The sequence below is a fragment of the Halococcus saccharolyticus DSM 5350 genome, from assembly GCF_000336915.1.
GTDB classification, from domain to species: Archaea; Halobacteriota; Halobacteria; order Halobacteriales; family Halococcaceae; genus Halococcus; species Halococcus saccharolyticus.
The window spans coordinates 1-57,671 of sequence record NZ_AOMD01000015.1; the positions used below are offsets into that span (position 1 = coordinate 1).

The 57,671-nt window shown below is 58.4% G+C and carries 55 protein-coding genes, 1 other RNA gene and 4 pseudogenes (2 of these 60 only partly in view); 33 read left to right on the plus strand and 27 right to left on the minus strand.

Features of this window, described 5'->3' with window-relative positions; translation table 11 throughout:
- Positions 1-1,961, minus strand: a 1,961-nt coding sequence (locus tag C449_RS04720; protein ID WP_006076812.1) for a heavy metal translocating P-type ATPase, incomplete at its 3' end; no start/stop codon positions are given.
- Between the two features lie 133 nt (positions 1,962-2,094).
- Here C449_RS04720 and C449_RS04725 point away from each other — a divergent pair.
- On the plus strand, positions 2,095-2,649 hold the full coding sequence (locus tag C449_RS04725; protein WP_006076813.1) for a winged helix-turn-helix domain-containing protein: 555 nt from the start codon (positions 2,095-2,097) through the stop codon (positions 2,647-2,649).
- Positions 2,650-2,901: 252 nt separating this feature from the next.
- Here C449_RS04725 and C449_RS18585 read toward each other — a convergent pair whose 3' ends face one another.
- Together C449_RS18585 and C449_RS04735 are read right to left on the minus strand one after the other, a co-directional pair.
- Positions 2,902-3,108: a hypothetical protein gene (locus C449_RS18585; protein ID WP_006076814.1), complete on the minus strand. Its 207-nt coding sequence runs from the start codon at positions 3,106-3,108 to the stop codon at positions 2,902-2,904.
- A gap of 255 nt (positions 3,109-3,363) precedes the next feature.
- Positions 3,364-4,446 carry a DoxX family protein gene (locus C449_RS04735; RefSeq protein ID WP_049913917.1) on the minus strand — a complete coding sequence of 361 codons (1,083 nt, stop codon included), beginning with the start codon at positions 4,444-4,446 and terminating at the stop codon, positions 3,364-3,366.
- A gap of 123 nt (positions 4,447-4,569) precedes the next feature.
- On the opposite strand from C449_RS04735, the gene C449_RS04740 reads away from it, so the two are divergent.
- Positions 4,570-5,019 (plus strand): hypothetical protein, encoded by a 450-nt coding sequence (locus C449_RS04740; RefSeq protein ID WP_006076816.1) that lies wholly within the window; start codon positions 4,570-4,572, stop codon positions 5,017-5,019.
- 119 nt (positions 5,020-5,138) lie between these two features.
- On the opposite strand, the gene C449_RS04745 is transcribed toward C449_RS04740, so the two are convergent.
- The gene (locus C449_RS04745) at positions 5,139-5,687 is read right to left on the minus strand and encodes a GNAT family N-acetyltransferase (RefSeq protein ID WP_006076817.1); all 549 of its coding nucleotides are present in this window, start codon (positions 5,685-5,687) and stop codon (positions 5,139-5,141) included.
- 128 nt (positions 5,688-5,815) lie between these two features.
- Positions 5,816-6,277 (minus strand): annotated as a pseudogene (locus tag C449_RS04750) (DRTGG domain-containing protein); the annotation flags it as partial.
- Between C449_RS04750 and C449_RS17395 the strand changes: the two are divergent.
- Positions 6,270-6,485: pseudogene (locus C449_RS17395) on the plus strand (zinc ribbon domain-containing protein); the annotation flags it as partial. The pseudogenes C449_RS04750 and C449_RS17395 overlap by 8 nt on opposite strands.
- A gap of 290 nt (positions 6,486-6,775) precedes the next feature.
- Here C449_RS17395 and C449_RS04760 read toward each other — a convergent pair.
- Complete coding sequence (locus C449_RS04760) at positions 6,776-9,403, minus strand: heavy metal translocating P-type ATPase (RefSeq protein ID WP_006076820.1); 2,628 nt, start codon at positions 9,401-9,403, stop codon at positions 6,776-6,778.
- 105 nt (positions 9,404-9,508) lie between these two features.
- Positions 9,509-10,105, minus strand: a complete 597-nt coding sequence (locus C449_RS04765; RefSeq protein WP_006076821.1) for an AsnC family transcriptional regulator — start codon at positions 10,103-10,105, stop codon at positions 9,509-9,511.
- Positions 10,106-10,238: 133 nt separating this feature from the next.
- Between C449_RS04765 and C449_RS04770 the strand changes: the two genes are divergently transcribed.
- The 7 genes from C449_RS04770 (at position 10,239) to C449_RS17400 (ending at position 16,130) form a co-directional block, all read left to right on the plus strand.
- On the plus strand, positions 10,239-10,433 hold the full coding sequence (locus tag C449_RS04770; protein WP_006076822.1) for a CopZ family metallochaperone: 195 nt from the start codon (positions 10,239-10,241) through the stop codon (positions 10,431-10,433).
- Between the two features lie 82 nt (positions 10,434-10,515).
- Positions 10,516-10,911 (plus strand): DUF302 domain-containing protein, encoded by a 396-nt coding sequence (locus C449_RS04775; RefSeq protein WP_006076823.1) that lies wholly within the window; start codon positions 10,516-10,518, stop codon positions 10,909-10,911.
- Positions 10,912-10,915: 4 nt separating this feature from the next.
- Entirely contained in the window at positions 10,916-11,251 is a 336-nt protein-coding gene (locus tag C449_RS04780; RefSeq protein ID WP_006076824.1) for an SHOCT domain-containing protein, read from the plus strand.
- A gap of 12 nt (positions 11,252-11,263) precedes the next feature.
- Positions 11,264-12,781 carry a multicopper oxidase family protein gene (locus C449_RS04785; protein WP_049913892.1) on the plus strand — a complete coding sequence of 506 codons (1,518 nt, stop codon included), beginning with the start codon at positions 11,264-11,266 and terminating at the stop codon, positions 12,779-12,781.
- Between the two features lie 155 nt (positions 12,782-12,936).
- Complete coding sequence (locus C449_RS04790; RefSeq protein WP_049913918.1) at positions 12,937-14,883, plus strand: copper-translocating P-type ATPase; 1,947 nt, start codon at positions 12,937-12,939, stop codon at positions 14,881-14,883.
- Positions 14,880-15,542, plus strand: a complete 663-nt coding sequence (locus C449_RS04795; protein ID WP_006076827.1) for a class I SAM-dependent methyltransferase — start codon at positions 14,880-14,882, stop codon at positions 15,540-15,542. Before C449_RS04790 ends, C449_RS04795 begins: the two co-directional genes overlap by 4 nt.
- A gap of 48 nt (positions 15,543-15,590) precedes the next feature.
- A complete protein-coding gene (locus tag C449_RS17400; RefSeq protein ID WP_080504894.1) occupies positions 15,591-16,130 on the plus strand; it encodes a DUF63 family protein in 540 nt (179 codons plus the stop codon).
- Between the two features lie 196 nt (positions 16,131-16,326).
- Here the strand turns inward: C449_RS17400 and C449_RS04805 are convergent, their stop codons facing one another.
- The 3 genes and pseudogenes from C449_RS04805 to C449_RS04815 form a co-directional block, all read right to left on the minus strand.
- Positions 16,327-17,463, minus strand: a complete 1,137-nt coding sequence (locus C449_RS04805; RefSeq protein ID WP_006076829.1) for a permease — start codon at positions 17,461-17,463, stop codon at positions 16,327-16,329.
- A gap of 1,115 nt (positions 17,464-18,578) precedes the next feature.
- Positions 18,579-18,674, minus strand: a pseudogene (locus C449_RS18965) (pentapeptide repeat-containing protein); the annotation flags it as partial.
- A gap of 170 nt (positions 18,675-18,844) precedes the next feature.
- On the minus strand, positions 18,845-19,183 hold the full coding sequence (locus C449_RS04815) for a hypothetical protein (RefSeq protein ID WP_006076831.1): 339 nt from the start codon (positions 19,181-19,183) through the stop codon (positions 18,845-18,847).
- Positions 19,184-19,436: 253 nt separating this feature from the next.
- On the opposite strand from C449_RS04815, the gene C449_RS04820 reads away from it, so the two are divergent.
- Complete coding sequence (locus tag C449_RS04820) at positions 19,437-20,033, plus strand: Lrp/AsnC family transcriptional regulator (RefSeq protein ID WP_006076832.1); 597 nt, start codon at positions 19,437-19,439, stop codon at positions 20,031-20,033.
- A gap of 183 nt (positions 20,034-20,216) precedes the next feature.
- On the opposite strand, the gene C449_RS04825 is transcribed toward C449_RS04820, so the two are convergent.
- Positions 20,217-21,011: a hypothetical protein gene (locus tag C449_RS04825; protein ID WP_006076833.1), complete on the minus strand. Its 795-nt coding sequence runs from the start codon at positions 21,009-21,011 to the stop codon at positions 20,217-20,219.
- A 103-nt stretch (positions 21,012-21,114) separates the two neighbouring features.
- Between C449_RS04825 and C449_RS04830 the strand changes: the two genes are divergently transcribed.
- The gene (locus tag C449_RS04830) at positions 21,115-21,510 is read left to right on the plus strand and encodes a CopG family ribbon-helix-helix protein (protein WP_049913894.1); all 396 of its coding nucleotides are present in this window, start codon (positions 21,115-21,117) and stop codon (positions 21,508-21,510) included.
- A gap of 182 nt (positions 21,511-21,692) precedes the next feature.
- Here C449_RS04830 and C449_RS04835 read toward each other — a convergent pair.
- Together C449_RS04835 and C449_RS04840 are read right to left on the minus strand one after the other, a co-directional pair.
- Positions 21,693-22,110: pseudogene (locus C449_RS04835) on the minus strand (transposase); the annotation flags it as partial.
- A 64-nt stretch (positions 22,111-22,174) separates the two neighbouring features.
- Entirely contained in the window at positions 22,175-23,353 is a 1,179-nt protein-coding gene (locus tag C449_RS04840; RefSeq protein ID WP_206536528.1) for an outer membrane protein assembly factor BamB family protein, read from the minus strand.
- Between the two features lie 548 nt (positions 23,354-23,901).
- Between C449_RS04840 and C449_RS04845 the strand changes: the two genes are divergently transcribed.
- The 3 genes from C449_RS04845 (at position 23,902) to C449_RS04855 (ending at position 27,021) form a co-directional block, all read left to right on the plus strand.
- Positions 23,902-24,603, plus strand: a complete 702-nt coding sequence (locus tag C449_RS04845) for a metal-dependent transcriptional regulator (RefSeq protein WP_006076837.1) — start codon at positions 23,902-23,904, stop codon at positions 24,601-24,603.
- A 279-nt stretch (positions 24,604-24,882) separates the two neighbouring features.
- Positions 24,883-25,584, plus strand: coding sequence for a TMEM165/GDT1 family protein (locus C449_RS04850; protein WP_006076838.1), 702 nt, complete (start codon positions 24,883-24,885; stop codon positions 25,582-25,584).
- A gap of 123 nt (positions 25,585-25,707) precedes the next feature.
- Positions 25,708-27,021: an IS200/IS605 family transposase gene (locus C449_RS04855; RefSeq protein WP_049913896.1), complete on the plus strand. Its 1,314-nt coding sequence runs from the start codon at positions 25,708-25,710 to the stop codon at positions 27,019-27,021.
- A 153-nt stretch (positions 27,022-27,174) separates the two neighbouring features.
- Here C449_RS04855 and C449_RS04860 read toward each other — a convergent pair whose 3' ends face one another.
- The 7 genes from C449_RS04860 to C449_RS04885 all read right to left on the minus strand — a co-directional run bounded on the left by C449_RS04860 (position 27,175) and on the right by C449_RS04885 (position 35,024).
- Entirely contained in the window at positions 27,175-28,479 is a 1,305-nt protein-coding gene (locus C449_RS04860) for a dicarboxylate/amino acid:cation symporter (protein WP_049913897.1), read from the minus strand.
- Positions 28,480-28,552: 73 nt separating this feature from the next.
- Positions 28,553-28,978 (minus strand): universal stress protein, encoded by a 426-nt coding sequence (locus C449_RS04865; protein ID WP_006076842.1) that lies wholly within the window; start codon positions 28,976-28,978, stop codon positions 28,553-28,555.
- Between the two features lie 94 nt (positions 28,979-29,072).
- Positions 29,073-30,371: a glutamate dehydrogenase GdhB gene (gene gdhB, locus C449_RS04870; RefSeq protein WP_006076843.1), complete on the minus strand. Its 1,299-nt coding sequence runs from the start codon at positions 30,369-30,371 to the stop codon at positions 29,073-29,075.
- A gap of 2 nt (positions 30,372-30,373) precedes the next feature.
- The gene (locus tag C449_RS18810) at positions 30,374-30,520 is read right to left on the minus strand and encodes a rubrerythrin-like domain-containing protein (protein ID WP_006076844.1); all 147 of its coding nucleotides are present in this window, start codon (positions 30,518-30,520) and stop codon (positions 30,374-30,376) included.
- Positions 30,521-30,607: 87 nt separating this feature from the next.
- Complete coding sequence (locus tag C449_RS04875; RefSeq protein WP_049913899.1) at positions 30,608-33,481, minus strand: bacterio-opsin activator domain-containing protein; 2,874 nt, start codon at positions 33,479-33,481, stop codon at positions 30,608-30,610.
- A 100-nt stretch (positions 33,482-33,581) separates the two neighbouring features.
- On the minus strand, positions 33,582-33,905 hold the full coding sequence (locus C449_RS04880; RefSeq protein ID WP_006076846.1) for a DMT family transporter: 324 nt from the start codon (positions 33,903-33,905) through the stop codon (positions 33,582-33,584).
- A 396-nt stretch (positions 33,906-34,301) separates the two neighbouring features.
- Complete coding sequence (locus C449_RS04885) at positions 34,302-35,024, minus strand: ZIP family metal transporter (protein WP_006076847.1); 723 nt, start codon at positions 35,022-35,024, stop codon at positions 34,302-34,304.
- 597 nt (positions 35,025-35,621) lie between these two features.
- Here C449_RS04885 and C449_RS17410 point away from each other — a divergent pair.
- The 3 genes from C449_RS17410 to C449_RS04895 all read left to right on the plus strand — a co-directional run bounded on the left by C449_RS17410 (position 35,622) and on the right by C449_RS04895 (position 39,121).
- Positions 35,622-35,837: a cation:proton antiporter regulatory subunit gene (locus C449_RS17410; RefSeq protein WP_275039165.1), complete on the plus strand. Its 216-nt coding sequence runs from the start codon at positions 35,622-35,624 to the stop codon at positions 35,835-35,837.
- 118 nt (positions 35,838-35,955) lie between these two features.
- Positions 35,956-36,675, plus strand: a complete 720-nt coding sequence (locus C449_RS04890; protein WP_049913900.1) for a hypothetical protein — start codon at positions 35,956-35,958, stop codon at positions 36,673-36,675.
- A gap of 139 nt (positions 36,676-36,814) precedes the next feature.
- A complete protein-coding gene (locus C449_RS04895) occupies positions 36,815-39,121 on the plus strand; it encodes an amino acid permease (RefSeq protein WP_006076850.1) in 2,307 nt (768 codons plus the stop codon).
- Between the two features lie 220 nt (positions 39,122-39,341).
- Here C449_RS04895 and C449_RS04900 read toward each other — a convergent pair whose 3' ends face one another.
- The 3 genes from C449_RS04900 to C449_RS04910 form a co-directional block, all read right to left on the minus strand.
- Entirely contained in the window at positions 39,342-40,523 is a 1,182-nt protein-coding gene (locus C449_RS04900) for a hypothetical protein (RefSeq protein WP_006076851.1), read from the minus strand.
- 94 nt (positions 40,524-40,617) lie between these two features.
- Complete coding sequence (locus C449_RS04905) at positions 40,618-41,001, minus strand: cupin domain-containing protein (RefSeq protein WP_006076852.1); 384 nt, start codon at positions 40,999-41,001, stop codon at positions 40,618-40,620.
- A gap of 10 nt (positions 41,002-41,011) precedes the next feature.
- Positions 41,012-41,590, minus strand: a complete 579-nt coding sequence (locus tag C449_RS04910; protein ID WP_006076853.1) for a hypothetical protein — start codon at positions 41,588-41,590, stop codon at positions 41,012-41,014.
- A 220-nt stretch (positions 41,591-41,810) separates the two neighbouring features.
- Between C449_RS04910 and C449_RS04915 the strand changes: the two genes are divergently transcribed.
- The 4 genes from C449_RS04915 to C449_RS04930 all read left to right on the plus strand — a co-directional run bounded on the left by C449_RS04915 (position 41,811) and on the right by C449_RS04930 (position 45,335).
- Positions 41,811-42,197: a group I truncated hemoglobin gene (locus tag C449_RS04915; RefSeq protein WP_006076854.1), complete on the plus strand. Its 387-nt coding sequence runs from the start codon at positions 41,811-41,813 to the stop codon at positions 42,195-42,197.
- A gap of 97 nt (positions 42,198-42,294) precedes the next feature.
- The gene (locus C449_RS04920; protein ID WP_006076855.1) at positions 42,295-42,993 is read left to right on the plus strand and encodes an IS6 family transposase; all 699 of its coding nucleotides are present in this window, start codon (positions 42,295-42,297) and stop codon (positions 42,991-42,993) included.
- A 138-nt stretch (positions 42,994-43,131) separates the two neighbouring features.
- Positions 43,132-44,292: a multicopper oxidase domain-containing protein gene (locus C449_RS04925; protein ID WP_006076857.1), complete on the plus strand. Its 1,161-nt coding sequence runs from the start codon at positions 43,132-43,134 to the stop codon at positions 44,290-44,292.
- A 5-nt stretch (positions 44,293-44,297) separates the two neighbouring features.
- A complete protein-coding gene (locus C449_RS04930; RefSeq protein ID WP_006076858.1) occupies positions 44,298-45,335 on the plus strand; it encodes a halocyanin domain-containing protein in 1,038 nt (345 codons plus the stop codon).
- Positions 45,336-45,440: 105 nt separating this feature from the next.
- Here C449_RS04930 and ffs read toward each other — a convergent pair.
- Both ffs and C449_RS04935 read right to left on the minus strand, forming a co-directional pair.
- Positions 45,441-45,754, minus strand: an RNA gene (gene ffs, locus C449_RS17415) — signal recognition particle sRNA.
- 61 nt (positions 45,755-45,815) lie between these two features.
- Positions 45,816-46,241, minus strand: coding sequence for a helix-turn-helix domain-containing protein (locus C449_RS04935; protein WP_049913921.1), 426 nt, complete (start codon positions 46,239-46,241; stop codon positions 45,816-45,818).
- 98 nt (positions 46,242-46,339) lie between these two features.
- Between C449_RS04935 and C449_RS04940 the strand changes: the two genes are divergently transcribed.
- The 3 genes from C449_RS04940 (at position 46,340) to C449_RS04950 (ending at position 48,983) form a co-directional block, all read left to right on the plus strand.
- A complete protein-coding gene (locus C449_RS04940; protein ID WP_006076860.1) occupies positions 46,340-46,960 on the plus strand; it encodes a DUF7509 family protein in 621 nt (206 codons plus the stop codon).
- Positions 46,961-47,078: 118 nt separating this feature from the next.
- Positions 47,079-48,164, plus strand: coding sequence for a hypothetical protein (locus C449_RS04945; RefSeq protein ID WP_006076861.1), 1,086 nt, complete (start codon positions 47,079-47,081; stop codon positions 48,162-48,164).
- Positions 48,165-48,428: 264 nt separating this feature from the next.
- Positions 48,429-48,983 (plus strand): hypothetical protein, encoded by a 555-nt coding sequence (locus tag C449_RS04950; RefSeq protein WP_152415653.1) that lies wholly within the window; start codon positions 48,429-48,431, stop codon positions 48,981-48,983.
- 65 nt (positions 48,984-49,048) lie between these two features.
- Here the strand turns inward: C449_RS04950 and C449_RS19050 are convergent, their stop codons facing one another.
- Both C449_RS19050 and C449_RS04955 read right to left on the minus strand, forming a co-directional pair.
- Complete coding sequence (locus C449_RS19050) at positions 49,049-49,234, minus strand: DUF7560 family zinc ribbon protein (RefSeq protein WP_449271583.1); 186 nt, start codon at positions 49,232-49,234, stop codon at positions 49,049-49,051.
- A gap of 36 nt (positions 49,235-49,270) precedes the next feature.
- Positions 49,271-49,948 carry a helix-turn-helix domain-containing protein gene (locus C449_RS04955; protein WP_006076863.1) on the minus strand — a complete coding sequence of 226 codons (678 nt, stop codon included), beginning with the start codon at positions 49,946-49,948 and terminating at the stop codon, positions 49,271-49,273.
- A 356-nt stretch (positions 49,949-50,304) separates the two neighbouring features.
- Between C449_RS04955 and C449_RS04960 the strand changes: the two genes are divergently transcribed.
- Entirely contained in the window at positions 50,305-50,946 is a 642-nt protein-coding gene (locus C449_RS04960) for a hypothetical protein (RefSeq protein ID WP_049913922.1), read from the plus strand.
- Positions 50,947-50,949: 3 nt separating this feature from the next.
- Positions 50,950-51,630 carry a QcrA and Rieske domain-containing protein gene (locus tag C449_RS04965; protein WP_006076865.1) on the plus strand — a complete coding sequence of 227 codons (681 nt, stop codon included), beginning with the start codon at positions 50,950-50,952 and terminating at the stop codon, positions 51,628-51,630.
- 6 nt (positions 51,631-51,636) lie between these two features.
- Positions 51,637-53,088 (plus strand): cytochrome b, encoded by a 1,452-nt coding sequence (locus C449_RS04970; RefSeq protein WP_006076867.1) that lies wholly within the window; start codon positions 51,637-51,639, stop codon positions 53,086-53,088.
- Positions 53,081-53,269, plus strand: a complete 189-nt coding sequence (locus tag C449_RS04975) for a hypothetical protein (protein ID WP_005046215.1) — start codon at positions 53,081-53,083, stop codon at positions 53,267-53,269. The genes C449_RS04970 and C449_RS04975 overlap by 8 nt, the downstream gene beginning before the upstream one ends.
- Positions 53,266-56,394 carry a molybdopterin-dependent oxidoreductase gene (locus C449_RS04980; RefSeq protein ID WP_006076868.1) on the plus strand — a complete coding sequence of 1,043 codons (3,129 nt, stop codon included), beginning with the start codon at positions 53,266-53,268 and terminating at the stop codon, positions 56,392-56,394. The genes C449_RS04975 and C449_RS04980 overlap by 4 nt, the downstream gene beginning before the upstream one ends.
- The gene (gene narH, locus C449_RS04985) at positions 56,391-57,554 is read left to right on the plus strand and encodes a nitrate reductase subunit beta (protein ID WP_006076869.1); all 1,164 of its coding nucleotides are present in this window, start codon (positions 56,391-56,393) and stop codon (positions 57,552-57,554) included. The genes C449_RS04980 and narH overlap by 4 nt, the downstream gene beginning before the upstream one ends.
- A protein-coding gene (locus C449_RS18815) for a hypothetical protein (RefSeq protein WP_275039163.1) crosses the window boundary here: on the plus strand, positions 57,547-57,671 show its 5' portion. The gene runs 1 nt beyond the window's last position; only the first 125 of its 126 coding nucleotides appear in the window; its start codon is at positions 57,547-57,549; the stop codon is cut by the window's right edge — 2 of its three bases fall inside, at positions 57,670-57,671. Before narH ends, C449_RS18815 begins: the two co-directional genes overlap by 8 nt.
- Positions 57,669-57,671, plus strand: the beginning of a protein-coding gene (locus C449_RS04990) for an ethylbenzene dehydrogenase-related protein (RefSeq protein ID WP_006076870.1). 846 nt of this gene lie beyond the right edge of the window; the window shows 3 of its 849 coding nt (coding positions 1-3); it begins with the start codon at positions 57,669-57,671; its stop codon lies beyond the right edge, outside the window. Before C449_RS18815 ends, C449_RS04990 begins: the two co-directional genes overlap by 4 nt.

A 57,671-nucleotide genomic window follows, 5' to 3' on the forward strand; every position in this document is an offset into this window, starting at 1 on the left:
AGATGTGTATAAGAGACAGGCGTGAGCGCGGGCGCGTCGTTGATACCATCTCCAACCATCGCAACACGCTCGTTTTGCTCGTCCTGAAGTCGACGAATCTCTTCGCGCTTGTCATCCGGGAGTACCTCGGCCATCATGCGGTCAATACCCACCTCACCGGCGACGGTCTGGGCCGTCCGCTCGTTATCGCCCGTAATCATCACCGGATCGATTCCAGCGTCTTTGATCCGCTGAATGGTGGCAGTAGCGTCGTCTTTGATTTCGTCGCCGATCCCGACGACCCCAACCAGCTCACCATTAACGACGACGCCAATAGTGGTGAGACCGCGATCTTGGAGGTCTTCAACCACGTTCTCACCGTCGCTCAGATCCACGCCTTCGTCGGTGAGCCAACCGGGCTTACCGACGAGCACGTCGTCACCATCGACCGTAGCAGTAACGCCCTTGCCTGTCACCGAATCGAACTCGGCAGGATCGGAGAAGCCCAGATCCAGCTCATCGGCATGATCGAGGATTGCGTCGGCGAGCGGATGTTCCGAGAACGCCTCCGCGCTTGCCGCCGTTCGGCGGACATCGACCTCGGGGTGTTCACCGATCCCGACGACCGTATTGACGGCGGGTTCGCCCTGCGTGATCGTCCCCGTTTTGTCGAGCACGACCGTGTCGACATCGCGGTAGACTTGGAACGCATCACCGCTCCGCATCAGAATCCCGTTTCTGGCGGCTTCGCCACCACCACGAATCAGCGCGAGCGGCGTTGCCATCCCGAGGGCGCACGGATATCCAAGGACGAGTGCGGCGAGGGCTGCGTAGGCTGCGGTCTGGAGCTGTGGGCCGCTTCCAAGGATCGTGCCGGGGAAAGCCGCCGGGATGATCACCCAGAAGAGGAACGCGGCGGCTGCAATCGAGAGTACGCCCGGCACAAAGTATTTCAGGATTTTATCAGCGAGTTGGATGATACCCGGCTTCATCGCCCGTGCCTCCTCGATCTGCTGGGCAACTTGGTTGAGGAAAGCGTCCTCGCCGGTCGCAGTCACCTCGATCAGCAGCGTCCCCGTTTCGTTGACGCTGCCGCCGATCACTTCGTCGCCGGGTTGCTTGTCAACCGGAGCGGACTCGCCGGTCGCAACGCTTTCATCGACAGCACTCTCGCCATCGATGACCTCCCCATCGATGGGGATATTTTCGCCGGGCTTGACGCGCACGTTGTCACCGACATCGAGTTCATCGACTTCGACATCTTCGACCTCACCGTCCTCGGTGACGCGGCGTGCCGTATCGGGCTGAAGGTCCATCAAGTCCTGGACTGCGCGTGAAGCCCGTGTGCGGACGATGAGACTTGTATACTCCGAGAGAATGTGGTAGGTAGTGATGAACGTCGAGACGATGAAAAAGTGGACGACTGGGAACGACGGGAACACGAACCAGCCGAGGAACCCGCCGGTGAGACCAGCGAACGCACCGGCTTCGAGCAGGACGTGCTGGTTGAAGATGCCTCGCTTGAGGCTGTTGTACGCTTTCTTTTTGATATAGAGTCCCGGCCAGAACATCGTGCCCAGCGCGAGCGCGAGCGAGCCGTACCACATCCACTGCTGATCGGTCTCAGCGAAGATGTTCCAGCCGTTCCGAACGACCATCAGGCCCATCAACCCGAGGGCAAGGAGAGACGCAATCCCGCTGATAAGCAGTTGGCGCTTGCCCTGGTCGAGTTCTTCCTGCTGTTCTTCGAAACGTTTCTCCTTGTTCGGATCTCGGATCGTGTAGCCGAGATCGCGGAGCGTATCCTTGAGTTCGGCGTCTCCCAACTGGTCGTCGTCGTACTGGACAAGCACTTCCTCGTGAGCGAGACTGACGTCGACGTCCTCGACGCCGTCGGTCCGGTCATACGCCTTGGTGATGGTTTCGGCGCAGAATGAACAGCTCATCCCGCCGACGTTGTACTGTGCTTGCTGAGTCGTCATTGTAGGCACCTCTTGGCTGCGGAGCCACTTGACCATTATCACTCTCATTGTAGCTGCTTTATCTGCGTGCTATCACTATCGAATTTGTGCCGGTAATCTTAATTCGATAGCGCCCATATCAACACAGCATACAATGAGTCTCCTCGAAACCGAGGTCCCAATCACCGACGTTATCACAACTGGCCCGGAAAAAGCGAAGGCGCTCGAAAACGATGTCCGCGCGAAAATCCTCGATATGCTCGCCGACGAGGAGATGACCATCGAAGCGATCAACACGGAACTCGAACGGCGTGGCGAGGAGAAAGCAAAGACGACTGTCCGTCACCACGTGAACGTGCTCAAAGACGCTGGGATGGTCCAGCTGTCGCGGCTCGAAGAGGCCGGCGGGGGGACACAGAAGTTCTACAAATCGAACACCCGAGTGTTCTCTTACGAACTCCCCGAAAGCGCCGAAACGACCCTCAACGATGCCGGAGGAACGGCCCGGAAAGGGATGACCGAACTAATCGAACAACTGTACGCTGATCATGGCGAGGAGATCGAAGCGGCTGCGAGCGAAATGAAGCCCTGTGAGTACTGCGAAACCCAACACTACGAGGAGTTCATCGTCCGGGAGCTAGTGAACCGTGCACTGACTGAATTGAGCGAAGACGGCGATCTTGATGCGTTGCTAAGTTCATCGATTTGAGGAAGTGCTCGACCGAGAACGAAGAAATCAGGAAGGATCGATGCCCCATGTCGTCCCACCGAATATCCAAGAAGAAGAAAGATTACGGATAATGAGAGAGGTTCAATAAGGAGCCTGACAACGAAGGAGAAACAGACCGAGGGTATCATAAAACGATTCTCACGGAATCGATTTCAGAGCAGAATATAGCGAATCGACCAGGAAGTCGTTCTGCGGAGTTTTCAATGGAGGAGACCCCAGTGGAAACGAGTGCTACTCTGGCGACCACTCGCAGGCGTCGCCGTAGGTCAGTTCGTTTTCGTTGATATACGCCGACAGGCACGCGTAGTTGCAGAAGTAGTGAGGTGAGCCACAATCGGCGGTGCAGTCGCGTACACAGATGGGGTCGTGGTCGAAGATACGCGAACCACAGTATGCACACGTCTCGTCTGTTTCCGGAGTCTCAACGGTTGTTGCCATATTTCTGGTTGTTAACGAATCACCGAAAGCATTCCGACCCTCTGCCGCTACGCCTGCCAGTGATACGTTCAACCTCTGTACGTGCCGTTTGTCTGACGATCAGAAAGGATACGTTAATTTCTCTACAATACGATCTACGCAGAGGTCAGCTAGGTCGATTCATCATGCACAGTCTCCTACGCAATTTAGACCGAGATTGTTCCACTGTTGCTCGTGCATGATCAAACTACCTGCCTGACTCCAGAATGATGGTACTTACTCCCCGACGATGGAGGGAGGGGCTTCGCTTTCAGCTCCATGTCGTATTGTGTCGAACGCGAACGGGCCGGCTCCAGTGATGATGAGAGCTGATACGAGCCCGAACAGAGAGATGTGAGCGAGTACCGGGTCGTCCGGCAGTCCAAACAGCGTCGTCGTGAACAGGAGGATGGCGACCCCGGAGAACAGCCGTGTGAATGCCCCGGCGATGAGCATGACCCCGACCAGCATCTCGACGAGTCCAGCCCCAAGAACCCATAATTCAGGCGCGACAGGTACGACCTCCGTCAGGTGATATTTAGCCACGACAGCGAGAGCAGTGCCCGGACTCAGCAGCTTCTGTGTCAGGCCGAGATAGATGAACGCCAGACCGAGGCCGACGCGGGTCACCGTCGGGACGAACTGCACATACGGCTTCACCCACGACTCGAAGGGGAGGGCGACGGCGCGGTAGAACGGGTCGATACGCGAGTAGTTCGTCCGTTCATCGGCAGCCATCTTCGCAATGACGTGGTCAGCACTTGGACGCCCGCCCCCGAGGAGAACGATAGCGATGAAGCCAGGGAGGTACTCGAATGCGAGCAGGAGACTGGGATTCGACACGAGACCGATCACATACGCGCTCAGACCGAGAGCGGCAACGGCCCGCGTCGCCAGTCCAAACAGAAGCAGGAACCCGACTGTGATGCCGAACAGTCGAACGAACGTCGAAGCTGCTGGGCGAAACACAGGCGAAAAGAAATACCCGGAGAAGCCCGCACCGACGAGGGGCAAGCCGATGCTCAGGCGGAGCAACCACGGCAGGAGGTCGTGGTACTCGACGAGCGCTTCCCGGAGGCTCTCAATGTCGCGGGTAACCGGCTGAAACCGAAGGTAGAGGGCAAGGGCGACGACGAGACTCCCCGCACTGACACCCAGCACGAGCAGGTTGAACGGGTCCGAGAGGGCCTCGACGAGAAAGTCCATTGCCGCTATCGAATCGCCGCCCGGTGTGACGTATTTCACGTGGGCGCTGGCGGTTCCGCTCGCTCCGAGCAGCCCAACACCAGCGAGCGTCGCACTAATCGGTTGCCTGCTCATGGTAGTCGTCCGTTCTCTCTCCACTCTCAAATAATGTATTATCGATTCATCGACAGTCTGAGACGCGGTTCCTCCGATATCGAATTATACGCTGCCAAAGCTTATACTACGACTGAGCGTGGGATGGCGTATGCTACTGGTTCCGTTCGACGGTTCGGAGCTTGCGAGGACGGCGCTGGTTCGCGCCCGCGGGTTCGGGGAAGAACCAACGAAGACCTGCTCACGCTCATCGTCGTCCCACCAGACGAGGTGTTCGCCCGCAATCGCGGTTGGATCACCTCTGACGAAGCGTTTGATCCCGAGCGCGTCGGCAGCGAATTGGAGACGGCCGTCAACGAGGTCGCACCCGACGTGACCGTTCGGATCGAAGCGACCGAGGAAATGAGTTCGCTCGCCTCAACCGAGATGGACATCAGTCGGACGATACGGCAGGTCGCCCACGAGATCGACGCGTCCGTCGTGTTCGTCGGGAGCGAGAACGCCGGTCGCGTTACATCGCCAGTTACCAGTGTCGGCACTCCCGTTTCAAAGGATCCAGGGTACGATGTCTATATCGTCCGCCACGCTGACTGACAGAGCTTTGAGCGTCCAGAAATCCCATCCAATATCTCATAGCTCAAAAAGCACGTTGACCTCAACCTTCTCTAGGGCGGAAGTGCTCGAAACAGCCGTTCCATCCACATGTGTTGGCGTCAATTTGACATCGGCGACAAGTTGATCGACATCTCTACATCGGAACCTCGGGCTTCCGTGACGACGAACCCGACGTCATGATAGAGATTTACGGCTATTCTATTCTCCCGCTCGACGAGCAGCCAGACCCGCTCGACGCCCTGTTGTCTCCCGTAACTAAAGAGCGACCACATCATGTAGGTCCCGATCCATGCGCGGTGATAGTCCTGATGGAGAAATATCGCCAGTTCGTAGCTCCCCGAACGGTCTTCGGCGAGGACCGCTTGGCCGGCGACTCTGTCTCCCTCCCAGGCGACGACGCAGTATCCGTCGAGCAGTTTTTCGAGCCACGCTCGTATGCGACTCTCCTCTCCGGGTGGAATCCCTAACGTTCGGTGTGCCGGGTCGAAATCGAGGTACATCTCGACGAGTGCCTCGAACTCGTTTTCGACCGGGCCGTCGCCGTAGACCCGGAGGTCGATTTCACGACCGATTTGATCGACGAACGAGACCGGAGGATGTGAGATTGCCGCGGAACTTGCTGGTGGAGGATAGTAGCCGCTGTACATCGTTGTTATCGGTGAGCCGATTTTCCAACCCTACCACTCTTGTTCCCGAGAACGTTTTCACCGTGGTAGACGAGCGCCGCAATCGGTTGAGGGCCTGAGAGAGCGTGTATCATCGTTATGGCCTGTATTTATTCGTGACCAAGCATCTCGTGCAGGTCAGCATGGTCGGTCAGTAGCTCACGCATTCGCTCGACGGTTACCTCATCTCGCGTCCGTCCGGCGTGGACGATCTCCTCGGCACGCTCAATGATGGTGAGCGTATCCGATTGCGCGAGCAGGATCGGGATGCCACGCTCCTCGGCCTTCCCGAGTACCGCAGACGACGGTCGGAACCCGCCAGTCAGACAGAGGCATTTGATTCCCGGCGCTTCGAGCGCAACCGAGTGGATATCCGAGCGGTCACCGCCCGTGATGAGCACTGCATCTTTCGTCCGTCTGAAATGCCGGAGGGCCGCGTCCGCCCCCATCGCGCCGACCGACAGCCGTTCGATGTACGTGTCCGTGGGTGCGTCGGTCGCGATCTCCGCACCGAGCTCCGCCGCGAAATCGGCGATCGAGACGCCGGCGAGCTCTTTCGTCCGTGGATTCACCGTCGAAGCGAACCGCGACCGCGAGAGCTTCGCGTGCCAGTCGTGCGGCTACGAGAACCACGCGGACTACAACGCGGCGAAGAACATCGGTCTGAAACTCCTTCGGAGCCAAACCGGAGCCGAGGGAGGCGCACCCGTAGGCGTGCGCTTGAATAGCGAGATGGTGAACACGAGCGGGCTTACATCCGCACCGACTGTTTCGGTTTGAGTGGGAGTCCATGCTAAATGCCACGGCCTTCAGGCCGTGGTAGCTTACTCAGCTTCCTTCTGCACTAGCCACGTGATATTCTTCGAGTGGCCCCACTGTTCGAGTGTCATCCCGGTTAGTTCGGTTTGGAGTCGCTGTAGGTGTTGGGCTACCGCCTGCGGCGTTTCGCCAATGTCATCCGCGATTTCATGAGCCTTAAAATAGGTTGGCTCACTGTCTGCTTGTTGCTCCAAGTATGCCCGTACCACTTGACGTGTAAGATTGGTCATAGAGAGAAAGTCCCCACTTTGTTAGCGGAGGAATCCGAGCAGCTTGTAGTCGTGGTCGGGAGTGTACCGACGGAACAGAAGGCTGTTCGACAGCACCGACACGCTCGAAAACGCCATCGCTGCTGCGGCTAGCACCGGCTGGAGCAACCCTAAGGAGGCGAGTGGAATCATCGCCGTGTTGTAGCCGAGCGCCCAGAAGAGGTTCTGTTTGATCTTCTGGAGCGTCCCGTCACTGATGCGGATGGCCTTGACCACGTTGAGGGGGTCGTCGCGCATCAGCGTGACGTCGGCGGCCTCGATGGCCACGTCGGTGCCCGAGCCGATGGCGGTGCCCACGTGGGCGGTTGCGAGCGCCGGTGCGTCGTTCACACCATCGCCGACCATCATCGCCTTCGTTCCATCCTGCTGGATGTCGTCGAGTGCGTCGGATTTGTCCTCGGGGAGGACCTCCGCACGGACGTTTTCGGGGTCGATGCCGACCTCTTCGGCGACCGCTTCAGCCGTGCGCTCGTTGTCACCAGTGATCATGTGGACCGCGAGATCCCGTTCGTGGAGCGCCGCTACAGCCTCTTTGGCGCTCTCTTTGACCGTGTCGGCATCGGCGACGAGACCGAGGAGGGTATCGCCGCGCGCGACCAACATCGCGGTCTTGCCCTCGCCTTCGAGCCGTTCGAGTTCGTCTTCGGCAGCCGAAGGATCGATATCGTTGTCACGCATGAGCTTGCGATTGCCGACGAGTACCTCCTCGCCGTCGACCGTCGCGCGAACGCCGTGACCGGGCACGTTCTCGAAGTCTTCGGGGTCGGCGAGGTCGATGCCACGTTCTTCAGCACCGTCGACGATCGCTTGTGCGAGCGGGTGCTCGCTTCCAGACTCGGCACTTGCCGCGGCCCTGAGAACCGTCTCTTCGTCGCTTTCTGCCTCGCTCTCGGGCTCAGATCGGTCTTCGAGCGCCTGTGCGCCGCCGTCGGCTGCTGTTTCAGTACCGCCGTCGGTTGTTGTACGAGTTCCGCCAAGCGGGACGACGTCGGTCAGTTCCATTTCACCTTCGGTGAGCGTCCCCGTCTTGTCGAACACGACCGTATCGACGTCCTTCGCGCGTTCGAGGATGTCACCGCCCTTGAACAGGACACCCGTCTGGGCACCGATCGAGGTACCGACCATCGTCGCCGCTGGCGTAGCGAGCCCGAGCGCGCACGGACACGCAATCAGGACTGCCGACGCGAAGACCACTACCGCGAACTCGAAGACCGAGACCGTGCCGCCGGCAACTGCTGGACCGCCCGCGACGAGTCCCCAGAGCGGTAGTGCCCCGACGAACCCGGCGAGTGCTTCGGGGAACAGATACCAGACGACGCCCCAGAGCAGCGCGTTCACAATGACGATCGGGACGAAATACGCCGAGATCCGGTCGGCGAGATTCTGGATGTCGGGCTGGCGTGACTGGGCCTCCTTGACAGTCTGAACGATCTGCTGGATCGCGGTGTCGGACCCAACTTTCGTCGCTTCCACTACCAAGACGCCGTTTTCGTTGATGGTTGAGCCAACCACCTCGTCACCCTCTTCTTTCTCGACCGGGACGGATTCGCCGGTGACCATCGATTCGTCGACCGCGCTTTGCCCGTCGACGACAGTGCCATCGGTCGGGATCTGCTCGCCCGGACGGACCTTCATCCGGTCGCCGACGTCGACTTCGTCGAGGGGGATCTCCTCCTCGTTACCCTCGTCATCGACGACAGTCGCGGTATCGGCTTCCATCTCCAGCAGTTGCTGGAGCGCCTCTCCGGCCTGTCCCTTCGAGCGGGCTTCGAGGTAGTTACCGAGCGTGATGAACACGAGGATCAACGCGGCGGTATCGAAGTACAGCCCGCCCGCGAGTAGGCCCAACAGGACCACGACCGAATAGAGATAGGCTGTAGTCGAGCCAAGCGCGATCAGCACGTCCATGTTCGCCGAGCGGTTTTTCACTAGCGCCTTGTACGAGTTCTTGTAGAACGGCCAGCCGAGGACGGCCTGTACGGGCGTTGCGAGCGCGAACTCTACCCAGCCGAACTCGATGCCGAAAATCGTCTCGGGGAGTGCCCCGCCGCCCAAGATGAACTTCTCAACGAGAAACGCAAGTAGCGGAAGTGAGAGCGCCGCGCCGAACAGCGTCAGCCGGAGTTGGTGGCGGATCTCTTCGTTCCGTGCGGCGTCGCGCTGGTCCTGCTCGGAGTTTCCGCTCCCGTCGTCGCGTACGGGTGAGTAGCCGGCGCTCTCGATTGCCTCGTAGAGCTGTTCACGAGAAGTTTCGGCGGGGTTGTACTCGACGTTCGCCTCGTCGGTTGCGTAGTTGACCTCCGCCGAGATCACTCCAGGGATGTCTTCGAGTGCCGTCTCGTTGGTCTCAGCGCAGTTCGAACACGTCATGTCGGTGATGCCGATAGAGACCGACGTGCTCATCGCGCTGTACCCGGCATCGTCGATCGCCGTGTAAATTTCCCCGAGCGTCGTCTCTTCCGAGTCGTACTCGACGGTCCCCTCGTCGGTGGCGAAGTTGATGTTCGCCTCGCTCACCCCGTCGAGGTCGGTGAGGGCCTGAGTTATGGTCTGTGAGCAGTTTGCACAACTCATGCCCTGGATGTCGAGTTGTGTTTTGCGGTGACTCATCACCAGTAACTACGGGACCCTCATTCAATGCACTTGCTCTTATGATACTCAGGATTCCACCCCAAGCAGATTTGTGGTTCGAAAGTGAATGTGGTGGACTTCGATCTATCCTGCTGCTCCCTCTTCCATCCGGTCGAATTGTTCTTCGAAGCGGGCTTCACAGGAGGGACAGCAGAACTGGTAGAGTTCTTCACCGATACGCGCGGCGGTTCCCTCACGGGTGACGGTGTTGCCGCACTCGGCACACGTCAGCGCGAACTCCGTTTCACCGAGCGTCGGCGTCCATTCGACGCCCGTCAGAAGTTGTACGTCGTATTTTTTGATGCTTCGTAGGTCGAGTATCTCCGCAAGCCATGTTGGGACGTCGCCATCAACGACGAGTGCGTAGCAGAGGAGATCGTGTTCCGCGGTCGTGAACATGAACTCAATCGCTTCGGCATCCAGGAGAGCTTCACGAACGGATTCGAACCGATCCGGTTCTACTGTGAGCCTCACGAGGACGGGAACACCCTCATGAAGTTGTGACCGATCGACGTCGATCGTAAAGCGACGGATGACGCCTATTTCCTGAAGTCGCTTGACGCGCTCCGAGACGGCCGGTGGCGAGAGATCGACTACCTCAGCGATTTCGCTCCATGGTCGACGGGCATCACTCATCAACAGTTCGAGGATTTCGAGGTCCGTTTCGTCGAGATCGCGCATATACTGTGATGAGGGCACCAACCACTAAATGCACTTCCGAACATCCACTTTGGAATCAACAGCTTCCGGACCGCCAAATCACCACTATCGAAGCAGAAATCGGAATAAATCAGGCGGGCATAGAATCACCTGTATGACGACGATCACAGTCGAAGGAATGAGCTGCGAGCACTGCGAACAGACTGTCGAGGAGGCACTCCAGAGCGTCCCCGGCGTCTCTGATGCCCGTGCGGATCACGAGGCGGAACACGCGACAATCGAGGGCGACCCTGATAGCGCCGCCCTCGTTCGAGCGGTCGAAGACGCGGGCTACGAAGCCTCGGTGTGAAGACTCCACCCTACTCCACCACACAAAAGAAATCTAAAGGACAACATAGTGCAAAATCGCACTACTATACATAACCAAACCCATGACGTACACACTCACCACGACTGCCGACGAACCGTTCGACGAGGTAGTGACCGCCACGACTGATGCACTTGAAGACGAGGGATTCGGCGTCCTCAGCGATATCGACGTCCGTGAGACGCTCAAACAGAAACTCGACGTCGACACCCGACAGTACCGCATTCTTGGCGCGTGCAACCCCCAGCTCGCCCACGAGGGTCTCGACGAGGAACCTGAACTGGGTGCGCTCTTGCCGTGTAACGTGATCGTCTACGAATCCGACGACGGCGTCACCGTGAGCGCGGTCGACCCCGGACGGCTCGTCGGCATTACCGACAATCCCGCGCTCGATTCCATCGCCGAGGAGGTCCACGAGCGTTTCGAACGCGTCCTCGAAACCGTCGGCGAGGGGGCATAAGGCGATGGCCAACTCCACTCGGGCGGATCTTGCGACGGTTCTGCTGATCGGTCTCGCAATCCTCGTTTTGAGCCCGATGCTCATGATGGGGTTCGCAATGCCGATGATGGGCGGAATGTACGGCTACGGCGCAAGTGGAAACATCGGACTCGTCGGGTTTCTGGTGCCGCTCGCCGTGCTCCTCGTGGTTCTCGGGGCCGGCTATCTCCTCGTCCGTCGCGTGACCGGCCACACCGACTCGCGTGATCCTGCGCTGGAGGAACTTCGGAGCGCCTACGCACGCGGCGACCTATCCGACGAGGAGTTCGAAACGCGCCGTCAAACCCTCGAACGCGATTGATTTTCGTCCCTCATGATACCTACCCTCTCCCGGCGACAGTTGCTCGCAGCCACCACTGCGTCATTCGGCATGCTTGCCGGCTGTTCGTCTTCGCTCCCATCGACTGGCGACTCGTCCACTACAATGGCTGCCTCGGGATCGGCTCCAACCACCGAACCGTCCAACGTAACGGCAACCGCTCAATCATCGGCCGTCCCGAAAGACGCCGACCAGCAGCGAGCGCTCACCGCCAGGACCGGCCCGATTTCGCCGGCCGGCGACGGAGATTCGAATCCTACATGGCTCTACAACGGGCGGACGCCCGGACCGGAGCTGCGGGTTGCCGAGAGCGACGTGCTTCGGGTTGATCTTACGAATCGGCTTCCCGACCCGACGACGATACACTGGCATGGCGTCCCGCTCGCCAATCCGATGGACGGCGTGCCGAACGTTACGCAAGCGCCTGTCGAACCCGACGGGTCGTTTACCTACACGTTCGAGGCAGCCCCGGCCGGGACGTATTTCTATCACAGTCACGTCGGTCTCCAACTCGACCGCCATCTCATCGGCCCGCTCATCGTCGAAGAGGAATCACCGCACGTCGCATTCGACCGCGATATCGTCGTACTGTTCAACGATCATCTGACGAGTGCCCCGCGGCCGGAATCCAAATGGAGCACAGGGGGTGGAGACGGGATGGGTGGTGGCGGAATGAGTGGTGGCGGAATGAGTGGTGACGGGATGGGCCGAAATCAGATGGGCGGTGGGATGAGTGCGGCCTCGCGTCCGGACTACGCGGGACTACTTGCGAACGGCCGTCTCCCTTCGAACCCGCCGGAATTCACCGTCGAGAAGGGCGAGCGACTCCGCGTTCGGTTCATCAACGCCAGCGGCGCAACGACCTTCGGTGTCGGCGTTGGCGGCCATCCACTGAACATCACCCACGCCGATGGCCGACCGGTCGAACCCGTGGCGACCGACTCGTTCGCCTTCGGTCCCGGCGAACGGTATGATGCGGTCGTCGAAGCGACCAACCCCGGAGTGTGGGCCATCGAGGCCCAATCAGTCGATGGCGACGAGTCGCCGGCGAGCGTGACGCTACGATACGAGGGCACTACTGGCGACCCGCGCGGGCCGTCGTTCGATGGCAGCCAACTCGAGTACGGCGATCTGCGCGCGGTCGAATCCACCGAAGGACTACAGGGGTCACCGGACCGGACGTTCGACGTCACCCTCTCGGCGGGTCGCGATCCGGGAACGTGGCTCATCGATGGCCAGCGATTTCCCGATGCGGACCCGCTACAGGTCAGCGCCGGCGAGCACGTCCGACTGCGGATGCGCAATCGAAGCCCGGTGGTCCACCCGATGCATCTTCATGGACACTTCTTCCGCGTCGGCGACGCGTTCAAAGACACGGTGATGGTGCCGGGCCACATTGGCCGCGTAACGATTGACTTCCTCGCGGACAATCCCGGTGAATGGCTATTTCACTGTCACAATATCTATCACCTCGACGGCGGCATGGCACGTATCATCGAATACGCCGACTGAGCACGAAACAGGACACCACACTACCAATGAGCGAACATTCGACACGCGACAAGGCCGGACGAGAGCACGAAAACGAGACCACCGACACACCGCCGGCTCACCGGAGCGATAGCGGCAGCGACATCGCCCAGACCGATCATTCGGGCCACGAGCAGATGTTCCGCCGGCGGTTCTGGATATCGCTCGTTCTCTCGATTCCGGTCATCGTCTTCAGCGAGTTCATTCAAGACGTTTTCAACTACACTGCACCGACGTTTCCCGGCAGCGAGTGGGTGACGCCGGTTCTTGCGGTGGTCGTCTTCGCGTATGGCGGCGTGCCGTTCCTCTCGATGGCCCGCACGGAGGTCGAAAACCGCGAGCCGGGCATGATGATGCTCATCTCGCTGGCGATCACCGTCGCGTTCGTCTACTCGCTGGCGAGCCTCGTCCTACCGGGAACGACGCCGTTCTTCTGGGAGTTGGTGACGCTGATCGACATCATGCTGTTGGGTCACTGGATGGAGATGCGTTCGGTCCGGCAGGCCTCGGGCGCGCTCGACGAGCTCGCAAAACTCATGCCCGACACCGCAGAGCGGGTCACCGACAGCGGTGACACCGAGGAAGTCCCGATTGATGAGTTGACCGAGGACGACGTCGTGCTCGTCCGTCCGGGTGCGAGCGTCCCCGCCGACGGCGAGGTAGTCGAGGGCGAATCGTCGGTCGACGAGTCGATGATCACCGGCGAATCCCGTTCGGTCGACAAAGATCCTGGTAGCGAGGTCGTCGCCGGGACGGTCAACCAGGACGGCAGCCTCCGTGTGCGAGTGACCACGACGGGCGAGGAGACGACGCTAGCGGGTATCATGCGTCTCGTCGATGAAGCTCAGCAGTCGAAATCCAGAACACAGTTGCTCGCCGACCAGGCGGCGGGCTGGCTGTTCTATGTCGCGTTGGGTGTTGCGGCTCTCACGCTGGTCGGCTGGGTGGTTGCAACCGGGTTCAATATCACTGTCCTCGAACGCGTGGTCACCGTCCTCGTCATCGCGTGTCCGCACGCGCTTGGGCTCGCAGTCCCACTCGTGGTCGCCATCAACACCTCGACCGCGGCGGAGAACGGTATGCTCATCCGGGACCGCATCGCCATGGAGGAAGCCCGGAATCTCGACACGGTGATGTTCGATAAAACTGGGACGCTCACCAAAGGCGAGCAGGGCGTCGTTGGCGTCGAGACGGCCGACGAGTGGAGCGATGAGAGAGCATTCGGGGTGGCTGCTGCCGTCGAGGGCGACTCCGAACACATGATTGCCCGTGCCATTCGGAATGCGGCCGACGAACGCGACGTCGACCGTCCACGTGTCTCGGAGTTCGAGAACCTCCGTGGTCTCGGCGTCCGCGCTACCGTGGATGGGACAACTGTGCATCTCGGCGGGCCGAACCTCCTCAGAAAATTCGGCATCGAGCGGTCCGAATCCATCACGTCGTTCGCCGAAGAAGCCGGCGCGAACGCGCAGACGGTCATCTACCTCGTCCGCGAGGAAACCGACGTAGTCGCCGCGTTCGCACTCGCGGACGTCATCCGTGAGGAGAGCCACCAAACGATCCGCGCACTCCACGACATGGATATCGAGGTGGCAATGATCACCGGCGATTCCGAGGACGTTGCGTCCGCGGTCTCCAAAGAGCTGGACATCGACCAGTACTTCGCCGAGGTGCTTCCCGAGGAGAAAGACCAGATGGTCACGCAATTGCAAGAGGAGGGAAAGCTGGTCGCGATGGTCGGCGATGGAGTCAACGATGCACCCGCGTTGACGCGGGCCGACGTCGGTATCGCCATCGGGTCAGGTACCGATGTCGCCATCGAGTCGGGTGACATCATTCTCGTCGAGAACAACCCGCTCGACGTGATGCGCCTCGTTCGACTTTCAAAAGCGAGCTACCGGAAGATGCAGGAAAACCTCGTGTGGGCGACCGGCTACAACGTCTTCGCACTTCCGCTCGCCGCCGGGGTGCTCGCGCCGATCGGTATCCTGCTTTCGCCCGCGGTCGGGGCGGTGCTCATGTCGTTGTCTACTATTATCGTCGCCATCAACGCACGCCGACTCCGCGGAGTCGACCTGTCATGAGCAGCCGAGGGCAACCGATCTACGACTGGTGGAGCCGTCACCAGAGCCTGTTCGACGTCCTCTACGTCATCGCCTTTCTCGGCCGTGAATCCGAATTCCGGAATCGGGCAATAGAGGCCCTCTCGCTTGACGCTGGCGAACAAGTGTTGGAGCTCGGCTGTGGCCCAGGCAACTCCTTCGAGGCACTTCGAACACGAGTTGGCGATGGGGGACGGGTCGTCGGAATCGACTACAGTACCGGGATGACCGAACGTGCTCAAGCGCGGATTTGCGACGGAGACTGGAACAACGTACACGTCGTCCGTGGCGATGCGACCAAGCCCGGTGTCGAAGATGCTACGTTCGACGCTGTCTATGCCTCGATGTCGCTGAGTGCAATGCCCGATCCGAAGAGCACGCTCAACGCGGCGCACCGTGCGTTGCGACCCGGCGGTCGAATAGTCGTCCTCGACGCGCGTCCGTTCCAGGAGTTCCCGTGGACGTTGCTCAATCCCGTGATGGTTCCACTTTCGAGATGGACAACGAACTGGTTTCCTGAAGAAAACATCCTGGATGCGCTCGACTCCCGATTCGGAACAACGAGAGTAACCGAGTTCAACGGTGGAACGATTTTCATCGCTACCGCACGAAAACCGACACAGAAGGGCACTCCCGAATAGAGTGATGCAACAGACCTTGATTACCGAACGCCCGAAAGGTGCTCCATTATGAGCCAAAACGCCGTTCGCACGCAGGTAGCAACCCGATTCGCTACAGGTGCGGCGGTATCTGCGGGTGGACTCCTCTGTTTACCCTCGCTTTTGGGAGACGTCGACCATATCCACGTTCTGTGGCCTGCGATCAGTGTTTTCGGAGCGATTGCGCTCACGATCATGGTCTGGCTGGCGATCCGTCGCGTCTCGCCGTCGGTCTCTACACAAGCTGGCTGGATGGGGCTCTTCGTCGTGTTCGGTCAAGCAGTCGACGCCGTTTCGACGGCGGTTGGCGTCGACGTTCTCTCCGTGACCGAACAGGTTCCGCTCTCCCGTGCCGTCTTGGAACTCGCCGCGATACTGCCCACCGCATCACTGATCGGCGTCGGGTGGCTCTTCGTTATCGTCAAGATGGTTCTCGCGACGGGCCTGGTCTGGTTGGTCGCTACCGATAGCGAAACGACACCACTCGGTACTCGGCTCCTCTTTCTCGGAGCAGGGCTTGTGGGGCTCCTTCCGGGAGTGCGGAATCTCATCCTCTACACGCTAGGGTGACCGACTGCCGGTTCACTGGCTACAGGATGCCTGTTTCAAAGACGCATCCCGGTCAGGCGCTTACGAGTCGTCTCTCCCAACGAGTCGCTTGAGCGAGCGCCCGACACGCCGGGGTACCCAGAGATAGCGTTCGAGGGGAGAGGACGAACAGTCGAACTCGGTCGCGTTTGAATCGTTCTCGGACATCGCTACTCCCTCAGTTAGCACCCGGAACGACGCCGGCGATGCCACCGCCGCGTTCCTCGAAGTACATGAAGTACGCCTGAACGAGGAACACGCCGCTGAAGACGACGTTCAAGATGGTAGTGTACCATCCGGGTTTGGTTCCGCCGACCGCCCCGCGTGCGGGGATCAGCCCAGCTCCGGCCCACACGGCGTGGATGACCACCCCGGCGACGGCCGCCGCCGCGAAGAAGAGAACGAACATGGTCGCGGCCATCCGCCAGCCGTAGAACTTCCGGTACATATCGACAATGTGTGGGACGATGAGGTCGGCGAAGATGTATGAGAGGACGCCGCCGAAGGGGATGCCGCCCTGCCAGAGCACCAGCGCGAAGGGGACGTTCGACACCGAGCAGACGAACGTGAGTACGCCGATAACGGCCCCGATGACGACACCGAAGACGATCCAGCCGACCGTTCCCTCGGGGAATATCGAGAACAGCTGCTGCCATGCCGACTCCGGGACGAATCCCTTGATCAGCGCCGCAATGATGAAGCCAGCGACGAGTTCCTTCCAAAGCATCTGCCACTCGCCGATAGCGTTCTTCGAGGCCTTCCGCCAGCCACGGAGCGTGAGCAGCTTCTCCTTCCACGAGTGGTTCTGCACCCAGTCTTCGTCCATTCCGTGACCACCTTCGTCGTCATCGAGGTTCCGAACGTGTTCGCGGGCGTCCTCGATCCAGCTCTCGGGCACGAGGTACTTGAACGCGCCCGCGAGCAGGACGATGAGCAGGGCTCCGCCGACGAAGTCGGCCACCATGAACGTCGGACTGAGGACGATCCAGATGACGATGCCGATCTCGATGACGAGGTTCGTGCTGGCGAACTCGTAGGCCGCGAGCGAGGTGGCAGCCGACGCCCCTTTTTTGAACAGGGATTTCGCCGTGGCGACCGCGCCGAACGAACAACTCGAAGAGATGAACCCGAAGCCAGAGGCGAGACCGATCTCGCGCCAGCTGTCACCGCCGATCATGTCGCCCATTCGCTCTTGGCTGACGAACGCCTGTATCGCCCCCGAGATGGTGAATCCGAGGACGATGGGCCACCACGTGATCCACACCATCTCGATGAGGAATCGTCCCGACTCGATCAGGCCCTGTTGAATCGCCATGGTTGAACAAGGAGTGTCCCGTTTACGTGGTTTTTCGCTAACGACCCAAAGGTCCGCAGCCACTAATATTGGTCTTTCAAAGGTAATCCATCGCATCAAACCGAAGGAAATGATCCCAATAGGCACCTCACCCCCAGTTAGTTCAATAGTCTTTCGCAGAGAACAGTAACACCTAGTTCAGAAATCACCGACCTGAATGAGATGGATTCATGAGCGAATTCTCAGTCTCACCTTGGTTCTAAAAGGCGAACTGAAATAGATGGCGAGGACGTACTGGCTGATATGGCCGGGAGCAGCCTGTCCCCTCTCGTTCGACGCTTCTCCGAACGGTCAGACTCTGGCAGTGGGCCACTTCCTCGCTGGCTGGCCCGCACTTCTGAATACGGCCTGTATGCGTTGCTCGCCGGGAGTGCGTTGATGGGGGTGGCGTTCCTGACCAATCCCGTTCCCGATCCATCGTTTCCATGGGCATCGCTACCAGAATCGCTTCGATTGTCGTACACGCAACCGCGGATCGAACACTGGCCAGTCACGTACACCGTCGGGTTGTGGCTGGTCGTCTTTTCGCTCCCTCTCGTGATTTTGCGTGCGTATCACCGATATGAGTCGGATGCTCGGTTCTCGGCGAGTGGGTGGCTAATGGCTCTCCCTGTGACCACCATGCTGGCGCTGACGACGTACTGTCGATTTTTCTGGCCGAAACTCGATCCCGCGACATGGAACGCGCCCTCGTACACGCTCGTGTGTTGGGGGTACTGCTCGTCGTACGTCCCGCTCTGGAGCAATCTGGCATACGCAATCGGGCTTTTCGGTATTGGAGCGGCCTATCTTGCCTACCGAGATTCGCCGCGGGCGACGTATGGGCTGGCCGCCTGGGGCATACTGGCGTTCCCGCTGGGGGTTCCTGCGCTCTACGAGGCTTATCGACGACACGCGAAAACGAAGCGAGCCGATCCGGCCAGATAGTCACGATAGCGGATCGTCAGCAACCAATGGACTGTCCCGAAATCCCGATGACTCGATCTGCACCAATCAGCTCGGAGACGCCATCAAAACTGTTCCAGCGAAGCGGCCAGTCGCTTCGCTGGATTGATCTCCTCAACACCCTCAGGTGGTCATCCGATCGCCACCACATGATCCGAAAGATCCACACCTGAGAGATCGGCTTCCTCGAAACGTGCGTGCGAAAGATCGGCACCGATGAGCGTAGCGTCAGCGAGACGAGTGGCTTGTGATGACCAACTCGTCGGCTAGGTCTACCGTTTCGGCTTGGTTCGACCAATGGACACTCTCTATGCGCCATTGTTCGAGTACCGAAAATCAGGGCGTGGATGCTTCTTTGCCCCGTACCGAGGGTGATTTTGAAGTCGCTGGGCCGTACTCAGGCCATGTTCCGGCAGCTCTCCGCACAGCGGGGCAGGATCTCCGCACAGGCCTGACAGTGGTCGTGATCGTGCTGTTCGCACTCCTCAGCACACGCCTCACAGGCGTCAGCACAGGCCTCCGCGACCTGGGAGTTGAACGCGGAGTCACGAGTACACAGCCGCGCACATAGCGACGCGAGGTCGGCAACGTCTCGGCACAAGCGGAGACACTCGGCCATGTCCTCGCCGTGGCCCGCACACTCGTCGGCACACCACTCACAGACCTCTGCGGCCTCGATACAGGTATCTACGCACTCTTCCATCTCGTCGCTCAGACCGATCTGTTGGACTGCCATTGCACTTCAGATGATGGCCGGCTCCTTTTTCGCGTTTCTGGGTAACGATGTTCGGTTTCTCACGCGCTGATCTCGACTACTTCGGAGGGATTTCGTCCGACAGTCGTGACAACGAACCCTTGAAACGAGGAAGAACGAGTTCGCTCACCGAGAAATGGCACGTTCAAGGCTCAGCCGACGATTCATGACGGTTTGCCGTGACCTTACAAATCAGGAGGCAAGAGGTATCACTCGTTACGACGTCCATACAGTCATGACTGGAATCGACGATATCGATCACGAGATTCTCGAGTTGCTGATGGAGAACGCTCGTTACTCCTATCGGGATATCGCGGAACAAGTCGACCGTTCGCCACCGACGGTCTCAGACCGGGTCGAACGTCTCCAAGAGTTGGGGATCATCGAACGGTTCACGCTTGACATTGATCGATCGATGCTTATCGAGGGATCGACAGTACTCGTAGAACTCGATGTCGAACCCGGCAGCGGCGAGACCGTAGCGGACACTCTCACCGACGTGACGGCCATCGAACACGTCATTCAGACGGTCGACGCGACGGTGGTCTTCATCGCACACGCGAACGAGCGAGATATTAGTACCCTGCTCTCAGAAACGCTTGACGGTGACCAGGTCAGAGATTACACTGTGCGGCTGGTCAGCGAGTCGACCTGGGAGCCTCGATTGGACGAAGAGATGCTTTCAATCGAATGCGTCGTCTGTGGAAAATCTGTCGACGACGGTGAGACCATCGATCTGGGTGAGCGTACCCACGAAGTGTGCTGTACTTCATGTGCTGGCGAGATCAAAGAGCAGTACGACTCTCTCCAGCAGACTGTGGCGAACGAATAAGCAGTACCGGGACCGTGAGGGTCATTGAAACTTCAGACACCACGTCGATGCTCAGTCGTTTTGCATACCAGAGCGGCAGGATGATTTAGATAGTCATCCAGGTATCTGTGCTGAAATCCTCTTACCCAGGCATTGATTTTTGTGAAACATCCTGAGGTAAGGTTTGTGAATCCATCATCTGGATTAGAGCAGGCCAGTGATAAACCCGACACCCATAATAATGAGAACGGCGGCAGAGAACGCTGGAAGGTACGGCGTGTACTGTTCGACTTTCTCCTCGTAGTGCTGGTAGCCCGCAACCAAAAGCATCGTCAGTCCAACAATACCGACGAGTACTGTGAGTGCGTAGGCACTCATCAGTTCGAGACAGTACTCCGACCCGGTACACAGCGCGATGATCTCGAACTCCTCCTCGTGGGCGAATCCAAGGACGAATGCGAACCACGCGATACCGAGGAGGCCACGCTCAGCTGCCCCATCAAGATCCTCGTCTGAATGAGAATGTCCCCCGATGAACGGGAGGAATCCTTTCAGACGGGAAAGTAACCCCCCATGGTCGTCTGAGTGATTCTGGTCGTGCGAATGTCTGTGGTCGTCAGGTTGGTCGGATTTGTGGTTGTGGCCTTCGTGGGAGTGACCGTGACGGTACTCGCGGATGCCGAGGGCAATGAGTAAGACACCGGCCACGATACCGACTTGTCCCCCGATTTGGACGCCACCGAGTATCGTGATCGGGTCGTTGATCTGCGTGAGATTGAAATACTCTTTTGCATAAAAAAACACCCCCACCATCGCTATACTGCTGATGAGGTGACCGACGCCGAGAATGAAACTCGCCGCGAATCCATGTACCCATTTGTTCGTTTGATCAAGGGCATACGCAGCGGCAACGGGCCACCCATGTCCTGGTTCGATGCCGTGGACAGCACCGAGCGCGATCGCACCGAGGAGAATCAGAGGTGCTTCGGTGTGTAACATCTACCTTCGTATCCGCCGAGAGCGTGATTAACGGTTGTTATTACCGAAACGGGGGCATCGTCATACAGAGGGATCTTGTACAAGCACGACGAGGCAATACAACATGCGAACGAGCTTTAATATCCCCGATGACGTGGTCGAAGAGTTTGATAGAGTATGGAAGGAGGAAGATATTGAGAATCGATCCCGAGCAGTCAGAGAGGCGATGCTGGAGTACATCGAGTTGCACTCACGGCTCGAAGACACGACCGGCGAGGTCGTCGCACTCGTTGCTTTCGACTACCGCCACCACGACGTAATACAGGAGCTTCATGCTGTCCAGCACGGATATCAAGACGTCATCCTCAACACGAGTCACACGCACCAAGGCGAGTGGTGTCTCGAATCACTCTTCTGTCGCGGGGCCGCCGAACGAGTCCGTGAGCTCATCTACCGGCTCCGCGACTTCGACGGTGTACGTCGCGTGAAGGTGATGGTCATCCGCGATGGGGAGGCGTGACGCCTCGATATCGAGGTATGGGAGAAACCAGCATTAGATGTTGGCTACCAGTTCGTTACCGAAAGAGCGTGACTCCATGAGAATCCCGCTGAAGTCACTGGAGCGTGAAGTCCGTCAGGGAGTCACAAAGGTCGATCTATGACATGCACACCAGAGCGCATGAGGGTGTCATAGAACCCATCTCATGCCGTGAGCATCTCGCGGCCCGGGTTGTTTCCTTGTTTGTCGTTGGTGATCGCGACGACCACTCGGAGGCACAGCGCGAGGAACACCTGCGACCGTGCGTGGTGCGGCCTCGGGCGCGGACGGGCCCGAGGCCGCAGTTCTTGACCGCATCGTTGATCCGTTCGACCTGTGTCTGGCGGTTGTACGTCTCGTCTAAGACTGAGCGTTTGAGCTGAACGTCCTTGCTGTGGTTTTCGATGCGGTCTTCGACCCGGTACTCGATATCGAGCGGATCGTCAGTATTTTGAGAGTTGTACGGGGCGATTGGCACGACCCCTGCATCCAGCAGGAGATCGTACCAGTCCAGCGTGTCGTACGCACTGTCGGCGATCATCCACATGGCTGCTCGATGGCGAGCGCGTCACGAGTGACTCTAGGAAACTGCTGGGTGATGACTCATCGAGATGAGCGTTGATCGAAACATCACGAATTCCCTGGCTTACGGGTCCAGTGCGAGGAGATTCGAGTCTCCAGTGGCCGAGTTCCCATCCGCCAAGTATGCTGTATCGCTCAGCCCCGTTGCATCGAACACCGTCTCTTTCCCGAGGGAGGCAGTCGGCTGTCCCTGAGAATTTATCGCATAGACGGTGAGGAACGGTTGATTTGCAGTATCACCTGTAATAGCCGAAACGATTAGAGCGTCGTTCGTTGCAGCCTCAGGCCAAGCGTTGTTCGACGGCGGGTCGAACGTCCAGCGTTTCTTGCCAGCCACGTCGTATGCTGTGGCCGCGTCGGATCGTATTCGGGATCGCGTGTATAGAGTATCACCGTCGGGATCGAGCAAGAGCCACTCGCCATACGTATCGTCGCGCCAAACGATGGTGCCGTCGGTTTCGACTGTGACAACTGCCTTACCGCCAGCATAGAGACGATTGCCATCGAGCAGTAGCTCATGTATCGGAAGGTCGTGCTGCCAGTCCACGCTTCCGTTTGGACCGACACCGTGGAGAGTCGAAGCGGCATCCTTGCCGGTGAGATAGAAGACCCGCTCGGTGGCGGCCTCGACTCTAGTGGCTGGTCCATACTCGTATGCAAATCGTCGTTTACCGTCTAGTTCAAGGCCCACGAGACGGTCTGCGACAGCGACGTAGACCCCGTTGGAGTTCACAGCCACATCCTGAACGCCGATGAACTCACGCGTCCAGCGTACCTTACCATTAGCTGAATCGAGACCGTAAACGACTGTCGATAATGGTGATCCAGTTGTTGTGTGGCTAACAGTTCTCCGTTCCGAAAACTCGAGACCGGTGGCGACCACGAGGTCGGCGGTGACACCAGCGAGGGCAAACTCTCGATTCCGTCGGAGCGACCAACGACGCTCACCAGTAGCTTGGTCAAGTGCCTGGACGGCACCCCATCGTCGTTCCCCCACGCGGCCAGTAACGGCATAGACGGTTTCATTGGCGAGTGTCACTCCCCACTGGCCGCGGGCGATACGCTGGTAAGACGCATGAGAACCTCCGACTGGCTCTCCCTCGGATTTCATCTGCCAGATGATTGACTGCTCAGCAGGGTCGATAGCCGCGACTGCTGAGGGGCCGTTGTTTTCACTTAAGGTCGCGAACAGTCGGTTATCGGCAGTATCCAGTCCTAATACCTGCCAATCGTCGAGAGGCATGGACCACTGAGGCGTCCACTCTGAATCATCATCAACCGTCGCTGGCGTGGTCTCTGGTGGTTCATCGTCTACTGTTTCTGAAGTGGTCTCTCGGGGTTCGTCTGTCGTTCTTGAATGGAACGTTTCAGTTCGAGTGGAGGTCCGTAACCGATCGACAGCTGTGGTTGTTTCGACGGATTCGGATGGTTCCGTCGCCGCTCGTGTCGGATCGGCGTCTCCAGTTTCGCCGCCAATACAGCCTGCCAACGCAGCGCCTGCGAGCAGACTGCCGCTGGCGCGGAGAAGCGAGCGTCGCGTGGGTGCTGCCATGTTCGGATAGTCAACAGGTGGTTATAAGGGTCTTGTGTGGCCTCAAGCGGCATTTGAGCTAGCTATGACCTGTACTCAGTATCGTCCAAAGCTTCCCGGTTGACTATCTCGAAGTGCGTCGCCAAGTCTCGATTAATCAGCAGAGGGGGCTCGAGACACTCGAATTCGGCACCGTGATCGTCGGGTTTACTGGCTTCTATAGGATAACATCTAACCGTTAGACGCACCTAATAGGGCGTATGTCGAGCGCAAAGGCTGAGGACTACATCAAGGCGGTCTACCAGCTCAGCGACGGCGAGGAGCCGGTCCCGCCGTCAGAGATCGCCGAGGCCCTTGACGTGACGACCCCAACTGTGACCGCGACGATGAAGCGCCTCGCCGACCAGGACCTCATCGAGCGCGAGGAGTACAAGGGGTCACACCTGACCGAGGAGGGTGAACTCCTCGCCATCGAGACGATCCGCCATCACCGCCTGCTCGAACTCTTTCTCGCCGAGCAACTGAACTACGACTGGACCGAGGTTCACAACGAGGCCGACCGACTCGAACACCACATCAGCGAGCGATTCGAAACGGAACTTGCCGCCGCACTCGACGAGCCGACGGTCGACCCACACGGCTCGCCGATCCCGACCGCCGATCTCGAACAATCCAAAGAGAACGATGCTCCGCTCTATGAGTTCGGAGAAGGCGATAGTGTAATTGTCGCACAGGTGGCCGACCGCGATTCCGAGGTGCTTGACTACCTCGCCGAGGCCGGAATCACGCCCGGCACGCGACTCGAAATCAACGAGATCGCACCGTTCGGGATGGTTACTGTCACGCCCACGAATGAGGACGGAGACGAATCGGTTTCGCTGCCCGAGGAGATCGCGGCGACCGTTCGCGTCCGTGACCTAGACCCCGATGAGCCCGATAATGGGAGTGTGTTAGCAGGGTGATTCGGTCCGCGACAACCCGACAACAGAGCCGTACCTGAGTATCTACCCGCACGATACCTGGCCCACATGCCGTGTTGTGCTATCCCAAGTCTTATGTTTGCTTGATCTAAACCTGTGTTTAGGTAGTCGACAACAAGATATCCGAACCCTACAACAGTAGCAGCTGCTACGACAAATGATACATGATCGAAACTAACAACGGGTGAATGATACCATGGTAGAGGATGCTCTTATCAGATATGTCGGGACGAACAATGGCTCGGCCAGGGTGATCGTATCGTGAGCGACGTGGGGTGGCTGGCCGTCGTCGGGATCGCCTTCGGCGCACAGCTAGCCGTGTTGCCTGGCGAGAAGGTCCAGTTCATCATCGCGGGCCTCTCGACCCGGTACCACCCGTTGCTCGTCGTCTCGGCGGCCGGCACTGCATTCGCGGGATGGACTGCCCTCGAGGTCGTCTTCGGACAGCTGGTGCAACAAGCTCTCTCGGGGACCGTCCTCGCGCTGTTGACAGCGGGAATGTTCGCGCTGTTCGCTGTCCTGTTGGTCCGCTCAGCACCCACGGAAAACGACGCTACGGTAACCGACGGCGGTGCGTTCGATGCTGGCAACGAACTGGATGTTCGAATACCTGTGCTCGACCGACAGGTCCCGAACGTTCTCGGCGGTTTTTTGCCGATCTTCGTCATGATGGCTGTCGGCGAGTTCGGTGACAAGACCCAGCTGATCACGATCACACTGGCGAGCAACTACGCTGCGCATCCGACTGCGATCTGGGCCGGTGAGATGCTCGCTATCATTCCTGTAAGCCTCGCAAACGCCTACTTCTTCAACCACTTCTCTCATCGATTCGATCTACGGAAGGCTCACCTCGCGGGGGCGGCGCTCTTCGCCTTCTTCGCGTTCGATACGGTACTCGGCCTCGCAACCGGGTTTTCGCTGTGGGAGACGTTCATCGAGGGCGTCGCAACCCTGCTGACTTGACATATAGCAAGCGGACGCCCGCACCTTTAGGTGCGGGTCCAAGCGATAGGCCGTCTCGTGGACCACCACACCCACCAAAACCAATAGACTTAGGCCGTTTGGGGTCGATTCTCTGGTACGGCAATGAGGCGTTCCAACACCTTCGACGTAGCCCCTCGCTCGGAGTTGGACGGCGAGTTGCTACGGCGGCTATTGGACGCTTCTGCCGCTCTCTGGAACGAACTCACCTACGAACGCCGTCAACGGTTCTTCGACGGCGAATCCGTGTGGGATACCGACGACTACCGCAAGCGGTACGTCGGCGTCCTCGGGTCCGCGACCGCCCAGCAGGTGATTCGCAAGAACCGCGAGGCGTGGCGATCTTTCTTCTCGCTCAAAGAGAAGGGCGAAGCCGCCGGGCCGTCGGGCTACTGGGGCAACGAGGACGACGGCAGGGTATTGCGAACCTATGTCCGCAACGACCAGTACACACTCGAAACCGGCGAGCGGTCGCGCCTCGAAATCCCGGTCGGGTCGGACCTCAAGGACGAGTACGGACTCGGCCACACCGAGCGCCTCCGTTTGGAAGTACGCGGCGAACCGAAGTGGTCGGGCAAGCAGGGCCGTCTCGAATTGTACTACGACGAGTTGGACGACCGATTCAGGGCCATTCAACCCGTGAGCGACTGTTCTCCACGGGACACACCATTAGCCGACGAAACGGCTGCTCTGGACATCGGCGCGAACAACATCGTCGCGGCGACCACTTCGACCGGCCAGCAATTCCTGTACGGTGGACGCGACCTGTTCGACCGCTTCCGCGAAACGACGCGAGAAATCGCTCGGCTACAATCGCTACTCGCCGAGGGTCGGTACACGTCGGAGCGGATTCGACGTCTCTACCGGCGTCGGACGCGGCGGCGCGACCACGCGATGGACGCGCTCGCCAGAGACCTCATCGAGCGCCTCCACGCCGAGGGGGTTTCGGCGGTGTACGTCGGCGCGCTCACCGACGTACTCTCCGCGTCGTGGTCGGTTCGGGCGAACGCGAAGACGCACAACTTCTGGGCGTTTCGCGCGTTCATCGACCGACTTACTTGCACCGCCGAGGAGTTCGGCATCACGGTCGAAGTTCGCTCCGAAGCGTGGACCTCGCGGGAGTGTCCGAACTGCGGGTCGACCGGTCGGACTACCAGGCACCGCGATACGCTCACCTGCGAGTGCGGATTCGAGGGCCACGCGGACCTCACGGCGTCCGAGACGTTCCTGCGACGCCACAGCGACACGACAGTACCACGGCCGATGGCACGGCCCGTGTGCCTCAAGTGGGACGACCATCGATGGTCGGCGTCACCATGCGCTCGCCGTCCCAACGAGGAGCACACGAACCCGCAAGATGCCTCCGTCGAGGTGGGTCAGCGTGACCGACCCCGATCGCGGGGATTCCCCGGCCTTTAGGCCGGCGGAGGATGTCAACACGCTGGTGGAGTTGACTACCATCACCAGGCTGAAATTGAGTTGTTGCGCTAATCGTGTCTGAGTGTATAGTTCCACCGACGGGATTCGTGTAGAGACAGTACCGACGCTTTCGTAGTTTTGATCGATTCAGTATTAGTCGCCAAATATACTTCTCTCCGAAAACCCAGTTGGTGCTCGTCTCCAAACACCCTCGTCGAGGTCGATAGCATCGTTCCACTTCCCGACGATCGTCGCGACGGCGAGATCACCGGTGACGTTGTTCATCGTGGCGATCCGGCCGAGTATCGGATCCACACCGGCGACGAAGCCGACGACCTCTAGGGGAAGTCCGACCTGGTTGAGCACCACGGTGAGCATGACGAGGCCCGCTCCCGGCACGCCTGCCGTCCCGATGCTGATGAGCACGGCGACGAGCAACACCAGCACCTGCTCCGAGAGCATGAGCGGCTGTCCGACCGCGTTCGCGGCGAACATTACCGTGATCGCCTGCCGGAGTGCCGCGCCGTCCATGTTGGCGGTAGCGCCAACCGGGAGGGCGAACGAGTACACTCGCTCGTCGATCCGGAGGTCCTCCTCGGCGTTGGTCATCGTCACCGGGAGCGTCCCGCTGGAAGAGCGAGTCGCGAACGCAGTCACCATCGCATCCCTCGCCCCGGCGAGAAAGGCTATCGGCGAGACGTCGCCAATCACCTGCATCAGGACGAACAGATAGGTGATCGTGATCTGGGCGACGACCGCGAGAGCCACGGCCAGAACGAGCATCCCGAGCGAGGAGAACACGCCGATCCCTTCAGTACCGATCCCGGCCGCCATCAGGGCAAACACACCGATGACGCCGTACTCGAGCACGCCGCGCACCACCACGAACATCGCCTCGGCACCGATCTCGAAGGCCTCGAACAGCGAATCGACACTCTCGGCGTACTCGTCCTGTCGGGCACGAACGTAGGTAAGCGCGATCCCGAACACGATGACGAAAAATACGGTCGCAAGCAGATTTCCCTCTGCCATCGCCGCTACTGGGTTCGTGGGAACGATCCCGAGGACGACTTCGGTGAGGGTGGGTGGGACCTGGGACTCGGCCTCTCCGGCGACGAACTCGACGCCTCGACCCGGCTGGAGAACGTTTGCAACGACGAGTCCGATGATCCCCGCCATCGTGGTCGTCAGCGCATACAGACCAACCGTTGCGCCCCCGATGCGACCGAGTCGGGCCGGGGAAAGCTGGCGGATCCCGGTAAGGAGAGTGAACACGATGATCGGGACGATCAGCATGTTGAGCAATCGCAAGAAGAGATCGCCGAGCGGACTGAGGACGCTCATGCGGTCGCCGAAGAGGAGACCTGCCGCTGAGCCCACGACGAACGCGAGGAAGATTCGATACACGAGGGGGGTCGACTGATATCGCTTCCAAAGCGAGCCGAGAGTACGATTCATATACGGAGATAGTTTGCCACCTTCAAACAGGTCCGCTTTCCGTCTGTATCTGCAGGGATCTATGACGAACTGATCAGATGATCGTGACAAGTACTGGTGAGCGACAATCCACAGTTTCAGCGACACTCTCCGGAGAGACATAGTCCGTACTTGAATGTCCGTGACCGTCTATCACGATCTGATCGATGTGGTGCTGTTCGGCGTAGTCGACGATCGTTTGAGAGGGGCGACCAATTTTCGTTGTGGTAGACAGTCTGACGCCGTACTCACAAGCCATCCTTTGGACATCGGTAATGAGTGAGGTCACCGTGTCGTGGCCTTTTTCGTAGTAGCTCTTGAGCTCACTTTCTAAGGTTTGTGGAGCAAGATGGCTGACCTCGGCAGAATCGATGACATGAAGGACCGTTACCTCAGCACACGGATGCTCAGACAATATGTACGCTAAGCTCTTTTTGGCTTGAAGAAACTCATCCACCGGCACGAGCACGCGTCTTGTCATGTATTTTAGTCGGTGATCCGTGCTATTCAAGGGTGATAGCGATTCTCAACGTGTGAGAATTACGCCGATGTGTCTGTGTCGGAAGCGAACCACACTATGGCCAGAGACCGCGTGCTTCGTGGGCTTCTGCGAGTCGGGAGAGCGCAACGATGTACGCGGCATCACGCCACGACACACCTCGCTCATCGACTTCCGACCGAACTTCCTCCCATGCCGCTAGCATCTCTTTTTCAAGTTCGTCGTTGACGCGTTCGAGCGACCACGACCGGCGGTTAATATCTTGCAACCATTCGAAGTAGCTCACGGTCACGCCACCAGCGTTGGCAAGGATGTCTGGAACGACAGGGATATCCCGGTTGTCGAGGATCGTATCGGCTGCGGACGTCGTCGGGCCGTTTGCTCCCTCAATGATGATACTTGCTTGGATCGCGTCGGCATTCGCTTCGGTGATGACGTTACCGACCGCGGCCGGGATGAGGACATCCACATCGAGCTCGAAGAATTCGTGGCTCGGCAGGACGTCATCGGCGTGTTTGGTGACTGCTTCCGGTTCTTCATCGTGTGAGGGGATCGCTTGGACGTCGAGTCCATCAAGGTCGTAGACGACACCGTTCACGTCACTCACAGCGGCGATAGTTGCGCCCCAGTCATCGAGTAACCGAGCCGCGCTCGCACCAACGCTGCCGAAGCCTTGGACCGCAACCGTCGTTCCCTCTAACGAGCGGTCGTAGTAGTCACACACCTCGCGAGTGATGATCGCGACACTCCGACCGGGGGCTTCACTCCGACCGTAGCTTCCACCGACGACAGGTGGTTTCCCGGTGACGACACCCGGAGTGGTTTCGGCCTGCTGCATACTGTAAGCATCCATGATCCACGCCATCGTCTGTTCGTTGGTGCCCATATCAGGGGCTGGAATGTCCCGGGTCGGGCCGATGGCGTCTCGTATTTCCTGCGTGAACCGTCGAGTAAGGCGCTCCTCTTCGCCAGAGCTCAGTTCCTTTGGGTTAGCGACGACACCACCTTTCGCCCCGCCGAACGGGAGATCCAGAACGGCGCATTTCCACGTCATCCACATCGCTAACCCAACGCACTCGTCATGGCTGACACCGGGATGAAACCGAAGGCCACCCTTGTACGGTCCCCGGACGCTATCGTGCTGTGCACGGTACCCGGTAAACACCTCGACGGTCCCGTCATCCCGTTCGAGCGGAACCGACACCTCGTGAACCTTCGCTGGATGGTTGAGTCGCTCGACCGTATTTGGATCGATATCGATGTGACTCGCTGCACGCGCGAGCTGGCGACGGGCCGTGTCCAGTGCGGACTCGAATTCGGTCGGATCAGCCGGCTCCTCGGATGCACGTCCTTGTTGGGTTGATTCTGAGGCCATTGTTATTCGAAGGGAACCAGGCGGTTCCGTAGTTCACTGCCACAATCAGCACAGAGGCCGGGGTTCGATTCGGCCATCACGATCGTCCCACACTCGAAACACTCATACGGCGTTTCAGCCTGAGTATCGAAGTCGACATCTCGTGCCATTATCGGATAGTACGAACCAGTAGCAAATGTGCGGCTTTGTTAAAAGACGAAACTCGATCTCGATATGGAGTTCGTTATTGAACCCATCTATCCTGTGGTGGCGGCGGCTGGAATTCCGATATCATCGAACAGTGCGGAAAACAGCTTCCGCTGGACAGTTCTGGCGTGCCGATAGAATGCTGGCGGGGAGATTCCGAGGGTGTCTGCGACCTCTTCGCCCGTGCTTTCGCGTGGTGACTCGAAAAACCCGCTGTAGTACGCTGTCTGGAGCACTTCTAACTGCCGTTCCGTCAACCGGTCGAAAAACTCCGCGTGAAGATTGCGGGACGATGCGCGTTCGACTGTCTGTTTCGATTGGAGTTCGATATCCGTGAACGTCTCGGTGATGACTTGGTGTATGTGCCGAACGTCGACGCTACTCGGGACATCAACGACGAGCGTCGTGGTCTCGCCGTCGGCTGTGCTGCTTCGAAGTACGACTCCGTGATCGGCAAGATCGCGCGCGAGAAACGGTTGCGAGAGGTGGAGTCGAAGCACCGCTTCGTCCTCATCATCACTGATACGACGGACGTCGTTGATCGACACCAGGTTCTGTGCAGCGGCGACGACGGACTCGACAGTAGCACCCGTCACACTGATGAATACGTACACCCCCTCGGCAGCTTGCTGAATTCCGCCTTGGTAGGTGAGAGTACAGTCCGCTCGTTGTGCGAGCCGGGAAAACACGAACGCTGGATCCCGTACCTCGAACTCAAGGCGCGTATTCGACGTGGTTAGCAGCGCGTTCTTCCGCTCGACTGCGCTTGTCGCCGAGGCGATCGTCTCGCCAAGCTCCGTGAACACAGCCTGGGTCATCTCATTGAACGCATCGGGGGTGTCTGCGTAGACAGCCAGGACGCCATACTTGAATTCATCGTAAGCCAGCGGCACACTCAGCACGGAGAGGTACTCACGCGAGAGTGCCTCCTTTCGCCATGGCTCTTCGCGCAGTCGATCGGCTACGTTTGACACTAACTGTACTTCCTGTGTGGTTGCAGTCCGCCCTGCTGGATCCGTCTCCTCTGGTCCGACCGGGAACGACGTACTGTCCAGATACCCCTGTTCCGCCCCGTCCCAGACTCGTGGTTCCAGCGTCTCGGTGATCGGATCGGTTTCACCGATCCACGCGAACGTGAATCGCTCCTCCGTCGTCAGCAGATTACAGACAGCGTGGTTGATTTCCTCGCGCGTTTCCGCCTGGACGAGCGCCTGATCGATCTCCCGAATGATCTCGTTGATGCCGTTGACCTGGGTGAGTTGGCTGTTTCGTTGCTGGAGTTCCCGATCCTGCTTCCGGAGTTGGCTTTCGCGTTTGACCCGATCAAGGGCGGCCTCAGTTGTTGCTGCGAGCAGATCAGTGAGTTCTCGAAGTACCTCGTCGAATTGCCCGACCGTTTCAGCGGCGGCGATGAACACCCCGTGGTCACCGAGCGGGATGTACGCCCCACTTCGGATGTCAGTCGCTGGGTTCTCGAGACGGTCAGAGTCATGGACGTCAGCGAAAAACCGGGTGTCGTTCTCGACGAAACAGTGGCCCGTGATGGTTTCATCGTCCGCACGCAACGTCGGAAGCGGTCCGTTCAGACGTTCCATCCCGCTTGAAGCGGCGACCGGCTTAAGCTCGTTCTCGTCGGCCTCGAAAAGATACACGGCGCTCGCATCCAGATCGAGAACCGTGGCTGCATCATCGACGACGCGTTGGCTTATCTCATGATTGGTTTCGGCGTACTGGAGTTCGCGCGTTGTCTTGTGAAGCCCGGCCAATGCTTCCTCGCGTCGTTTGCGCTTTGTGATGTCGCGACAGCTGTAGAGGAGTGTTCCATTTTGGATCGACACCTCTCGTACGTTCACCAGCAGGGTATGTTCGCGGCCTGCCTTGTCGGTGGCCGTGCATTCGATGTTCTTCAATACGCCGTCGTCGCCCAGTTCGTCCCGGTCGAACAATCCGTCGCCGAGAAGGCGGTCGATCGTGCCGAGGTCGTTGATCTCGTCGGCAGTATAACCGAATATGAAGTGAACATTGGGACAGACGTAGGTGAATTCGCCAGCATCGTCGGTGATGAGGATCGTGTCGGTCATGTTGTTGAGCGTGATCCGGTGGAGTTCTTCGGACTCACGAAGCTCGTGTTCAAGCGAAACTCGCTCGGTGATGTCTACCCCTTCAACGATGATCGAGACGATCGTCTCAGTTTCGTCCCGAACGGGTCGAACCGAGAGCTCGAGCGTCTGTGACGGAGCATCTTCAGGTTCGCGGGTGACGGTAGATTGAGTGAATTCGCCAGCGATAGCTTGCTCAACGATTTGCTGGATAGTCGTTTGTGTCCCATCGGATTCCGACCACCACGGTAGCGTCCAGAATGACTCTCCAACGATTGTGTCAGCGTCTGGTTTGATCATCTCACGCGCCCTCTGATTGACCCGTTGCAGCGATCCGTTCGGGTCGAGCACCCAGGTGGCCGTTTGGGTATCGTGAAAGATCGCGTCGAACTGTCGTGCTCGATCTCGCTGAGTGATGGTCCGCCGGGATGTGCGCACGGCTCGGGTGAGCCGCGTTAGGATGTCGTCTAGGATATCGTCAATCGGGGGTGAAATGACGATATAATCGGTCACGTCCGCAGCGATCGCTTTACTGGCGACAGCTTCGGTGCCGGACGCCGTACAGAGCACCACCGGAAGCGTCGCTGTTTCGTTGCGAATCGTTCGAAGCAGTTCGAGTCCTGTCTGGTCATCTATCTCGTGTGCGGTGATGACACACTCAATCGGATGCTCGTCGAGAACAGACATTGCGGCATCCAGAGTCTCAACCGTCCGGACCGATGCTCCCCGATGGGTTTCGAGCGCGTTTGCAAGAGGGGCGACCCAGTCAGCTGTTCCAGCGAGAAGCAGATGAGCCGATTCCAACGTACCTGTGGAGGACGCCATGTGCTAAAGATGTGGTCCCGACCATGTTCAAGACACCGGAACCCAACCTACCATATTGACAGTCATTTCGCGTAGAACTGCTTGAATCGCTCTCTGTAGGTTAGTGCCCTGTGATTTCGAGACCGACGACGCCAACGATAATCAGTCCGATGAATCCGAAACGAGCCACGCTTGAGGATTCGTCGAAGAGGAGAACACCAAGGATAGCCGTTGCGGCGGCCCCGATGCCTGTCCAGACTGCGTATGCGGTTCCGATTGGGAGCGACTGGACTGCCTTCGCTAGCAGCACCACGCTGATCGCCATCGAGACGATCGTGGCCACACTAGGGACGAGGTTCGTGAATCCGTCGGAGTACTCAAGGCCGATTGCCCAGCCGGTTTCAAACACTGCTGCAACGATGAGGTACACCCATGCCGAAACCATCTAGAAAACGACCAAGCATCGCGGTATAGTGGTTGTGGAACAGCTATTGAACTTTCGCTCTCACGAAACACATTGTTGATAGGAGCCGTCCGGCGATTTTGTTCTGCGGTGAGTTGATCTGGAGAGAGCGGCAGCTCCTTCGGCGGGTCAACCGAGGGTTCTACGGGCTCGGAGCGAATCCCGTTATTGCCACCAACAAACTCCTTCACAAGAGCGTTGTACGCTACTGCGTACGAGTCACCCGCTCAGAGATCTTTTCGTTCTTAGTGTGCAAAATAAGCCCCGTGCCACGACTACCCTCACGGCCCACAGGGGGCCGGAGGGCTGGCAGGATAAGAACCAACCTTTGTCGCATCACCTTGCCAGAGCGGGGAGACGGTCGAGTTATCACCTCCTCTAATGCAGCATGTCGAGCAGGAAAACCGAGAGGAACCCAACAAAGAACAGCGTCGTCGATACCGGCGTCTCGGGGACCTTCTGGGCTTTCACGAGCAGTTCCTCGGTGACTAAATACAGTAGGGCCGCCGACCCGAACGCGAGTATGACCGCGATGGGAGATCCAGTCACCCCATCCAGTGCCAACACGCCGATGGTTACGCCCGCCGTCAGCAACAGTCCGAATGCCGCTGGAACCGCGAGTTTCCGTAGCGTGGAGACACCGGAGGGCAGCGCGACGACGCCAGCGACGCCCAGAAAGAGCACCTCGATGGCCAGCGCCACGGCGATGAGGATGCCCGTCGCGGCCTCTGTGAGGAACGTGACGCCGATGAGTACCCCGTCGATGAGCATATCGATGCTGACCGTGATGAGCAGGCTCGCAGCGCCCGCGAAGCTCCCGCCGATGTCCCGCTTCTCGATGAGCTTGCTCAACCGATGAATCCCGAGCATCGCCGCAACCCCGAGAGCGAACCCGACGACGACTACGACCGGCGCTCGGTCGTGGATGTCCGGTAACAGCTCGGCCGCAACGGCGGCGATGACGACGCCAGCTGCGAAATGCTGGACATTACTCTCCATCTGCGGCCCTGGAGGTCGGTACACGGCGACTATGCCCCCGACCATCGCGGCCACGACGGCCAGCATCGTGTACGATAGGGCCTGAACGAGCGTCCCGACCATTCGATTGTGTCCCCTGATCGAACCATGATAAATCCGGTTGGTTTGACCTCAAACGAGCGCCTCAATGTCCGTCGCCGGTCGGTCGATGGCACGGGGACGGGCGGGGGATGGTGGCTTCCTGGGTCCGTATCGGGGCTGGCGGTGGGTAAATATGGCCTCGGTCTCGATCGCTCCAACACGAAACGGCCCACATTGTCGAACGATATCGTCTCGTCACTCGACATTTCGCCGAGTCTCGTTTGCACCCGTATCCAGTGGCTCGAATCGAACGATGGGATCCAGGATCCCACGCCGGTGTCGACGACGAGGAGGCGTGCTGCCAGTTGTTCACGTTCATTATCTGTGCGGCCTCCCCACGGAGTATGCGTATCGCTGGAAGATCGAGCGCGGTCACAAGGGGTGAAACGATTCACGACCGCGACGATGTGAGGAGCGATGCTGCTTTGTTTCGATCTTTTATTGTTATTGATTGCTTCGCCTCACCGTGTTCCACAGACCCGATGAGAGGAACGAGTACAAACGCTTTTTATCCAGAACGGCTGAAAATTGTCACCAGCTCACGATGGTTTCTTTCTCTGAGTTAATATCGGAGATCTAATTCTCTCGGAGAATTCGACGCTTGCTGAATCGGGGATCTATGAGACAACTGGCTGCCGGGTGATCGCTGTCACGGATGATTCCGGGTTCTCAAGCACTATCGACCCCCAACGGGAGTTCACAGGTGACGAACGGCTCGTGGTTGTGGGAACCGACGAAGCGGTTCACCAGTTCGAGAAGCGGTTCGATGTCTCGTCGACTGAAGCGGTCTCGTGAGTCGATATGAACATGGGGGTAGAAGGCGGTCGAAGAGTTATCAGGGTGAGTAATCACTGCGGTAACGTGAACGCTTACAACCCGAACGCGAATATGACTGGACCGGAAACAGTGAGCCATGCCTCTGGGTGACAGCGCAACGATACTCGTGCCGGTCGACGTTACGGCCGACGATCGGCCTGCTCGCCCCCTCGTCGATCTCTGTCGGTCGGTCGATGTCGTCCTGCTCGGGTACTATCCGGTACCGGATCAACTCGCTCCCGCACAGCTGAAACAGGATCACGAAACCGACGCTCAAGCAACACTGGAGGAGACCGCCGACAGATTCCGGGATAACGGAATCGACGTCACGGACATTCTCGTGTTCACCCACGACCGAGAGGACACTATCGACCGCGTCGCCAATGAGTACGACTGTGATGCGGTTCTGGTCTTGAGCGAGACGGAGCACATTGAACAGATACTTGCCCCGATACGTGGCGACACGAATCTCGAACGAATCGTCTCACTCCTCGAGGCCCTCATGCAGACGAGCGACGCGTCGGCCACTTTCTTCCATTCCGTGGCGGAAGACAGTGATCCGAGTCACGGAGAGTTTCTCGTACGAGGAGCCGCCGACCGACTTGCGGAGGCGGGAATCGACCGGGATCGGATCGATTGGCAACTATCGGAGGAGGAGTCCCCCCACGATGAAATCGTCGAACTCGGGCAGGCGTATGACCTCTTAGTCCTCGGTGAAACGAAACCGTCGCTTCGCGACCGTATCCTCGGAGCGGTCCCAACCCGAATCGTCGATGAGGTAGACAGACCAGCCTTCATCGTGAGGGATGTCGAGTAATGCCGCTCAGCGTGGTCCAGGCAGCCAAACACCGAATACGCTGCGCCCGGTATCCTCCCGTGATTCACTTGCCCGCTCTACTGTCAACCGAATGTTGCAGCCGATCACAACCGACCGATGACACAACAGTGGTGAACGGATGAGTGAGGAAGCGGGCCAATTAGAACGCAACCTCGGTTTTCTCGAGGCGATGACGCTGGGCGGCGGGACGATGATCGGAGCCGGTATTTTCATTCTCCCTGGGCTTGCCGCGGAGGGAGCTGGACCCGCGAGCTCGATCTCCTTTGTGATCGCTGGCGTCGTCGCACTGCTTGCGGCGGTGTCGCTATCGGAGCTAGCAACTGGAATGCCGATCGCTGGTGGCAGCTATCACTACGTCAACCGCGCGCTCGGCGGACTCTTCGGTAGCATCGTCGGCTGGGGAATGTGGTCCGGATTGATGTTCGCAAGCGCCTTCTACATGATCGGATTCGGCCAGTACATCGTCGTGCCGCTTCCGTTCCTCGATGGACGAGTGCTCGTCGTTCTGTTGGGACTCATCGGGTTGGGGCTGATCACCGGGATCAACTTCTACGGCACCGACGAGTCCAGTGGCGCACAGAACCTCATGATCGGTGCGGAACTCGTGGTCGTTCTCGCCTACGTCGCACTCGGGGTGTTCTTTATCGAGCCCGGGAACCTCCAGGACTTCGCGCCGACGGGACCGTCGGGAGTACTCGCAACGACGGGGATCGTCTTCGTGACGTACCTCGGCTTCGAGATAATCGCCACTGTCGCCGGAGAAATCGAGGAGCCAGGGCGGCTTATTCCGCTGACGATGATCCTTTCGGTGGTGTTGGTGACTATACTCTACGCGGCGATCATGATCATCAGCACCGGTGTCGTGCCGTATCAGGAACTAGGGGATTCGTTCGTCCCGGTGTCGGAAGTCGCATCGATCACTATGCTCGGGGTCATCGGAGTGGCAGCCGTCACGATCGCTGCGGCGATCGCGGCTATCTCGAGTTCAAACTCGTCGGTCCTCGCCGCCTCACGAGTCATCTACGCGATGGGACGTGATGGCTTGATGAGCGAGCGGTTGAACGTCACCCACGATCGGTTTGCCACTCCCCACCGAGCGATCATGGCGACCGGTGGAGTAACGGGACTGCTGATTCTCGTCGGACTCCAAGTACAGGAGATCGTTGCCCTGTTGGCGCAAGTAGCTAGTTTCAGCTTTCTCGTCACGTACGGATTGGTGCATATCGCTGTCGTCGTCTTCCGTCGTGCCGATCCTGACGTCTACGAACCGGACTTCGAAATTCCGGCTGCCCTGTATCCGGCTGTGCCGGTACTCGGCGTAGTGATGACCTTCGTCATCATCTCGCAGATGGAACTGCAGGTCATCCTCGTTGGGTTCGGGGTCGTCATCTTCGGCGTTGTATGGTACGTCGTCTACGTTGGAGGACAAGCGATAGAAACAGGGCTTATCGACGATGCGTTCGAGGATCCCGTTCAGGCGGCGATAGCCAAACTTCCAATAACAAGCAACGTCCCGGAAACCGTCGAACCATATCGGGTGGTCGTGCCGGTAGCGAACCCAGAGACACAACGCGAACTCTTACGGCTCGCTGCCGCCACCGCGCGTGCACACGCTGATGAGGGAACACCCGAGCTTATTGCGATCAACATCATCGAGGTCGATCCATCGACCGAGCGGAATATCGCATCCGAACGGCTCGAACATCAGCGAACTCTCCTCGCAAACGCCCGTGATATCGCGGCGGAGATGCACGTCGATCTCCGAACCAGTGCGATAACTGCCGAACAGGCTGGTGAGGCGATTCTCGACGTCATCGAAGAGGAGACAGCTGACCAAACCCTTCTGGGTTGGTCCGGAACGCTGGATCGAGAGGAGCACGCGTTCAGTTCGACGATCGATCCGGTCGTCAAGCAGGCTCCGTGTGATGTCTCACTCGTTGAGATTCAGCAGCCGTCGATCGGAACACCTGTCGCGCTGGCGGGGCCGGGACCACACTCTCCTGTGGCCGCCCGACGTGCTGTCGATTTCGCAACTGTTGATGAGACCATCCCGACTCTCCTCAACGTCCAACCACCGAATAACGATGGCGACATCACGCCGACTGAACGGGGAACTGCGGCGATCCGATGGGTCGCTGAACGGGCGGGCCTCGCCCCTGACGAATACGAATCCGAGGTCATCATCGCCCGAGACGCTGAATCAGCGATTCTCGACGCTGTTGAGGAATACGATACTGTGTGTGTCGGGCTCTCCGAGCAACGAGATATCTCACGAATTCTGTTCGGATCGATTGCAGAGCGTATCAGTCAGGAAGCTACAGGAAACGTTGGTATTATTCGTGGCACCAAACGCCTCGACCAATCTGGAATCGACGACCCACTCGCGCTGGTCGATGACCCCGAGACCATATTCGCCCAAAAATGACAATGAGCCAGCCATCATTAATGCATAACGCTCTTACGAAGCACATTATTGGTAGGGGGCCGTCCGGCGGTTTTGTTCTGGATGAGTTGATCTGGAGAGAACGGCAGGCTCCTTCGGCGGGTCAATCGAGGGTTCTACGGGCTCGGAGCGAACCCCGCTATCGCCACCAACAATCTCCTTCATAAGAGCGTTGAACATTATTTCAAATGTACATCGCATATCACCGTGCGTGGAATACAGCGATAATCTGGTAGACATATACAACTGTTCCGATGAGCGTCAGTAGCTCTCCGGTCAGAATCAGGAGCCTCAGTGGAACGACAAGGCCAACCACTTGAATGAGAAGACCACCAGCAAGGCATCCGATAGAAAGCAAGGCGGCGTGATTGGACGCCCCCCGAAAAGTCCCGATAGCGGGAGGATAGAATTGGTATGCGACGCCGACGATGGTGAGTCCCAGAAAGCCGAGCACATTGAGTCGAAAGTGAGCGAGCGCCAACGACGGCGTAAGGTGGCCGAGCGCGAATGACAACCCCAGTATGATCGCTAGTACGCCACTCGCTACGCCGGTGAGCACGCCGTAAAATCCGACACGTCGGCGCTCCGACCGGACGAACAGCACCCCATATACAAGGGCGAATCCGATCACAGCTACGGCTTCAATAACCGCGCCGAGTGCGAACCACGTACTACTGCTGCCGAGCGTCGTTGCGAGGAGTAGCGGTCCGAGCGCTCCCGCTGGAAGCACAAGGATGACGAGTCGTGCGGGTGGGGAGGCAACCAGAAATCGCGGAAGCAATCGAAATCCGAGAGCGAAGACAAGCATTGTCGCCGTTCCCGCCGCGAGCAGATGGGAGACGCGTGGAAAGTACCCGTCAAAGAGCATCGGGAGAGTAGTGTGGATCGCGACCGCTTCGTATGAGCCGATCGCCAAGTAGCCCAGTGCGACCGGAACGAACCCGTTTGCAACCCGATCTACTGAGCGTCGGTCGGCGTTCGCTTCCCCCGTTCCAGTCGCTTCTCCAGTGAGATTTCCACGGATCGTCCAGAGGAGGCCCACGAGAAACACGCCGACACCGAGTCCCCAGAGGATCGCACCAATGGGCTCAAGCCACTCCAAACCCGGTAGAACTGACGAAACGGCAAGACTACATGTTCCACCGACCGTGAGGGGAAACTGTACCGCGGGCGCACGAGTGATTTCGAGTTCACGTTCGAAATACGACGGGACGAGCGAGTAGGCCTTCCCAAAGATCATGTGGAGGACGAACCCGAACATGCCGAGCAGCACCTCCGTTCGGCGCGGGAAACCGACCAGCATACCGATCTGCCACACTAACAGGAACAGAGCACTAATGAGGACATATCGACGCGCCCACCGTGAAACGATGGCTGCGCTCATCCCGCTTCACAACAGATAGACGCTTGCCGCTGCGATCGGGATGTATTTGTCACAATCATCGATTGACTCGTTCGATAGTTGAGACTCGACCCATCTATCCGTCGTCTGCTTGTGGATCGAACTCATCGCGCCGAATCCCTGCTCTAACAGGATCGTGTTCGGCGTCCGACGGCGGTGGGGCCGTCACCAGTAATGCTTCCAACTCCGTGTCATCGGCCCTCACTCCTCGATCGGTCCCTGCTTTCACGACGACAACGTCGCCTGGCTCAACGATGTGCTCCTCTGACCCTTCGCGGATCACACCAGTTCCTGACTGGACAGCGATCGTGACGTCGCTGTCGGGGGCATGGACCGGAATGAACTGTCCTGGCCCGAAGTAGCCGAGGGCGACCTTCATCCGCTCGCTCTTTGAGACGGTCTGAGCTGCGAACTGTTCGTCGTTGTACGCGCGTTCTGTATCGAAATCAGTGCTAACCATCTATCTTATATCAAAAGGGCGTGGTTGGGCCAGATCGCTGCCCAATGTCTGTCGGTGTGACTCCCTGTCCTCCCTCTTCTGATGGGGTAGTACAAGCGTCGTCTCCTGATTCGAGGTACTCATCTTCGAGATCGGCGAGTTCGTCGTTGATCTCACCGCTTCGATGATGCATCGGATGAACGCGAACACTGACGAGATCGTATTCATGACGTTTCGTCAACCCGTTCCACGCACGGAACGAACCGACCGTAAGCGTGTGGCTCTGCGGACAGAACGGTGTCGTTGGGGTGAACTCGGCATGAAGCGTCCGTTGGTCGTCGACGTCCTCCGCATACCGATAGCCAGCACTCGGATGACGGTGGTCGAGATTGAGTTGAGCGAGGTTATAGCCGAAGGTCATGTCGTAGACTCCCCGCTCTTCGAACAACTGTTTCGTCAGGCTGTGGAACGCCGCGTGATCTTCTTGTGACAGTAGGTCTTGGCCGTCGAGAAACGTTCCTGGCTCCGGAAGATGGTCGGGAACGAACTCGTCGTACGTGTCGAAGATAGCGTCGTCTGATCCCGAGAACGGTGACGGGAAATCGGACATAGCTGCGTGTTGGATGCGAGCGAGTGTAGGTGCCGTCCCGAACCTGTTCGGGTTACCCGGGTGAATTTTGCCACCCTCCACAACGAATTCCTCTCTCAGGTGGCCGATTGACCAAATCGTGTAAGAATTGCGGAAGTTACTTCTCGACAGCAAATGATGTTACGTCTCTCGGTTGTGGTCCTCACACACCCCAAATCCATTCGGGTAAAGACATTAATTGATGACCCTCCATCCACTGATGATGTCAGCAACCAGTTCGATGTACGAAGACATCGGTGGTAACGAGGCTATCGAAGCAGTAGTTTCGGATTTCTACAAGCGCGTCCTCGACGATCCCCTTCTGGAACCATACTTCGAGGAGACCGATATGGACGCTCTCTTCGCTCACCAGGTCCAGTTCGTCAGTGCTGTGGCCGGTGGTCCCGTCGACTACGAAGGCGACGATATGCAGAATGCTCACGAGGGAATGGCCATTACCGAGGAGGCGTTCTCACACGTTGCCGGGCATCTCGCGGACGCTCTCCGCGCGAACGGTGTCTCAGAACCTCATGTCGAAACCATCATTGAGGAAGTCGCGACGCTCGAAGACGACGTCGTCGGCCAGTAGCACCCTGTAACAACTCTCTCCCAGCCAACCGGAGTGACCGCATGGCACTGCTAGATTGAGGTTGAACTGAGCGGAGTTCTTCGAGGCGGTTGGAACCATGCTCGAAGAACTCCAGGTAGAGGTCACGAACTGCTCGGATGTGCCGTTTTTGGACACGGATCGGACGAGCACGCCAGCCTGGTTGATCAGGCTGGCGTGCGCTGCTCACGCCGCCGCAGCGTCGCTGGCGGAGTGCTGCGACCTCTGCGAGTGGTTCGGCGTCAGCCGAACCCGAGCCGCCATCCACCACTGGTACCAGTCATACGCTGAACACTACGACCAGGACTTCACCGCCGAACCTGATCGTGTCGCCGTCGACGAGAAACAGATCCAACTCGAAGAAGAGCGGAAGGTCTGGCTCTACGCCGCTATCGATGTCGATTCGAAAGTCGTGCTCCACGCACGACTTTCTCAAAATCGCGGCACCGAGCCCGCAACGACATTCTTACGCGAACTCAAAGAGGAACACCGCGTCTCCGACGCGGAGTTCCTCGTCGACGGCATGGGCTACCTGACGGCACTGGCTAAAACCGATCTTCTCGGCGACCTCAACTACTCCGACCGGAACATCGTCGAGAAACTGTTCCAGACCTACACCATGCGTGTCGGTCGATTCCACGAGACGTGGAACGGCAGTCAGCCAAGCGCCGAGCGCTGGCTGACTGCCTACACCGCCTACTACAATCGTCTCAGGAGCCACCAAGCGCTGGAGAATCAGCCGCCGATCGAAGCGCTCGAACGGGAGGGCTCAATCTAGCAGTGCCGACCGCATACATGTGTACTCGAAGCCCGATCAAAAACACCTATGAAGCTCGAGTGCGTGTAGCGCCGTTCCCAGTCGCTGAGAATTGGGTTCGCGGTTTATTCTCTCACTTCTCGAACGATCAACTGTATCATGACCGACCGTATCGGCGCACCCGGCACGGGTATCTCGCGGCGTGAATTCCTGGCGGCAAGCGGTGGTGTCGGCACGGCAGTGCTGGCGGGCTGTACGGCAATCGACCAGAAATCGTCGACGAACCCGACCCTTGGGGACCCACCGGCAAACGTGAGTGGCGACGGCGGTAAACTCCCGTACACGTCCCCACCCGAGGTCGTGCAGGTCGACGAACAGGGTGGGAAGGTGACGCTCAGCACCCAGCAGTGCAGACACGCGGTCCACCCGAAGGAGACGATGGGCGGACCGATTGAGCTCCCCCAGGTTTGGGCGTTCAAGGCCGACGACGGTCCCGCGAGCGTTCCAGGGCCGATCCTCCGCACCACCGAGGGCAACGACATGGAGGTGACGCTGGACAACTCGAACGGGATGCGCCCGCACACGGTTCACTTCCACGGGTCTCAGACCACGTGGAAAAACGACGGCGTGCCGACCACGACCGGCATCGAAGTCGGCCCCGGTGAGAAACACACCTACACCATCCCGGCGAACGTCCCTGGGACCCACTTCTATCACTGCCACTATCAGACCCATCGCCACATCGACATGGGGATGTACGGGATTCTTCGGATCGATCCGAAGGGGTACGAGCCCGCCGACAAGGAGTACTTCATGACGGTGAAAGAGTGGGATTCGCGACTCAACCGGATGATGGCCGGCGAGGACGCCCAGTACAGCCCGCGGCAACGCAACCCCGACGTGTTCACCATCAACGGAAAGAGCGCGCCGCGGTCCTTCCACCCTGAGGATGGCTCGCCGATCATCGTCGACAAGGGCGACTCGGTTCGAGTCCACCTCGTCAACGGCGGGTACATGGCCCATCCGCTCCACACCCACAACCACCGCTTCGAGGTGGTCGAATCCGACGGTGGCCAGATCCCTGAAGCCGCACGATACACTCAAGATGTCGCCAACATCGCCCCTGCGGAACGCCGCACCATCGAGTTCACCGCCGATGCTGATCCCGGTATCTACCTCCTGCATTGCCACAAAGTCCACCACGTGATGAACAGGGACAGCTATCCTGGCGGGATGCTCGGGGCGATCGTCTATCGCGAGGCAATGAATTCGGACATCTTCGCCCAGCTCATGGAGTACGCCGGCTACGACGGAGAGTGATCTCAATGGAAGCAACGAGAGTACAACCGAGTGCGAGGCAGGTCGACCGGCGAGGGTTCCTGAAGGCCGCTGGCGGGACGGCAGTCGGCGTCGGAGCGATCGGAGCCACGGCAGGAACTGCTAGCGCACAGGAAGGAAGCGACGCTGCAGGCGGGTGGTTCGGCGGTGTCAGCAACTACGAGAGCGTCGTCGACAAGACGGGACAAAGCCAAATCGAGATCAGCGTCGGTGCGAAGGGTAACGGCGGGAACTTCGCGTTCTCGCCGCCGGCTATTCGCGTCGACGCTGGGACGACAGTCACGTGGAAGTGGACAGGTGAGGGTGGTGGCCACAACGTGGTTGCCGAAAACGGCGCGTTCGAGAGTGACATAGCAAGCGAGGCCGGCCACACGTTTGAACACACCTTCGAGACGGAGGGGGCGGTCAAATACGCCTGCCTGCCGCACAAGAGTATGGGAATGCGAGGAGCAGTCCTCGTTGGTGCTGATGCGACCATCGATACCGGATCGAAGCAGGCCAGTGGTGAATCGTCGACACCGTACGGTGGCTGGCTCGACGATACCGAGAACTTCGAGAACGTCGTCGATTTGTCCGACCGTGATCGAGTTGAGATTCAGGTGGGTGCAGCAGGCAATGGTGGGAATTTCGCGTTCTCACCACCGGCGATCCATATCAACCCGAAGACGACTGTCGTCTGGCGGCGGATCGAGGACAACACCGCGCTTAGCGTGGTTGCCGAAGACGAGTCGTTCTGGACCGATTTCGACGAAGAAACTGGCGAGGCGTTCGAGTGGACGTTCACCGGCAATCGCGTCGTGAAATACTCCTGTCCGGCGTACGAGGAACTCGGGATGAAGGGGTTGATCGTCGTCGGGAATCCCGATCTCCCGACGATCGGCGAAGTGGTGTCGACGCCGTGGGGCGGCGCGCTGGCCGGAAGCGGTCTGATGGCGGTTCTCTCACCGGTTGCATTCGGCGTGTTCCTTGCGATTCATGGAACTGGTGACGCCGACTCGACCGAAACATCCGACCGACAAGGATGAGATCCCCCATCCCTGGGGGCGTACCAAACGCTCACTCGTGAAGCGGTTCTCGTCATAACGACCCAGTTCCACGCTGACCGATCGGTTTCGGAACAGAAGTAGGGGAGATGGACGGTCTGGGGCTGCCCGACGTTCCGGCACGGGGAAGCCCGCGTGCCTTCTCCACCCCGCGACCCGGCGAGCGACGACTGTCCGGCGGTCCGCTGCTCGCTTCCGCGCCTGACGGACTGCCGCCGGTTAACCGCGGCGAGTCGTCCCTGCAGACGAGTGGCCGTGGACCGCCGCCCCCGACGGACGAGGCTTCGACGTTGGCTTGCGGGGCCCGTGCTGGTCTGTCCGGACGCACCCAGGGTTCGGCCCCCGCTGAAGACCGTGTTGCGGGTGACGAGCAGGGCCTAACTGCCCGACCTAGTCCGATTTGGGGTAAGCGCTTCGGACACAAGCGCTTTTCGCAGGCTCTATTTTCCCAAAATCGACATGTTAGGACTCAGATTCAGGTGTAGTCGAACTGTCGTACATTTCTTCGAACTCTTGCTCGCCGCGGATCAGTTCATCGATGCCTTCACTGAGCGTGACCTCTCCGAACACGGTCGCCCGATAATATGTATATAGTCCGTCCTGTCCTCGCTCGGTGTGCTGGCGCTTCTCAATGAGACCGACATCGACGAGCTTGTTGAGGTGGTAGTGGAGGGTGCTGTCATCGATGGATATCACTTCCTCAAGCTCCTTGGGACTCATTTCCCCGCCATGGACGAGCCGGTAGCAAATCTCGTATCGGGTACGGTGCCCGACGGCGGCGTGCATCTCGAGATACTCATCGAGGCTGAGAATGCCGTCTGTCGGCAGCAGATCTTCTGGGTCATCCGGAAAGTCCCCGCCGATTGTACGCGTTTGATCGATCGCCATCTTGCTCCAGAACACGGGTGGAAGACTCTTAGCCTTTGTCAAGCCAAGAAATTTCGAAAACAGCATCTTTTATATTCGCTCCCGAGCAGGAACCACCCATGTCCGTGGAGATTACGCGTGAACTGATCGCCGAGCGGTTGGGGAGCGTGAAATACGACCGCTTTCTCTTCTACCTGATGGGACCGTACAAGTCATTCAACCTCAGCTACGTCCTCAACGAGGAGGAACGTCGTGAGATCGATATCGAAGACCTCCCTGGGCCGCTGCGCCGAGTCTTCCAGAACAGGGACGAGATCAACGCAGCGCAGACACTCTTACGGCGGGTGGAGGGAGCGCTTCGGATGACTCCCGGTGTGAATGCGTTTCTGGCCCTCGATGTCGAGGTGGACACTAACAATGTAGATGCAGTGACCCAGAGCATCGAGTACACCCGATGCAGCAACGCGACCGCGTTCGTGGTTCCGTTTCTCGGTCACAACTTCGGCGTCGGAGAAGAAGCCGGAAGCATTCTCGAAAACCTCGCAGAAACACACGGTGATCGATTGGTCTTCGTCCATGAAGACGACGTGACGAGTGCGATGATTCGATCGGCGAATATGCGGTGGGACCTGCGAGTCGAGACGTACGAAACTGAAGAAGAACTCGTCGCCACTCTCCGACGATTCGCGGGCGGCATCATGCAACGCGAACGCCGCGGAGACCTCGAAAGTCTGGACTGATCGAGATGCAAGATGAGACTATACCATGTATAGATCCCATGCGTAATTCATATATTTCGACAGTTAGGGCGGCTTGAGCTGTAAAGTAAAGACCATCCATCGCGATTGACCTACAAGCATGTCTCAAGACTCGGATTTTGGACTTATAACCGTGCTCAAGATGCACTACCATGCTGCTCATCAGATGTTGAAAGAGGCATGGGATATGCCGGAAATCGAAAAGGATATGGATATTGTATATTTGGACCAGAAGCAGTGGATCCAACTTTCTGAACAACGCCGAGGCAACACATCTGATCCTGAAATAGCGGAAGTACTGGAGTTGATAGAGCGAACGTCTTCAGCAGGCAAGGCTGTTTATCCGCTTTCTATTATCCATTTGATCGAAACCGCCTCACGATCAGATGATGATAGTCGTATGGATCTTCTTGACCTCATGTGTGATATTTCTAATCTTTACACTATATCTCCGGCTACTGATATAGAAAGGAAGGAAGTAGAGCTATTCGTCGAAAGAGAACAAGAGAAAGATCCAGATGTACGAAACCAGATTTTTCAGAGGGGGATTGCCCATTCCATATTGGGAAAAGACGAGAATGCATTTCAAAATTTGAATGAATTAGATGAAGATAGAGCTGACTTAGTACGCGCTCTTATGCGGTCAAAGTACGGATTTAAGCTGGTATTTGGCCATCAGTCTATGCTACCAAAATTGAGTGATAGAAGCTACGAACTTGAATTGAAGGAATTTGCTGATCAGAGATTGTTCAACTATGATGACTTGGACCCCGACGAATATAAACGATTCATGCGGAGGAACATGGTTGGATACTTTAACGACAATATTCGGCCACTCATCAACCAAGTATGTGATACGCGAGGTGTTGCTGTTAGTATACCTAATGTCGGAGAGATGAGGTCCTGGATCAGGGGCGACGATAATGAAATAGGTGAATTTCTCCGTCAGTTTCCTATGATGTACATCCATTTGACGCTGACCTTTTCACGAAATGTCGAATTAGAGGGTACTATCGATAGAAACGATCTCAATGATCTCATGTCACTAAGTCCTGCAATTGCTTACTCAGACATCGTTTTGACGGAACAAGATTGGACGAGGAGATACTTTACGAGCAATCTCAACCAGGATTTTGACACAATTGTGAGGGATGATCTCCTCAAACTCCCCGAGCACCTTGACTGACTTTGTGATCTCACGCATCTAAACAAGGTCCATAGCACGCATCGGTAAAAAATAATAATATAGATAAATCTAATCAGAGATGGCTGAAATTCGATTGAATAATTTTAAGTTATCTAAATCGTTTCAGGAAGCACACTACCCATACCACTGAACAGAGATCCAAAATACGCTCTCTTTATTTCACACTCTAACTTCAACAAGTCAAAATCTATAATAAGAAAATCCCGAAGATCAGTTAGTAGTCCCTATACCCCCGATTCAGGATTGTCGATACTCGTCGCAAAACACATAGCGATAGGAGACCAAGCGACGTATATGTCTAAGGAGGTGCAGCACGCGTCTACCGTCACCGATGACAGCAGTGGTGGTAAGACTGCTTTCCCAGAGCACGAGATGGATGCCGCCCGCCTCAGTGATCTCCGCGCGATTCTCACCCAGACAAAGGTCCGCCTCCTTCAGCAGATTCTCGCCAGTCCCACCGGTGCGTTGAGCGCCGTTGAGCTTGCCGCACGGAACGACATCACCGAGAGCACCATCCGTGACCACCTCCGCGATCTCGCCCACCGCGACGATTCCATCATTCAGACGATGGATGCCGAGACGGACGATCCCGTTCCAAACGGAATTCCGCGAAAATACTACGCTGTCACCGAATACGGTATCGACTTGCTCAACCAGGTCGGGCTCTACGAACAGATTGGAATTCTCTACGATATGTACGAAGCGGCGGACCTCAACCTCCCCGATGCAGACGATCGTCCAGTCACTATTCATGATATCGAAGCGTATGAGCACCGCCCGACGCCAAACTGGCTGTGAACCTCTTTCACCTACTCAGGGAGCGGAACTTCGAGTGATTCAGGAATGTTCTTGTTACCACAGGCTCACCTACTGTGGTTACTGAACGCCTCTGTCGATATCGGGCCACCACAGGCGACACAGCCCGACGCGAGTAATAGCTCCATCATATCGGCGTCGACTTGGACGTACTCGCCGCAGTGCGGACATCGGAAATCATACCGCTGGCCTGCACCCCTGCTCGTCACGAGCAATCTCTTCGAGTACACCACTACAAAGAGCCACCCACAATTGTTTGGGAGTTAATATCACGATCGGGTGAGAACCGAGTCCATGAGCTTCGACTGAGCGGCCGCGAGGTGTTCAGCAAACGTCGAGACCGTGATATCAAGCGCCCCCGCGACTGTCTCGGCGTTGGCCTCCCGTGGGTGAGCGAAGTAGCCCATATCGTGTGCGACGGTGAGCACCTCGCGCTGACGGTCGGTGAACATGCTCCGATCGATGAACATGAGGTCACTTTCTGCCTCGTCTGCATCCGACCGCAGCAGCCGGCGAACCGATACAGTTTCGAACCGATCCTTGAGATCCCTAATCACAGTCTGAAGCGTCTCGATATCAATTGCAAAGAACGTGACGGTGACCTGGTCACCGTTGACGGTGACGTCCCGAACCGGACAGCCGAGCGCTTCGACTCGGTCGCAGACACAGCCCCGTCTCTCGCGATCGAATCGGTAGACGGTTTCCGAGTCAGTATCGAATACTCGAGTCATCGATCTGATTTCGTCGAGTGCGGTGTCGTCGGAGTCGTCCCGCGTTCTCCCGTTCACCTGTTCGACGGTGAACTCTTCAGTGATGGCTTCGTCCTCTGTCGGTATCGTACTCCGCGTGATGCTGTTAATTGTCGCAGCCGTCTCGGTCCCCTTTGTTGGGAGTCGGCATGAGGCAGGCCCTCCGACCTCAAGTTCGGCGAAGATACCGTCCCCCATACACCGGTGTCGCTTAGCCACTCACTTGAGTTTACTGACGAACATGTTCGGAAGGGCCAATCAGCACGGTAGCAGGGTGGAGCCCGCTTCGTCAGCTAGCCACCGCGGAACGCTATCCCGTCTTTTCGCCGAACAATGGGAAGATGGGAGTAGGGTGGGGGAAGTTAGGACCTGAGGGAGTACTTGAACTCCCCCAGTATGGAGGGAGGGGACTCACACCCCGTTGGTGTCGAGAATTGATATGGTCACGGTGTTCGAGCCTCGGCGCGCACGTCGCCAAACGTATCGACACCGGTGGACCGGGGTGGCGAAGAGAGGGACGAAGTGATGCGAACGAATCAGTGGACCATCCAATGATGAGGCGAGAAACGCTCGTCATTGGCGTGCTCATCGCGCTGGTGCTGCTTCCGATGTGGTACGTCGGGATCCAGGGAGAAGCGACCAGCGAAGAAATCCAGATCGACCAGAGCGTTAGCGAAATCCAGCCCCTTAGTGGCCCGGTCGATCTGCCGAACAAACTCTCACCAAGTCAAGTCGGTGTCATCGTATGGATCGCGTTGTTCGGGCTCTACGGCGTGTTGGCAGGTGCTCATCGCTTCATGAACACCGCTGTCAGACCATCCGATCCAGACGCCGAAGCAGTCGTTTCCGACGGCGGCTACTCCGGGCAGGATGATGCTGAACGTGAACTGGAGCCGCCAGATGAGCGGACGGACGGTGGCGTCAATCGCCCCTCGTGGCTGACCGCGGAGAATCGTTGGCTCGTCGAGTACCACGACGCGACTGGATCGAACGAGGGGATCATCGTGATGGGAGCGCTGACCGTGCTCGCCATCGTGTTTTCGGCACTATTCACAGGTGAGTACCTAACACTGGCCCGGACGCAGTACTTCGGCCTCTACGCGACGGGGCTGTTCCTGTCGCTGGCCGCACTGACCGTCGCGTACTACGCTTGGTTCATGCCACACGTCGAAGTCGCGGAGAAGCGGGAGCACTGATCCATGAGGGACAAAAATCAACCAACTGACCACGAACGACCCACGGCCGAGGACCAATCGACCGACTCGTGCGAGAGTTGTCCGTGCGTTCGCGCTGACGGCGGTGCGGAATCGACACCCAACGACGGTGAGGGTGGGAGACTCGACCGACGAGACATGGCGAAGATCCTCGCCACAGTTGGTGGCCTGACTGCGGTCGGGAGCCTGGCCGCGCCGCTTGCGGGACTGACCCGCGTGTTCGAGCGCGAATACGACGGTCCCATCTATAGCGATAGCGTGCCGCTCGTGGATGCGGACGGCAACCAGATCGGCGAAAACCAGCTGGAGATGGGTGACTTCATGACCGTCTTTCCTGAGCCGCGACCGGGGCTCGAAGATGCGCCGACCTTGCTGGTTCGGTTCCCCGAAGAGGAGTACGCTGAGCCGACGAACCTCGAATTCACCGTTGGGGGCTATGCAGCGTACTCGAAAGTCTGCACGCATGCGGGATGTATGGTGGCCAATCAAGAAGGCCAAACGATGGTCTGTCCCTGCCACTTCGGGAAGTTCAATCCGGTTCAGGGGGCATCGGTCGTCGGCGGGCCGCCGCCCCGGCCACTTCCGCAGCTCCCCATCACGCTGTCCAGCGATGGCTATCTCATCGCCACCGGGGATTTCGACGGAGCAGTCGGGGTACAGGGGTGAGAGCGTATGTTGAACCGCATCTACGGTTGGTTTGACAGGCGATTCGACCTCGAAGACAGCAGCAAGTTCCTCGGGAAGGCCTTCCCGGCTGAAGACTCGTTCCTGCTCGGCGAGGTCGCGCTATTCACGTTTTTCCTGCTGGTGATGACGGGTATCTTCCTCGGATTCTTTTTCGAACCGAGTACTACTGAGGTCACATACGATGGGAGCGTTGCCCAGTATCAGGATCAGGAGCTCCCAGCAGCGTTCGCGAGTGTTCTCTACATCACTTATGATATTCCCTTCGGGATGTTCCTCCGGCGGCTACACCACTGGGCCGCCCACTTCTTCGTGGCCTCGATCGGGCTGCATATGCTCCGCGTGTTCTTTTCCGGAGCGTACCGTAACCCCCGCGAGCCGAACTGGGTTGTCGGCGGTCTGCTCGCTCTGCTGGCCATCTTTGCAGCGTATACTGGGTACTCGCTGCCGTTCGACGAGTTCGCCAGCACCGCGACCGGCATCGGGTATAGCATCGCCAACTCGATACCGATAGTTGGTGATATCATCTCAAAAATCGTGTTCGGGGGAGAGTACCCTTCCAGCGCTACTCTTCCACGGTTTTACTTCCTGCATGTCTTTGCCATCCCAGTCGCCATCATGGCGCTGATCGGGGTTCATATGGCGATACTAATCCGACAGAAGCACACCGAAGGTCCGCGGAGCAGCGACGTAGCGGGTGAACAAACGGTTGAGAAAGATGACGATACGTACGTCATTGGCTTGCCCGCGTTCCCGAATCAGGCCGCAGTAAGCGTCGTGGTGTTCTTCCTTACCCTGGCGTTCGTCTCCCTACTCGCTGGATTTCTCCCCGTCCACAACGTTGCAGCGTACGGCCCTAATGATCCAGCGAGCACGCCCGAGCTCATCATGCCCGACTGGTTCTTGATGTGGGTGTTCGGCTTCCTGAAGGTGATGCCGTCGTGGATGAGTTTCACCGTTCCGTTCACCGATATCCACGTCTCGACGGAGTTCCTTAGTGGGGTGGTCCTCCCGGGTATCGTGTTCGGTCTGGTGTTCCTGTGGCCGTTCATCGACTACCGAAAGGATCCAACTCATTTCACTGTCAATCCCCTGCGACGCCCGTGGCAGACTGCTGTCGGGGTCGCGGCAGTGACGTTCATCATGATCGCGTCGATTGCGGGGATGAACAACATCCTCGCGGACGTCATCGCTGTCTCGACTGGTACTATCAACAACATACTGCTTGTCGCAACGTTGGTCTATCCTCTCGTGGCTGGGGCGATTACGTACTACATCCTTCGCGGTAACGGCCGGGAAGAGTCACAAGAACGCGGCGAACCTGCCGCAGATGGTGGATCACGGTCGATGAAGCCGACGTCAGAGAACGGACCAACCGACGGACCGAGCGATGATCCGACTGCTGACTCGTCGCCCTCGGGAGGTGAGGCAGATGACTGACCACCGCGTGACAGTGGACGGTCGAGTGTATCGGCTACTCGACTATGCAACGAAACTGGCTGGCCTCGCACTCATCGTAGCGGGGTTGGAGGTCGGCGGCGCAACGATGGCTGGACTGCTGCTCGGCATCAGCGGAGCGGTACTCGGACTCACGACAGTATTCATCGGGAGACAATCATGAGTGACAACCAATCGAACGTGGACATAGAGAACACAGACGAATCGAACAGCGGTGTCGGTCGCCGAGGGTTCCTGAAAGGACTCGGTCTCACGACCGCACTCGGCCTGACCGGGACGACCATCGGCGACGAGCTTACTCAGATGGGCGGGATCGAGAACGTCGATGGATCGGACTACATCGGGAGTTACCCGTATCGAGAGTGGGAGGATTTCTACCGTGAGAAGTGGGACTGGGACTCGGTAGCCCGGAGCACCCACGGCGTCAACTGCACGGGGAGTTGCTCGTGGAACGTCTACGTCAAAAACGGCCAGGTCTGGCGCGAGGAGCAGGCCGCCGATTATCCCGAGATCAACGACGAACTGCCTTCTTCGAACCCGCGTGGCTGTCAGAAAGGAGCGTGCTACACCGATTACGTGAACGCCGAACAGCGCATCAAACACCCTCTGCGGCGGGTCGGGGAGCGTGGTGAGGGGAAATGGAAGCGCATCTCGTGGGACGAAGCCCTCACCGAGATCGCCGAGAAAGTCATCGAAGAAGTCCAGGGAGGCAATTACGATGCCATCTCCGGATTCACGCCGATCCCGGCGATGAGTCCGGTTTCATTCGCCTCGGGATCGCGGTTCGTCAACCTCATCGGCGGCGTGAGCCACTCGTTTTACGACTGGTACTCCGACTTGCCGCCGGGTGAACCCATTACATGGGGTACGCAGACCGACAACGCGGAGAGTGCCGATTGGTACGATGCTGACTACATCATCGCGTGGGGATCGAACATCAATGTCACTCGGATCCCGGATGCCAAGTTCTTCCTCGAGGCCGCATACAAAGGCACCAAGCGGGTCGGAATCTTTACCGACTACTCCCAGACCGCCATCCACTGTGACGACTGGTTGTCACCGAAGGCTGGCTCCGATGCGGCACTCGCGCTCGGAATGGCTCGGACTATCGTCGACGAGGATCTCTACGACGAAGCGCATCTGAAAGAGCAGTCGGATATGCCCTTCCTCGTCCGCGAGGACTCCGGAAAGTTCCTTCGCGTCGCCGACGTTCCGAGCCTCTCGACCAGCGGCGAGGCGGGCAAAGTGTTTGCGATGGTCGATCAACAGGGCAATCTTCGGAACGCCCCGGGATCGCTCGGCAATCGTGATGGGAAACACGACGACAGTGCGAGCATCGCCCTGGACTTCGATCCACAGTTAGATGTGAACCAATCGGTCGATCTCCAGGACGGGAGCGTGCAAGTCCGATCGGTCTGGTCGCATGTCACCGAGGAGCTGTCGAACTACACTCCCGAACGCGTACACGAGCTCACCCGCGTCGGCGAGGAGACCCACCAGGAGATCGCCCGCGAGTTCGCCAACGTAGACAAGGGCAAGATCATCCACGGCAAGGGCGTCAATGACTGGTATCACAACGATCTCGGGAACCGGGCGATCCAGCTGCTCGTGACTCTCACGGGTCACATCGGTCGACAGGGTACTGGGTTCGACCACTACGTCGGCCAAGAGAAGATCTGGACATACAATGGCTGGCAACAACTCTCGTTCCCGACAGAGAGCGTTCGGGCAGTTCCGACAACGCTCTGGACGTACTTCCACGGCGACATTCTCGGAAACGTCGAACCCGATACTCGACAGCGGATTCAGGAATCCATCGACAAGGGATGGATGCCTGTCTATCCGAAGGAGCGTGAGGATGGCTCGCGCCCCGATCCGAGCGTCTTCTTCTGCTGGCGAGGTAACTATTTCAACCAGTCGAAGGGCGGCATCGCCATCGAGAACGTGCTCTGGCCGAAACTCGATCTCATCGTCGATATCAACTTCCGGATGGATTCGACGGCACTGTACAGCGACATCGTGCTGCCGACCGCGAGCCACTACGAGAAACACGACCTGAATATGACCGACATGCACTCGTACGTCCATCCGTTTACCCCGGCGATCGAACCGCTGGGCGAGTCGAAAACGGACTGGGAGATCTTCCGGCTAATCGCGAAGAAAGTCCAGGAGATAGCAACGGAACGGAATCTGAGTCCGATCCAGGACCGCGAGTTCGACCGTCAGATCGACCTCACGAGCGTCCACGACGACTACGTGCGAAACTGGCCGGACGACGAACCGGATGCACTGAAAGAGGACAAAGCGGCTTCCGAGTTCATACTCGATCACTCCGAGGAGACCAATCCCGAGGGGAGCGATAGCCAAATCACGTTCGACGATACGGTTGAGCACCCACGACGGTTTGAGGCGGCGGGCGATCACTGGACCTCACCACTGGAGGAGGGCAAACCGTACACGCCGTGGAAGCGCTATGTCCAGCAGAAGAACCCGTGGCCGACATTCACCGGCCGCCAGCAGTACTACATCGACCACGACTGGTTCCTCGATCTCGGTGAGGCAGTGCCGACGTACAAAGAGCCTGAAGTGCTTCAGTCCGAGCAAGAGTACCCTCTCCAGTACAACACGCCTCACGGACGGTGGTCGATCCACTCGACGTGGCGGGACAACAAGCATATGCTCCGCCTCCAGCGGGGTGAACCCATTGTCTACATGCATCCCGACGACGCCGAAGAGCGCGGTATTGAGGACGGCGATACCGTTCGAGTCTACAATGACCTCGACGAAATCGAGGTCAGCGTCAAGATCTATCCCAGTGCCCAGCCCGGTGTGGCGAAGCTCTACTTCGCGTGGGAGCGTTTCCAGTTCCCGAGCCGCGGGAACTTCAACACGCTCGTCGGGATGTACATGAAGCCGACGCAGCTGGTGCAGTATCCCGCAGACAGCGGCGAACACCTCGAATTCGTCCCCAACTACTGGGGGCCAACTGGCGTTAATAGCGACGTCCACGTCGAGGTCGAACTGGTCGAAGACGAAGCGACGGGTGAGGGGACTGCCACTACAACCGCCCAAGATCAAAACGGGAGTTCGGGAACCACGACGGCGAATCAGACCACCGCTAACTCTGGCACAATGAATACAACAAGTGGAACGACCGACGGGACGGCAAGCAACGAGACGACAACAAGCAGTGAGAGTACCAACACGACGACCAGCGGTAACACGTCCGACCTCGACGTGATTCCGGGCGATGCGCCTGATGAGGCTTCCGGCGGTGATTCCCAATGAGCTCACAGAACCAGCAGAACGCCACCAACGAGACCAGCAGTGGTAATGAGAGCACCACGGCTCAGTCCGGGCAACAAATCGACATCGCAGACGGGATCGACCATCAGGTAGCGATGGTGATGGACCTCAACAAGTGCGTCGGCTGCCAGACCTGTACGATCGCCTGTAAGACGCTCTGGACCGATTCCGGCGGCCGCGAGTATATGTACTGGAACAACGTCGAGACCCAACCCGGAAAGGGCTACCCGCGCGGCTGGGAGGACGACGACGGTGGGTACCAATCGGCCGAACAGGCCGGAAATCAGGAGCATCTCGACTATCAGGAAGGGGACACCTCCATCCCATCGCAGGAAGACTACGGCCGAGCGTGGGATTTCAACCATACCGAGGTGATGTACGACGGGAGCGACGCACCCCTCCGCCCACAGGGAGAGAACCCCGAATGGGGAGCGAACTGGGACGAAGACCAAGGTGCGGGCGAGTACCCGAACTCGTACTACTTCTATCTCCCGCGCATCTGCAACCACTGTACCCATCCTTCCTGTGCCGAAGCCTGTCCGCGGAAGGCGATCTACAAGCGTGAGGAGGACGGTATCGTTCTCGTCGATCAAGAGCGGTGTCGCGGCTATCGCTACTGTGTCGAGGGGTGTCCGTACAACAAGGTCTATTATAATGTCATGCGCAAGCGCTCGGAGAAGTGTATTTTCTGTTATCCCCGCCTCGAAGGCGAGGGATCGGGCGACGGAAACTTCAACCTCAACGACGGCGATGCGGTGCCGCCCGCCTGTGCGACGGAATGCCCGCCTCAGCTCCGGATGGTCGGCTTCCTGGACGACGAACAAGGACCGATTCACAAGCTGGTCAACGAACACGAGGTGGCGCTCCCGCTCCACCCCGATTATCACACCCAACCGAACGTCTACTACATCCCGCCGTTCGCTCCACCACAACACTCCGAGGACGGCGAGAGTATCGACGTTGAGCGGATCCCGCGCCCTCTCCTCGAGAACCTGTTCGGTGATCGAGTGCATGACGCGCTCGACACCATCGAGCGTCATCGCGACAGGGTTCGACGCGGTGAGGACAGCGAGCTCATGGATATCCTCACCACCAACAACCCGGCTCAGCAGTATCGACTGGAGGCGTTCGACGGTGAGTAAGCGACGCGTCGAACCGTCGAGTTCGCTGGAACTCGCTTCCAGCGGCGTTCGAATGAGCGTCCAGAAGGCGCGAGTTCGGGCGTGCCGGAACGGTGTTCCCGAGGTGTTCAACAGGTG

Coding starts and splice junctions, on each gene's coding strand:
- C449_RS04890 (WP_049913900.1), top strand. CDS start 35,956: ATGCCTCTGGGTGACAGCGCAACGATACTCGTGCCGGTCGACGTTACG.
- C449_RS04855 (WP_049913896.1), top strand. CDS start 25,708: ATGAGGCGTTCCAACACCTTCGACGTAGCCCCTCGCTCGGAGTTGGAC.
- C449_RS04895 (WP_006076850.1), top strand. CDS start 36,815: ATGAGTGAGGAAGCGGGCCAATTAGAACGCAACCTCGGTTTTCTCGAG.
- C449_RS04735 (WP_049913917.1), bottom strand. CDS start 4,446: ATGAGCAGGCAACCGATTAGTGCGACGCTCGCTGGTGTTGGGCTGCTC.
- gdhB (WP_006076843.1), bottom strand. CDS start 30,371: ATGGCCTCAGAATCAACCCAACAAGGACGTGCATCCGAGGAGCCGGCT.
- C449_RS04915 (WP_006076854.1), top strand. CDS start 41,811: ATGACCCTCCATCCACTGATGATGTCAGCAACCAGTTCGATGTACGAA.
- C449_RS18810 (WP_006076844.1), bottom strand. CDS start 30,520: ATGGCACGAGATGTCGACTTCGATACTCAGGCTGAAACGCCGTATGAG.
- C449_RS17400 (WP_080504894.1), top strand. CDS start 15,591: ATGAGCCAAAACGCCGTTCGCACGCAGGTAGCAACCCGATTCGCTACA.
- C449_RS04785 (WP_049913892.1), top strand. CDS start 11,264: ATGATACCTACCCTCTCCCGGCGACAGTTGCTCGCAGCCACCACTGCG.
- C449_RS04740 (WP_006076816.1), top strand. CDS start 4,570: ATGGCGTATGCTACTGGTTCCGTTCGACGGTTCGGAGCTTGCGAGGAC.
- C449_RS04805 (WP_006076829.1), bottom strand. CDS start 17,463: ATGGCGATTCAACAGGGCCTGATCGAGTCGGGACGATTCCTCATCGAG.
- C449_RS18585 (WP_006076814.1), bottom strand. CDS start 3,108: ATGGCAACAACCGTTGAGACTCCGGAAACAGACGAGACGTGTGCATAC.
- C449_RS04905 (WP_006076852.1), bottom strand. CDS start 41,001: ATGGTTAGCACTGATTTCGATACAGAACGCGCGTACAACGACGAACAG.
- C449_RS04980 (WP_006076868.1), top strand. CDS start 53,266: ATGAGTGACAACCAATCGAACGTGGACATAGAGAACACAGACGAATCG.
- C449_RS04775 (WP_006076823.1), top strand. CDS start 10,516: ATGACGTACACACTCACCACGACTGCCGACGAACCGTTCGACGAGGTA.
- C449_RS04815 (WP_006076831.1), bottom strand. CDS start 19,183: ATGGCAGTCCAACAGATCGGTCTGAGCGACGAGATGGAAGAGTGCGTA.
- C449_RS04885 (WP_006076847.1), bottom strand. CDS start 35,024: ATGGTCGGGACGCTCGTTCAGGCCCTATCGTACACGATGCTGGCCGTC.
- C449_RS04860 (WP_049913897.1), bottom strand. CDS start 28,479: ATGAATCGTACTCTCGGCTCGCTTTGGAAGCGATATCAGTCGACCCCC.
- C449_RS04920 (WP_006076855.1), top strand. CDS start 42,295: ATGCTCGAAGAACTCCAGGTAGAGGTCACGAACTGCTCGGATGTGCCG.
- C449_RS04825 (WP_006076833.1), bottom strand. CDS start 21,011: ATGTTACACACCGAAGCACCTCTGATTCTCCTCGGTGCGATCGCGCTC.
- C449_RS04845 (WP_006076837.1), top strand. CDS start 23,902: ATGTCGAGCGCAAAGGCTGAGGACTACATCAAGGCGGTCTACCAGCTC.
- C449_RS04865 (WP_006076842.1), bottom strand. CDS start 28,978: ATGACAAGACGCGTGCTCGTGCCGGTGGATGAGTTTCTTCAAGCCAAA.
- C449_RS04830 (WP_049913894.1), top strand. CDS start 21,115: ATGCGAACGAGCTTTAATATCCCCGATGACGTGGTCGAAGAGTTTGAT.
- C449_RS04910 (WP_006076853.1), bottom strand. CDS start 41,590: ATGTCCGATTTCCCGTCACCGTTCTCGGGATCAGACGACGCTATCTTC.
- C449_RS04935 (WP_049913921.1), bottom strand. CDS start 46,241: ATGGCGATCGATCAAACGCGTACAATCGGCGGGGACTTTCCGGATGAC.
- C449_RS04770 (WP_006076822.1), top strand. CDS start 10,239: ATGACGACGATCACAGTCGAAGGAATGAGCTGCGAGCACTGCGAACAG.
- C449_RS04725 (WP_006076813.1), top strand. CDS start 2,095: ATGAGTCTCCTCGAAACCGAGGTCCCAATCACCGACGTTATCACAACT.
- C449_RS04945 (WP_006076861.1), top strand. CDS start 47,079: ATGTCTCAAGACTCGGATTTTGGACTTATAACCGTGCTCAAGATGCAC.
- C449_RS04880 (WP_006076846.1), bottom strand. CDS start 33,905: ATGGTTTCGGCATGGGTGTACCTCATCGTTGCAGCAGTGTTTGAAACC.
- C449_RS04760 (WP_006076820.1), bottom strand. CDS start 9,403: ATGAGTCACCGCAAAACACAACTCGACATCCAGGGCATGAGTTGTGCA.
- C449_RS04840 (WP_206536528.1), bottom strand. CDS start 23,353: ATGCCTCTCGACGATTGGCAGGTATTAGGACTGGATACTGCCGATAAC.
- C449_RS04780 (WP_006076824.1), top strand. CDS start 10,916: ATGGCCAACTCCACTCGGGCGGATCTTGCGACGGTTCTGCTGATCGGT.
- narH (WP_006076869.1), top strand. CDS start 56,391: ATGAGCTCACAGAACCAGCAGAACGCCACCAACGAGACCAGCAGTGGT.
- C449_RS04820 (WP_006076832.1), top strand. CDS start 19,437: ATGACTGGAATCGACGATATCGATCACGAGATTCTCGAGTTGCTGATG.
- C449_RS04940 (WP_006076860.1), top strand. CDS start 46,340: ATGTCCGTGGAGATTACGCGTGAACTGATCGCCGAGCGGTTGGGGAGC.
- C449_RS04765 (WP_006076821.1), bottom strand. CDS start 10,105: ATGCGCGATCTCGACGAAACGGACCTCGAAATCCTCGAACTGTTGATG.
- C449_RS04975 (WP_005046215.1), top strand. CDS start 53,081: ATGACTGACCACCGCGTGACAGTGGACGGTCGAGTGTATCGGCTACTC.
- C449_RS04875 (WP_049913899.1), bottom strand. CDS start 33,481: ATGGCGTCCTCCACAGGTACGTTGGAATCGGCTCATCTGCTTCTCGCT.
- C449_RS04955 (WP_006076863.1), bottom strand. CDS start 49,948: ATGGGGGACGGTATCTTCGCCGAACTTGAGGTCGGAGGGCCTGCCTCA.
- C449_RS04960 (WP_049913922.1), top strand. CDS start 50,305: ATGAGGCGAGAAACGCTCGTCATTGGCGTGCTCATCGCGCTGGTGCTG.
- C449_RS04930 (WP_006076858.1), top strand. CDS start 44,298: ATGGAAGCAACGAGAGTACAACCGAGTGCGAGGCAGGTCGACCGGCGA.
- C449_RS04790 (WP_049913918.1), top strand. CDS start 12,937: ATGTTCCGCCGGCGGTTCTGGATATCGCTCGTTCTCTCGATTCCGGTC.
- C449_RS04965 (WP_006076865.1), top strand. CDS start 50,950: ATGAGGGACAAAAATCAACCAACTGACCACGAACGACCCACGGCCGAG.
- C449_RS04900 (WP_006076851.1), bottom strand. CDS start 40,523: ATGAGCGCAGCCATCGTTTCACGGTGGGCGCGTCGATATGTCCTCATT.
- C449_RS04745 (WP_006076817.1), bottom strand. CDS start 5,687: ATGTACAGCGGCTACTATCCTCCACCAGCAAGTTCCGCGGCAATCTCA.
- C449_RS04795 (WP_006076827.1), top strand. CDS start 14,880: ATGAGCAGCCGAGGGCAACCGATCTACGACTGGTGGAGCCGTCACCAG.
- C449_RS04970 (WP_006076867.1), top strand. CDS start 51,637: ATGTTGAACCGCATCTACGGTTGGTTTGACAGGCGATTCGACCTCGAA.
- C449_RS04925 (WP_006076857.1), top strand. CDS start 43,132: ATGACCGACCGTATCGGCGCACCCGGCACGGGTATCTCGCGGCGTGAA.